The sequence below is a fragment of the Puniceibacterium sp. IMCC21224 genome, from assembly GCF_001038505.1.
Classification (GTDB): Bacteria; Pseudomonadota; Alphaproteobacteria; order Rhodobacterales; family Rhodobacteraceae; genus Puniceibacterium.
Window position 1 is genome coordinate 4,073,000 of the sequence record NZ_LDPY01000001.1, and the last position, 56,816, is coordinate 4,129,815.

Annotated in this window: 55 protein-coding genes and 2 pseudogenes (2 of these 57 running past the window's edge); 20 read left to right on the forward strand and 37 right to left on the reverse strand. The window is 58.0% G+C overall.

Going from position 1 to position 56,816, the window contains the following annotated elements:
* The 8 genes and pseudogenes from IMCC21224_RS19070 to IMCC21224_RS19105 all read right to left on the reverse strand — a co-directional run.
* A protein-coding gene (locus IMCC21224_RS19070; RefSeq protein WP_047996697.1) for a hypothetical protein crosses the window boundary here: on the reverse strand, positions 1-512 show its 5' portion. The gene continues 40 nt to the left of window position 1, outside the view; only the first 512 of its 552 coding nucleotides appear in the window; the start codon lies at positions 510-512; its stop codon lies beyond the left edge, outside the window.
* Between the two features lie 3 nt (positions 513-515).
* On the reverse strand, positions 516-896 hold the full coding sequence (locus IMCC21224_RS19075) for a DUF4150 domain-containing protein (protein ID WP_047996698.1): 381 nt from the start codon (positions 894-896) through the stop codon (positions 516-518).
* A gap of 9 nt (positions 897-905) precedes the next feature.
* Entirely contained in the window at positions 906-1,886 is a 981-nt protein-coding gene (locus IMCC21224_RS19080) for a DUF2169 domain-containing protein (protein WP_047996699.1), read from the reverse strand.
* The gene (locus tag IMCC21224_RS28265) at positions 1,883-2,890 is read right to left on the reverse strand and encodes a hypothetical protein (protein WP_197089229.1); all 1,008 of its coding nucleotides are present in this window, start codon (positions 2,888-2,890) and stop codon (positions 1,883-1,885) included. Before IMCC21224_RS28265 ends, IMCC21224_RS19080 begins: the two co-directional genes overlap by 4 nt.
* Before the next feature lie 75 nt (positions 2,891-2,965).
* Positions 2,966-3,190 (reverse strand): hypothetical protein, encoded by a 225-nt coding sequence (locus tag IMCC21224_RS19090; protein ID WP_047996701.1) that lies wholly within the window; start codon positions 3,188-3,190, stop codon positions 2,966-2,968.
* A gap of 6 nt (positions 3,191-3,196) precedes the next feature.
* Positions 3,197-4,110, reverse strand: a pseudogene (locus IMCC21224_RS28985) (tyrosine-type recombinase/integrase).
* Between the two features lie 177 nt (positions 4,111-4,287).
* Positions 4,288-5,577 carry an MFS transporter gene (locus tag IMCC21224_RS19100; protein WP_047997277.1) on the reverse strand — a complete coding sequence of 430 codons (1,290 nt, stop codon included), beginning with the start codon at positions 5,575-5,577 and terminating at the stop codon, positions 4,288-4,290.
* 705 nt (positions 5,578-6,282) lie between these two features.
* Positions 6,283-7,412 (reverse strand): IS3 family transposase gene (locus IMCC21224_RS19105; RefSeq protein WP_156178107.1). Its coding sequence is split into 2 segments (ribosomal slippage): positions 6,283-7,172 and positions 7,172-7,412, totalling 1,131 coding nucleotides; the frame shifts between segments, so codons are not numbered across the junction.
* A 63-nt stretch (positions 7,413-7,475) separates the two neighbouring features.
* Between IMCC21224_RS19105 and IMCC21224_RS19115 the strand changes: the two are divergent.
* Positions 7,476-8,480: pseudogene (locus IMCC21224_RS19115) on the forward strand (IS3 family transposase); the annotation flags it as partial.
* A gap of 424 nt (positions 8,481-8,904) precedes the next feature.
* On the opposite strand, the gene IMCC21224_RS19120 reads toward IMCC21224_RS19115, so the two are convergent.
* From IMCC21224_RS19120 to IMCC21224_RS19135, 4 genes are all read right to left on the reverse strand, one after another.
* On the reverse strand, positions 8,905-9,909 hold the full coding sequence (locus tag IMCC21224_RS19120; RefSeq protein ID WP_047996702.1) for a C-terminal binding protein: 1,005 nt from the start codon (positions 9,907-9,909) through the stop codon (positions 8,905-8,907).
* A gap of 13 nt (positions 9,910-9,922) precedes the next feature.
* A complete protein-coding gene (locus IMCC21224_RS19125; protein ID WP_047996703.1) occupies positions 9,923-10,294 on the reverse strand; it encodes a DUF1850 domain-containing protein in 372 nt (123 codons plus the stop codon).
* Positions 10,291-12,438, reverse strand: coding sequence for a TRAP transporter permease (locus IMCC21224_RS19130; RefSeq protein ID WP_053079044.1), 2,148 nt, complete (start codon positions 12,436-12,438; stop codon positions 10,291-10,293). The genes IMCC21224_RS19125 and IMCC21224_RS19130 overlap by 4 nt, the downstream gene beginning before the upstream one ends.
* 67 nt (positions 12,439-12,505) lie before the next feature.
* Positions 12,506-13,465 (reverse strand): TAXI family TRAP transporter solute-binding subunit, encoded by a 960-nt coding sequence (locus IMCC21224_RS19135; protein ID WP_156178331.1) that lies wholly within the window; start codon positions 13,463-13,465, stop codon positions 12,506-12,508.
* 150 nt (positions 13,466-13,615) lie between these two features.
* Between IMCC21224_RS19135 and IMCC21224_RS19140 the strand changes: the two genes are divergently transcribed.
* Positions 13,616-14,554 (forward strand): LysR family transcriptional regulator, encoded by a 939-nt coding sequence (locus IMCC21224_RS19140; protein WP_047996704.1) that lies wholly within the window; start codon positions 13,616-13,618, stop codon positions 14,552-14,554.
* A 43-nt stretch (positions 14,555-14,597) separates the two neighbouring features.
* On the opposite strand, the gene IMCC21224_RS19145 is transcribed toward IMCC21224_RS19140, so the two are convergent.
* From IMCC21224_RS19145 to IMCC21224_RS19165, 5 genes are all read right to left on the reverse strand, one after another.
* Positions 14,598-15,965 (reverse strand): Glu/Leu/Phe/Val dehydrogenase, encoded by a 1,368-nt coding sequence (locus IMCC21224_RS19145; protein ID WP_231582125.1) that lies wholly within the window; start codon positions 15,963-15,965, stop codon positions 14,598-14,600.
* Between the two features lie 81 nt (positions 15,966-16,046).
* The gene (locus IMCC21224_RS19150; RefSeq protein WP_082135271.1) at positions 16,047-18,746 is read right to left on the reverse strand and encodes a TRAP transporter permease; all 2,700 of its coding nucleotides are present in this window, start codon (positions 18,744-18,746) and stop codon (positions 16,047-16,049) included.
* Between the two features lie 62 nt (positions 18,747-18,808).
* Positions 18,809-19,771: a TAXI family TRAP transporter solute-binding subunit gene (locus IMCC21224_RS19155; RefSeq protein WP_047996706.1), complete on the reverse strand. Its 963-nt coding sequence runs from the start codon at positions 19,769-19,771 to the stop codon at positions 18,809-18,811.
* A 127-nt stretch (positions 19,772-19,898) separates the two neighbouring features.
* Positions 19,899-20,801 carry a LysR family transcriptional regulator gene (locus IMCC21224_RS19160; RefSeq protein WP_047996707.1) on the reverse strand — a complete coding sequence of 301 codons (903 nt, stop codon included), beginning with the start codon at positions 20,799-20,801 and terminating at the stop codon, positions 19,899-19,901.
* Between the two features lie 50 nt (positions 20,802-20,851).
* Positions 20,852-22,054: a pyridoxal phosphate-dependent aminotransferase gene (locus tag IMCC21224_RS19165; RefSeq protein ID WP_047996708.1), complete on the reverse strand. Its 1,203-nt coding sequence runs from the start codon at positions 22,052-22,054 to the stop codon at positions 20,852-20,854.
* A gap of 267 nt (positions 22,055-22,321) precedes the next feature.
* Here IMCC21224_RS19165 and IMCC21224_RS19170 point away from each other — a divergent pair, with 267 nt between their 5' ends.
* From IMCC21224_RS19170 to IMCC21224_RS19185, 4 genes are all read left to right on the forward strand, one after another.
* On the forward strand, positions 22,322-23,107 hold the full coding sequence (locus tag IMCC21224_RS19170; protein ID WP_047996709.1) for an SDR family oxidoreductase: 786 nt from the start codon (positions 22,322-22,324) through the stop codon (positions 23,105-23,107).
* Positions 23,108-23,122: 15 nt separating this feature from the next.
* Positions 23,123-23,827, forward strand: coding sequence for a ribonuclease activity regulator RraA (locus IMCC21224_RS19175; RefSeq protein ID WP_047996710.1), 705 nt, complete (start codon positions 23,123-23,125; stop codon positions 23,825-23,827).
* A gap of 436 nt (positions 23,828-24,263) precedes the next feature.
* Positions 24,264-24,434: a helix-turn-helix domain-containing protein gene (locus IMCC21224_RS27280; protein ID WP_231582126.1), complete on the forward strand. Its 171-nt coding sequence runs from the start codon at positions 24,264-24,266 to the stop codon at positions 24,432-24,434.
* 76 nt (positions 24,435-24,510) lie between these two features.
* The gene (locus IMCC21224_RS19185) at positions 24,511-24,711 is read left to right on the forward strand and encodes a hypothetical protein (RefSeq protein WP_047996712.1); all 201 of its coding nucleotides are present in this window, start codon (positions 24,511-24,513) and stop codon (positions 24,709-24,711) included.
* On the opposite strand, the gene IMCC21224_RS19190 is transcribed toward IMCC21224_RS19185, so the two are convergent.
* Positions 24,705-25,283 (reverse strand): hypothetical protein, encoded by a 579-nt coding sequence (locus IMCC21224_RS19190; protein WP_047996713.1) that lies wholly within the window; start codon positions 25,281-25,283, stop codon positions 24,705-24,707. The genes IMCC21224_RS19185 and IMCC21224_RS19190 overlap by 7 nt on opposite strands.
* A 131-nt stretch (positions 25,284-25,414) precedes the next feature.
* On the opposite strand from IMCC21224_RS19190, the gene IMCC21224_RS27285 reads away from it, so the two are divergent.
* Entirely contained in the window at positions 25,415-25,678 is a 264-nt protein-coding gene (locus IMCC21224_RS27285) for a hypothetical protein (protein ID WP_231582127.1), read from the forward strand.
* Between the two features lie 512 nt (positions 25,679-26,190).
* Positions 26,191-27,329 (forward strand): IS3 family transposase gene (locus IMCC21224_RS19205; RefSeq protein WP_156178119.1). Its coding sequence is split into 2 segments (ribosomal slippage): positions 26,191-26,431 and positions 26,431-27,329, totalling 1,140 coding nucleotides; the frame shifts between segments, so codons are not numbered across the junction.
* A 228-nt stretch (positions 27,330-27,557) separates the two neighbouring features.
* Here IMCC21224_RS19205 and IMCC21224_RS19210 read toward each other — a convergent pair.
* The gene (locus IMCC21224_RS19210) at positions 27,558-28,625 is read right to left on the reverse strand and encodes a LysR family transcriptional regulator (protein WP_197089230.1); all 1,068 of its coding nucleotides are present in this window, start codon (positions 28,623-28,625) and stop codon (positions 27,558-27,560) included.
* On the opposite strand from IMCC21224_RS19210, the gene IMCC21224_RS19215 reads away from it, so the two are divergent.
* From IMCC21224_RS19215 to IMCC21224_RS19230, 4 genes are all read left to right on the forward strand, one after another.
* On the forward strand, positions 28,616-29,218 hold the full coding sequence (locus tag IMCC21224_RS19215; protein WP_047996716.1) for an FMN-dependent NADH-azoreductase: 603 nt from the start codon (positions 28,616-28,618) through the stop codon (positions 29,216-29,218). The genes IMCC21224_RS19210 and IMCC21224_RS19215 overlap by 10 nt on opposite strands.
* Before the next feature lie 25 nt (positions 29,219-29,243).
* Entirely contained in the window at positions 29,244-29,873 is a 630-nt protein-coding gene (locus IMCC21224_RS19220) for an NADPH-dependent F420 reductase (RefSeq protein WP_047996717.1), read from the forward strand.
* Between the two features lie 63 nt (positions 29,874-29,936).
* Positions 29,937-30,785: a pirin family protein gene (locus tag IMCC21224_RS19225; protein WP_053079045.1), complete on the forward strand. Its 849-nt coding sequence runs from the start codon at positions 29,937-29,939 to the stop codon at positions 30,783-30,785.
* A 37-nt stretch (positions 30,786-30,822) separates the two neighbouring features.
* Positions 30,823-31,455: a class I SAM-dependent methyltransferase gene (locus IMCC21224_RS19230; protein ID WP_047996718.1), complete on the forward strand. Its 633-nt coding sequence runs from the start codon at positions 30,823-30,825 to the stop codon at positions 31,453-31,455.
* Between the two features lie 8 nt (positions 31,456-31,463).
* Here IMCC21224_RS19230 and IMCC21224_RS19235 read toward each other — a convergent pair whose 3' ends face one another.
* On the reverse strand, positions 31,464-32,069 hold the full coding sequence (locus IMCC21224_RS19235) for a TetR/AcrR family transcriptional regulator (RefSeq protein WP_047996719.1): 606 nt from the start codon (positions 32,067-32,069) through the stop codon (positions 31,464-31,466).
* 214 nt (positions 32,070-32,283) lie between these two features.
* Between IMCC21224_RS19235 and IMCC21224_RS19240 the strand changes: the two genes are divergently transcribed.
* From IMCC21224_RS19240 to IMCC21224_RS19255, 4 genes are all read left to right on the forward strand, one after another.
* Entirely contained in the window at positions 32,284-33,243 is a 960-nt protein-coding gene (locus IMCC21224_RS19240; RefSeq protein WP_047996720.1) for an SDR family oxidoreductase, read from the forward strand.
* Positions 33,244-33,433: 190 nt separating this feature from the next.
* Positions 33,434-34,186, forward strand: a complete 753-nt coding sequence (locus IMCC21224_RS19245) for an SDR family NAD(P)-dependent oxidoreductase (RefSeq protein WP_047996721.1) — start codon at positions 33,434-33,436, stop codon at positions 34,184-34,186.
* Positions 34,187-34,377: 191 nt separating this feature from the next.
* Positions 34,378-35,004: an NADPH-dependent F420 reductase gene (locus IMCC21224_RS19250; protein WP_255347998.1), complete on the forward strand. Its 627-nt coding sequence runs from the start codon at positions 34,378-34,380 to the stop codon at positions 35,002-35,004.
* Positions 35,005-35,066: 62 nt separating this feature from the next.
* Positions 35,067-35,483, forward strand: a complete 417-nt coding sequence (locus IMCC21224_RS19255; protein WP_047996722.1) for a nuclear transport factor 2 family protein — start codon at positions 35,067-35,069, stop codon at positions 35,481-35,483.
* A 198-nt stretch (positions 35,484-35,681) separates the two neighbouring features.
* Here IMCC21224_RS19255 and IMCC21224_RS19260 read toward each other — a convergent pair whose 3' ends face one another.
* Positions 35,682-36,575, reverse strand: coding sequence for a LysR family transcriptional regulator (locus IMCC21224_RS19260; RefSeq protein ID WP_047996723.1), 894 nt, complete (start codon positions 36,573-36,575; stop codon positions 35,682-35,684).
* Positions 36,576-36,832: 257 nt separating this feature from the next.
* On the opposite strand from IMCC21224_RS19260, the gene IMCC21224_RS19265 reads away from it, so the two are divergent.
* Together IMCC21224_RS19265 and IMCC21224_RS19270 are read left to right on the forward strand one after the other, a co-directional pair.
* On the forward strand, positions 36,833-37,567 hold the full coding sequence (locus IMCC21224_RS19265; protein WP_047996724.1) for an SDR family NAD(P)-dependent oxidoreductase: 735 nt from the start codon (positions 36,833-36,835) through the stop codon (positions 37,565-37,567).
* A 72-nt stretch (positions 37,568-37,639) separates the two neighbouring features.
* Positions 37,640-38,239, forward strand: a complete 600-nt coding sequence (locus IMCC21224_RS19270) for an NADPH-dependent F420 reductase (RefSeq protein ID WP_047996725.1) — start codon at positions 37,640-37,642, stop codon at positions 38,237-38,239.
* A 193-nt stretch (positions 38,240-38,432) separates the two neighbouring features.
* Here IMCC21224_RS19270 and IMCC21224_RS19275 read toward each other — a convergent pair whose 3' ends face one another.
* The 6 genes from IMCC21224_RS19275 to IMCC21224_RS19300 all read right to left on the reverse strand — a co-directional run bounded on the left by IMCC21224_RS19275 (position 38,433) and on the right by IMCC21224_RS19300 (position 45,400).
* Entirely contained in the window at positions 38,433-39,455 is a 1,023-nt protein-coding gene (locus IMCC21224_RS19275) for a DUF475 domain-containing protein (RefSeq protein ID WP_047996726.1), read from the reverse strand.
* Between the two features lie 209 nt (positions 39,456-39,664).
* Positions 39,665-41,272, reverse strand: coding sequence for an ABC transporter ATP-binding protein (locus IMCC21224_RS19280; RefSeq protein ID WP_047996727.1), 1,608 nt, complete (start codon positions 41,270-41,272; stop codon positions 39,665-39,667).
* Entirely contained in the window at positions 41,269-42,150 is an 882-nt protein-coding gene (locus IMCC21224_RS19285; RefSeq protein ID WP_047997283.1) for an ABC transporter permease, read from the reverse strand. Before IMCC21224_RS19285 ends, IMCC21224_RS19280 begins: the two co-directional genes overlap by 4 nt.
* 43 nt (positions 42,151-42,193) lie before the next feature.
* Positions 42,194-43,111 carry an ABC transporter permease gene (locus IMCC21224_RS19290; RefSeq protein WP_047996728.1) on the reverse strand — a complete coding sequence of 306 codons (918 nt, stop codon included), beginning with the start codon at positions 43,109-43,111 and terminating at the stop codon, positions 42,194-42,196.
* Between the two features lie 61 nt (positions 43,112-43,172).
* Positions 43,173-44,705: an ABC transporter substrate-binding protein gene (locus tag IMCC21224_RS19295; protein WP_047996729.1), complete on the reverse strand. Its 1,533-nt coding sequence runs from the start codon at positions 44,703-44,705 to the stop codon at positions 43,173-43,175.
* Positions 44,706-44,788: 83 nt separating this feature from the next.
* A complete protein-coding gene (locus IMCC21224_RS19300; RefSeq protein WP_047996730.1) occupies positions 44,789-45,400 on the reverse strand; it encodes an RraA family protein in 612 nt (203 codons plus the stop codon).
* A 111-nt stretch (positions 45,401-45,511) separates the two neighbouring features.
* Between IMCC21224_RS19300 and IMCC21224_RS19305 the strand changes: the two genes are divergently transcribed.
* Positions 45,512-46,408: a LysR family transcriptional regulator gene (locus IMCC21224_RS19305; RefSeq protein ID WP_047996731.1), complete on the forward strand. Its 897-nt coding sequence runs from the start codon at positions 45,512-45,514 to the stop codon at positions 46,406-46,408.
* 87 nt (positions 46,409-46,495) lie between these two features.
* Here IMCC21224_RS19305 and IMCC21224_RS19310 read toward each other — a convergent pair whose 3' ends face one another.
* The 10 genes from IMCC21224_RS19310 to IMCC21224_RS19355 form a co-directional block, all read right to left on the reverse strand.
* A complete protein-coding gene (locus tag IMCC21224_RS19310; protein WP_082135273.1) occupies positions 46,496-47,110 on the reverse strand; it encodes an alpha/beta hydrolase in 615 nt (204 codons plus the stop codon).
* A gap of 17 nt (positions 47,111-47,127) precedes the next feature.
* The gene (locus IMCC21224_RS19315) at positions 47,128-48,450 is read right to left on the reverse strand and encodes a short-chain fatty acid transporter (protein ID WP_047996733.1); all 1,323 of its coding nucleotides are present in this window, start codon (positions 48,448-48,450) and stop codon (positions 47,128-47,130) included.
* A gap of 229 nt (positions 48,451-48,679) precedes the next feature.
* The gene (locus tag IMCC21224_RS26675; protein ID WP_053079046.1) at positions 48,680-49,594 is read right to left on the reverse strand and encodes a phytanoyl-CoA dioxygenase family protein; all 915 of its coding nucleotides are present in this window, start codon (positions 49,592-49,594) and stop codon (positions 48,680-48,682) included.
* 41 nt (positions 49,595-49,635) lie between these two features.
* Positions 49,636-50,514, reverse strand: coding sequence for a dihydrodipicolinate synthase family protein (locus IMCC21224_RS19325; RefSeq protein ID WP_047996734.1), 879 nt, complete (start codon positions 50,512-50,514; stop codon positions 49,636-49,638).
* Positions 50,501-51,742, reverse strand: coding sequence for an NAD(P)/FAD-dependent oxidoreductase (locus IMCC21224_RS19330; RefSeq protein ID WP_156178332.1), 1,242 nt, complete (start codon positions 51,740-51,742; stop codon positions 50,501-50,503). The genes IMCC21224_RS19325 and IMCC21224_RS19330 overlap by 14 nt, the downstream gene beginning before the upstream one ends.
* A gap of 17 nt (positions 51,743-51,759) precedes the next feature.
* On the reverse strand, positions 51,760-52,083 hold the full coding sequence (locus tag IMCC21224_RS19335; protein ID WP_047996736.1) for a 2Fe-2S iron-sulfur cluster-binding protein: 324 nt from the start codon (positions 52,081-52,083) through the stop codon (positions 51,760-51,762).
* 24 nt (positions 52,084-52,107) lie between these two features.
* Positions 52,108-53,421 (reverse strand): (Fe-S)-binding protein, encoded by a 1,314-nt coding sequence (locus IMCC21224_RS19340; RefSeq protein WP_047996737.1) that lies wholly within the window; start codon positions 53,419-53,421, stop codon positions 52,108-52,110.
* A gap of 31 nt (positions 53,422-53,452) precedes the next feature.
* Positions 53,453-54,214: an SDR family oxidoreductase gene (locus IMCC21224_RS19345; protein ID WP_047996738.1), complete on the reverse strand. Its 762-nt coding sequence runs from the start codon at positions 54,212-54,214 to the stop codon at positions 53,453-53,455.
* Positions 54,215-54,391: 177 nt separating this feature from the next.
* A complete protein-coding gene (locus IMCC21224_RS19350) occupies positions 54,392-55,048 on the reverse strand; it encodes a GntR family transcriptional regulator (protein WP_231582128.1) in 657 nt (218 codons plus the stop codon).
* A 572-nt stretch (positions 55,049-55,620) separates the two neighbouring features.
* Positions 55,621-56,520 carry a LysR family transcriptional regulator gene (locus tag IMCC21224_RS19355; RefSeq protein ID WP_047997286.1) on the reverse strand — a complete coding sequence of 300 codons (900 nt, stop codon included), beginning with the start codon at positions 56,518-56,520 and terminating at the stop codon, positions 55,621-55,623.
* Between the two features lie 150 nt (positions 56,521-56,670).
* Between IMCC21224_RS19355 and IMCC21224_RS19360 the strand changes: the two genes are divergently transcribed.
* On the forward strand, positions 56,671-56,816 hold the 5' portion of the coding sequence (locus IMCC21224_RS19360) for a tripartite tricarboxylate transporter substrate binding protein (RefSeq protein WP_047996739.1). It continues 823 nt past the right edge of the window; the window shows 146 of its 969 coding nt (coding positions 1-146); it begins with the start codon at positions 56,671-56,673; its stop codon lies off the right edge, out of view.

Below are 56,816 nucleotides of genomic sequence, written 5' to 3' on the forward strand. Positions count from 1 at the left end.
TCGTATTTGGTGCCGTCGCTGGCCATCCCCTTCTCCTCAAAATTGTCCTTGGTTTCCTTCAGGTTTTTTTCGCCGGGCTGATAATGGCCACTGAAATTGTCTGCCCGCGCGATTTTCCCTTGGTCGTCCGTTTCGCATTCGCCCGCGCCGATGACAGGCTGCGCCTTTCCAAGCATCGAGTGTGGCAATGTCCGGGTCCCGCGACGCTGGTTCACATCATTCTTGGGCCGAGGCGAAAAGGTGAAGTTGCCCTCGGCATCCTTAGTGTAGACCAGCTCGGCGTTCTTCGGCAGCTTTTTCAGCGGCGTGTACCAAAAGTTTGTCGCATCTTCCGGGTAGGGAGCGTTGACCTTGAAGAGCGCGTGCGCCTGGGATCGACCGTTCAGCGTCGATTCCTCGTGGTTCCAGCCATTCTTTTCGTCGCGGACCAAGCTGTCTTCCTTGGGTTCGCGGTTGTCCTGTTCCGGATCGTAGGCAGCCGCGGCTTGTTTCTTCTGTTTCTTCTTCCCCATGGTTCATATCGTGTTTTTCTTGTTGTGCATGAAGAGATCGGAACGCCGCACGACGTTCTGGCCATCTGCCTTGATATCGAAGGAATAGCTTACGGGATCCGCCTGTCCCTTGATCATGCTGGATTTCACGCCCAGCAGCGATCCCGCCTCGTCCCCGGTCGACGGCATTAGCATGGAGGATTTTACCGCGATCGGGCATCCGTCACATTTCACCGTGCTGGTGCCTTTCATCAGATTCGCGGACATGGCGATATTGGGATAGGGCGTCGGGACCGGCCCCCCCGGCGTCGGCGTCTTGCACACATCGGTTTGTGACTTCACGGTGCCCAGGCTGGACGCATGGATAACGGTTTCTGGGCTGTTGGCTGTCACGGTAACCGGCATACGGGCCTCCTAGTGTGGATGTACGACAAGTCGGACGTCGGATTCGTTTTCATTCGCGGCAATCCGCACCTTGGCGCGCCAGACAAGGGTCAGGCTGGGCGCATCCAGATCGATCAGGCAGGTGTCGAGAACGCCCGGCACCTGGAATCTACCCCGACGCAGGCGTCCTTCGAAGGCGATCCGCATCCGCGGCAGGGACATTTGAAGATCTCCGCCCGGCAGGCACTGCGACAGCGCGACCCTTTCGCCGCCCTGCAAGAATCCGGGATAGGTCATATCCGCACGGGATGAGTTGAAATACCGGATGTCGATGTCCAAAGGCCAAAGCGGACGGCGATAGGTCATCCACGTGTCATCGTAGCTTCCGGCGAATGCAATGCGCGGTTTCCATCCGCGGTCGACAAAGCCAAGACCGTCCGGCGTCCCGTGACCTGGAGAACACGGCGCGTCAGGCCTTTCGAAATTCGGCATGATCGAAGGGGTGTGCGAGTCCGCCGGTATCTGTCCGCAGCCGATCGGATTTTCTGCAAGCACTTTCCCGGTACTAGTCTTCCCACCAAAGCAGCGCTCCCAAGCGATCGGCATAGCGCGAAACGGTCGGGGTTGATCGACATGCGACCCTCCGATTTCGCGATGTATCCGGCGATCGCCCGTGACGCGTATTCTCTTGTGCCATCGACCTATTCTGAACGACGGAGTGAGCATGGTTGCCACGTGATCGCGCGGGGCATGTATGCTTCCGATAATCGCGATGTCGGTCGTGTGTTTTACAGGTGCCCAGTCGCTGTCCTCGATCATGCTAGAGGCTCCAAGCGCACCAAGCCAAGACGGACCCTCGCAGATGTCGCGCTGCGTTTCGGAGGGCGCTAGCGAGCCATCCGCGCCGATGGCGAAGGTTGCCTTCAGCAGAAAGATCCGCGCGTGACCACCATCGAGGTCGCGAATATCCTCTTCGTCGTCGCGAAATGGTGTCGCATTCAGGATCGTCACGCCGAGCCTTCCTTGCCAAGAATGACGCAACTCCTCAGGCCGTCGTCGCTGCCCGCGATCACGGCTGCATACGGTCCGCTGGCATAGCCCTTTCGCCATGCCATGTCGGCCAGTCCGACAAGGATTGGCATTGTCGCCGCTCCGACGTCGCCAATGCAATCTGCAGGATGGACGATCGTCAACTCCTCGAAAAGACGGGACCAAAGCAGTCCCCATTCATGGAACTTGCCCTCTTCGCCATTCAGGTCGATGTAGACAGAGGCGATGTCGGATGCCTGCAATCCGGATTCGTCCAAGGCGGTCATTACGGCGGATGTATAGCCTTCGGACACATTGGGAATATCTCCGAAAAGCGTTCCTGGCTCGGTCGCCGTGCCACATCCGAGCACTGCCAGGCTTTGGCGCGAAGTTGATCGTCCCGTGAGCACGATTGCGCCACAGGCTTCTCCTGGGATCAGACCGCGCGGCCGCGTCGTGTCCCGGACCCGGTCCTCCTGTTCCAGCGACTCGATGATGTCCAGGGACAGCAGCGAATCCAGCCCCACGATAAAGCGGGGCGTGTCCGGGTCGATCCTGATGACGTTCTGCAACCTTTTGAGAATTAAACCCAATCCGGCCGGCCCGGTCTCCGACACCTCGATATTCACGCTTGGGCGTGACTTGCGCAGACGGTCGGAGAAATCGTTGACTTTGTTTCCGCCGAATCGCGAAGGGTGGCGGCCTGCAAGGGGGGCGAGGAACGTTATGCTCGCCCGTTCCACGCGCTGCAGGCCGGAGTCCTGGGCCGCCTCGTTCAATACGTTCGAGAGCAGCAGATCGGCTTCTGGCAGGGCTTTTTCGAAGAGGGGCAAAGGAGCTGTCGTCAGAGGAGCGCCCCAGCGATCAAAAAGGTCTGCGCTCTGAACATAGCCGTCAAGTCCGCATCGAATCGCGGCACAGCTTGCTGCAGCCGAGCAGCCGACCGGCGTACACATCCCTGTACCGTGAATATAGCCTATCACCAAGAGCCGCCTCTTTCAGGCCTAATGTCAAATCCGGAATCGGGCTTATCGCCGGCCGCAAAAATCGACCTTTCCGAATTATAGCAAAACTTCGGTCAAATGGCTCATAAAATCACGCTTAGCAACTGTATCTTTCAGTGTGTCGAGGGTGCGGCAGCGCTCGATCGCGCTCATCACCTTCAACTGATCGAGGCTGATATGGCCCGCGTTGGCCGCCCGCCAAGCAGCGCCGTCGTGCTGTAAGCACGCCTCCGGCGTGAAGGCGCGGAAAATATCCGCAACCTCCAGCTTTGGCCGAGACACCGCAGTCTAAGAGGCGCCTTTCTTGCCCTTCCTGCGCTTCGCCGCGGTCAGATCGTCAAGCGGGCTTACCACCGCCGAGATCATGCCTGTGGCGACGCTGGCATACCGCGCCGTCGTGGTCAGTTTGGTATGCCCGAGCAGCGCCTGTATGACCCGGATGTCCACGCCACGTTCCAGAAGATGCGTCGCAAACGAATGGCGCAACGTGTGCAGCGTGACCGGCTTGATGATGCCTGCCGCCCGCGCCGCCTGCTTGAACAGCCGCGAAATCTGACGGGGAGGCAGGTGCCTGCAGCAATAGCCGGGGAAAATGACCCGCTCAGGCCCCGCCACGCCTGCATCCTGACCAACAGGACGTTCTTTCCACCACTCACGCAACAGTCCCAGAATATTGGCGGGCAGCATCACATTGCGATCCTTGCGACCCTTCGCCTGCACGATGCGGATGATGTTTTGGGCACCATCGATATCGCCGACCCGCAACCGGACGACCTCGCCGGCGCGCATGCCGCAGCCATAGGCCAGCGACAGCATCACCCGTGCCTTCAGGCTCGTGCCATGAGCAGGAGGCGCTTTACCTCGTCGCGGCTCAGAACCAGCGGCACCTTGACGGGCTCCTTGAGGCTGAAAACCTCCGCCACAAGATCATGCCGTCGGAGCGTCACGCGGAGCAGAAACTTCACCCCGGTCATCGTCTGGTTGCGCGTGCAGATACTCGTCCCACTCTCGATCAGATGCTGCTGGAAATCCCGCAAATCATCCGGTGTCGCTGTCTCCGGGGAGCGCCCAAGCCAGGCCGCAAACCGCTTGCAGGCCCGCAAGTGGCTGGCCTGCGACGCCGATCCGAGGTTGCGCGCCGACATATCCGCGATCATGCGCGCGCGAAGGGGTGTCATCGGTTTGGAATGCTGAACATTGATGGGAAAATCCTCTGTTAATCGAGGCAAGATCACCTCGACCAACAGCACGCACCCAACCTCGGAAACCGCGAAACAAAACCCGCTTCAGCGCAACGCCCGACACACAGAGCCAATATCGCGAAGCGATTTAGTGCTCGAGCCCAAAATGATCAATGCTGCACGGAGCACGAACGTCAGCTATTCGGATTCTACGGCCAGGCGTCTGACCAAAACCAAGATCAGTATCACTGCAATGAACAGAAACACCGCACCGACAATCCACGCGATAGGTGTAGAGTAAATTTCAGCGACAGTTCCGGCCAAAACCAGACCCAATGCGGCCCCCAACTGTTGTATCAGCGATCTCAGAGATAGCATGGTCGACCGCTGACGGTCTTCTACACAGCGATGCAGAATGCTGTTGGCCGGCGTCTCAGAGACACCAAGGACCACAGAATACAGGACGAATACTGTCACAAAGCCGATGATACTGCCTTGCAACGCCAATGCGATCTGAACGCCCGCCAAGCAAGCAAAGGTCGCAGCCAGCGTCATGGCGTGCCGCCGCCTGAAAATCCGGCTGATGTGCGCAGACAGAGATGCGCCGAAAGCGATGGAGAAGAAATAGGTCGCAGTGACGACACCGATGACGGTGTTGGCGTAGCCCTCATCCAGCATGGGTTTTGCATGGGTCGGCCAGATCACCTCGACTGGGTTGGTTGCCATCAGAAAGAAGGCCAACGCTGCCAGCAGTATCGACAGAGCGGGATGTTTAAGAGCCAAAAGGCTCGCGTCCTTTATCACCGTTGGGACATTGGCGAAGCCGTGCAGGAGAGCAGTAACGTCTCTGGGACGCGGTTTTTCGACAATGGCGAACATCGTGAACACAAACACGCCCAACATCACACCAAAGCTTGCCAGGTAGGACACATCATAGATGCTGAACCCGAGGCTTTTTGCGACCTCGCCCAAAATATCGGGCAGAAGACCTCCCACGACGGCGCCAATGGCCAACCCTACGGCGTTAGCCCATTGCGCTTTGGCCAGTGCGGGCTGGACATCCACATCAGGTGCTGCGGCCTTGAACGTTTCGACAAACCACGCATCAAGCGTGCCTGACCTGAGCGCGCGTCCAAAACCGATGAATGCAAATGAAAGCGCCAGAACATGGAAATCACTGGTCGAGAGAAAGAGCACGAGCGAAATCAAGCTGGCGACAACCGCCGTCAAAAAGACCGGCTTGCGGCCAATGCTGTCGGCGAGACCACCGAACGGCAGCTCCATCACCATCGTCGTGAGCGAGTAGACCCCGAAGAGAAGCGAGATTTGAACCAGGTCCATGCCACGGTCAGTCAATGCCAGTGCAACAACGGCGACTGTCAGCCCCATCGCAAAACGGTCAAGGAACTGGTGAATCTGAAACACGCGAATGTGCCGTCGCGCTGACGGGTTCAGTGCTGCAAAAGAGAACTCTATTTCGGAGGCCATCTTTGCAGCATCGACGTTGCTGTCGACATCCACAATACCTCAGGTGAGCCGGAACCTATACCGCGCACGACAAAGCGGACGTTCGAAAAGGCGCACAGAACGGCAGCAAAGGTCCGCCCTGCCGAGCTTCACCCTTCGAAAATACTGCGCGATCGATGAATGGCCGGTCTCGTGAAGCTGCACCGCAGCGTTCCAGCGTGAAGGCAATGGCAGCATTGGGCCGACACCCTCCCAAATAGCTTAAGACTCACAAATCTTCCCGCCATTTAACGGCAGTCATTTGGAGCCAGCTGGGCAGGAGCGGCTTCAAAGTTGTTGTCAGATCTTCACTGGAGGCGCTTCGGATCAGATTGAGGACCTGTTTGTCATCGCGGCTCAGTGCTCGTTTCGGCCAGGCGCCCTTGATGCCATCAACCGCCTGCGCGAATCCCTCGGTCCATCGGTACGCTCTGCGTCAGCATCGGATAATGTGTCGACGAGGTCCAGAACCGATTCCGGATCATGGGAGAGAGGCGCCGCCCATCGGTCCGCCCACAACAGCGTTCCTCTCGGATCACCTGTAGTTGGCCGATCCATAAGACAAGTTGTCCGTCGTCATATAAAATGGGACATCAGAGCGGCTTGAGCATTGGAGGCTCTGGCTCGTTTGTGTGATTGATTATGCGGTGGACTTGCCACGCAAAAGTTCCGGTCTCTCAGCTCATGTTAGGCAGCCCGTCTCTCGAAAGCCAAGGGACTTTTCCCGCCAAGGGATGAATGCCGTCTTCGCGGGTTGTAGAACCCATTGATGTATTGGAATATTGCTCCTTCTGCTTGTCTGCGGGTCGCCCATTTCTGACGCCAGATCAGTTCGGCTTTCAGAGATTTGAAGAAGGTCTCGACCATGGAATTGTCATAACAATTTCCCTTGCCGCTCATTGAGACCAGAAATCCATGCTGCTTCAGACTTTTCTGATAGTCACCTGAACAGTATTGAGAGCCACGATCCGTATGATGGATACAGCCTTTGGGTGGCTTTCGCAGCCCTACTGCCATGTCTAATGCCTTGATGGCCAGGTCCCGCTTCATCCGGTTACTGACCGCCCAGCCAATGACCCGGCGGGAGTAAAGATCGATGATCACTGCCAAATACAGCCATCCCTCGCTCGTCCAGATGTAGGAAATGTCCCCTGCCCATTTTTGGTTTGGGCCATCAGCAGAGAAGTCCTGATCAAGAAAGTTGGGGGCGACATTGAAGGCGTGATTGCTGTTAGTCGTGACTTTATGTTTACGGGTTCGAATAACCTTGATCGCGTTCTCACGCATCAACCGGCCTACCCGGCGGTGCCCGACAACAAGACCGAGATCGCGCAGTTCCTCCGTCATGCGAGGTCGGCCGTAGCTTTGCAGGCTAAGGCGGTGTTGTTCTCTGATATGGGCCAACAGCACCATGTCATCTCGCTGGCTTCGGCTGATAGGGCGGATCTTCCAGGCGCGAAACCCACGGGAAGTTACCCGCAAAACGCGGCATAGAAACTCAATGGGCCAGATCTTCTTCCAGGTGTCGATAAAGGCAAACCTCACGCCTTTTGGCCTGCGAAGAAGATCGTCGCCTTCTTTAACACTTCCCTCTCCTCGCGGAGTAGCCGGTTCTCTTTGCGAAGGCGGGCGTTCTCCTTCTCCACATCCTCATGCGGGCCGGACATCAGGTCATCATTCTGATGGTGTTGAACCCACTTGTTCAGTGTCGAAACACCAACCCCTAAATCAGACGCAATCTGAGGTCGCGTCAGTCCACTGCTTGTTGCAATGCGAACCGCATCACGTCTGAACTCGTCGCTGTATCTTGGTGCCAATTTGTGTCTCCTTCATTGCGAATATCGCTCGAAAGAGACCGGAACTAAATCGGGACAAGTCCAGACAGGGGCTGGGGAGGTGGAGGAATGAGATACCCTGCAACCGAGAAGCTTGAGATCATCCGCACCGTTGAAGGTTCGCATCTGCCCACCAAAATGACGCTGGATATGCTGGGCATTCCGCGCACGGCTTTCTACCGCTGGTATGATCGCTACGTCGAGGGCGGGTTCGATGCGCTGGCCGATCGGTCTCCTCGACCAGGGTCGGTCTGGAATCGAATACCCCAAGACCGGCGCGATGACCTGATCGAGTTTGCGTTAGAACATGAGGCGCTGACGACACGTGAACTGGCGGTCAAATACACCGATGAGAACCGGTATTTTATCTCGGAATCATCGGCTTACCGCATTCTTAAAGCAGCTGATCTGATCACGGCGCCGGACTATGTGGTGATCAAGGCCGCGGACGAGTTCACGGACAAGACCACGGCCATCCATCAGCTCTGGCAGACCGACTTCACCTACTTCAAGATCATCGGCTGGGGCTGGTATTACCTGTCCACCATCCTCGACGACTACAGCCGCTACATCATCGCCTGGAAGCTTTGCACAAACATGCGGGCCGAGGACGTGACGGACACGATTGAACTGGCTCTGAGCGCATCGGGCTGTGACCAAGCCGTCGTCCGGCACAAGCCGCGCCTGCTGAGTGACAACGGGGCCTGCTACATCTCTGGCGACCTCGCCAAGTGGTTGGGAAATCAAAAAATGGGCCACGTTCGCGGGGCACCATTCCATCCGCAAACCCAGGGCAAGATTGAGCGCTGGCACCAAACTATGAAGAACCGGGTTCTGCTGGAAAACTACTACCTGCCCGGCGATCTCGAACGCCAGATCGGGGCCTTCGTAGAGTATTACAACAACGCGCGATACCACGAGAGTCTCAACAACGTCACGCCCGCCGACGTCTACTTTGGGCGCGACAAAGCCATCCTCAGAGAAAGGAAGAAGATCAAGATACTGACAATCCGCGAACGCCGCTTGCAACACCAAAAACAAGCCGCATAATCAATCACACAAACGAGCCAGAGCCTCCAATGCTCAAGCCGCTCTGATGTCCCATTTTATATGACGACGGACAATGGTAGCTTGTAACTGGCCGATGCCTGTGAGCGTGATTGCTTATATGAGGTTTCGGAAGGGGCAGTGGGAGTTCGTAACTTCCCACTGCCGCTCTTTGCCGCGTCGTTAACGGATTGCAGTCCTAGACGCTTATAAGAAGATGGTAGCCGTCACCTAAATATTATCCAGACATTAACAAGCCGTTGACTCTACTGTCCAGCTTAACCGATCTAGCCAGATTGCTGTCATAATAGTTCGGGCCTTCCGGCTAGTTAAGTATATAGGTCCCTTTCCAAAAGTAGCTCACAACGTAATCTGAACCAAAAAAATACGCTCAAAATCCGAATGCGCGAGAATTGAAAACCCAAACTTATAAGGTGGAAGCAATAACAGTGCGAGGCTCATCGCCATTCACTATCTTGATGGCGGTTACAATTGATAGTCGTCGCAGGTCTTCTACGCTCTCAGGGGAAAAAAATGCTGCATGAGGAGTGATGATGAGTCGCCCATTGAGCCACTCATCTCCATCGGTCCAAGCGCGAAGCAAAGGATGATTTAGATTGGGCGGCTCTTCGGCCAAGACGTCTAATCCAGCTCCCGCCAAACTTCCATCCTTCAATGCACTGAGCAGGGCTGAAAGATCAACAATTCCTCCGCGAGCTGTGTTAATTAGGATTGATCCCGGCTTGAAGTAAGCAAGAAGTTCTTGATTAACCAGATTTTTGGTACTCGATGTCAACGGGCAATGAAAGGATATGATGTCGCTTTGGCTGACAAGGCCCTGCAGAGAGTCGATCCGGTCCAAGCCGAGCGCAATGTCCTGTCCCGGTGCCGCATAAGGGTCGTAGAAACAGACGCGGATGCCAAAGGCCTTGGCGCGAAGCGCCAGAGCCGTACCAATCCAACCTAGGCCGACGATGCCAAGAGTTTGTCCCGAAAGGCGTGCTATGGGTGCGTTAGGGACCGCGAAGGGAGACCAAGCGCCGGTCCGCCTGATGCGCTCGGTTTGGACTGTTATGCCTCTGCGAAGATCGAGGATAAGTGCCATAGCATGATCAGCAATCTCTCGGGTGCCGTAATCCGGCACGTTGCAGACGGGTATTCCGCGCATAGCGCAGGCGCCGATGTCAATATGATCAGTGCCTACGCCCGCTTGTATCACGGCGCTCAGGGCGGGAAACTGAGATAGCTGGCACTCACTCAGCTTGTTCCGGCTGCGGCAATGAATGATCGCCACAACATCCGAAAGAAGCCCCTCTGGAAACGCGCCCTCTGACGGGGCGAGCGTGAGAAAGTTGTATTCGGGTCCTGCGATCGATGACTCGAGTGCCAAATCGGTGCCGAATTGCGGGTCTATGATGGCGATAGTAGGCATGTGAAAAGTCCAGTTAGAGATTTTCGTCGTAACAAGGGCTCAAGATGACAGGAACACCGGAACGGGTTCCAAAGTCGAAGCAGGTTTCCCCGGCACACAACTTCCAGGGTCCCGGCGTTGCACCCGATGCGGCAAGCCGAAGCGTCCGTTGCGGCAGAAGATTCGGCTTCCAAACCCACATTCCGTCGTCAAGCCTCGCACCCGGTCCGGGATCGACACCGGTGGCCGAGCCTGAGATCCGCGCCTGTGTCGGAACTAGGCCTTCGGAGGTGACAGCCCAATCCTCCTGCCATACGATTTTCTCAATCGAATGTTCCCACGACAGGGTGAAGCTGGTCGCTGCAACTACAATTGTCTTGGCTGCCAGCGCGATGCACAGGTTCATGAAACACGCCCCTTTCGAACCGTTGCCGGGGTTCTGCGAAGCGCCGACAGTAGAAACCCAGCCAGCAGCAGAAAACCGATTGCGTTGGACAGCATGCCTGCTGTTACAAACGCGATCGCTCCGAGTACCGCGAGCACGCGTTCTGGCCAGGTCAACGTCCGTCCGAGAAAGCCAATGATCGCCGCGCCCCAGAGGAAAACCGCTGCCGCGGTCTTCGCGATCACCACCGCCACCGCCGGAATGTAGCCGATGCTCTCGGCCAGCGGTCCGCCGTCCTGAAGCATGAGTGCTGGAGAATATACCGCGATGTAGGGCATCACGAAACCAGCCGCGGCGACCTTGATCGCCTGCACCGAAATCTTCAGGCCATTCTCCTTCGCGATCGGTGCCGCAGCGAAGCAGGCCAGGGCCACAGGAGGCGTGAGGTCCGCGAGGATGCCGAAGTAGAAGACGAACATGTGGGACACGATCAGTGGCACACCCAGTTCCAGCAATGCGGGTCCGGCAATGCTCGACGTGATGATGTAGTTCGGGATAGTCGGTATCCCCATCCCGAGGATGATGCAGGTGATCATCGTCAAGATCAGGGACAGGATCAGGCTCTGATTGCCAACCGCGACGATGAATCGACTGAACGTGGTAGCCGCGCCGGTCAGTGACAGCACACCGATAATGACGCCGACCATGGCGCAGGCCACGGCGACCGGCAGCGCCGTTCGCGCCCCCCCGGCCAGAGCATCGCGACAGGCGATAAGGGTCTGCCGGCCGCTCGAATGGGTCAGGTTCCATGCCGCGAGCAGGCCAAGCAACCCGAGGACCGGGTAGAGCCCGAACTCTAGGAAGGCGGCACAGCCTGCGCCGATCGCGATCCAGTAGATGAAGCGCAGCACGGTGCTGGAAAGGCCGACGGCGGCCGCGGTGCCCAAGATCACGACAAGAGTCATTGTCAGCCCGACGAGTCCAGCGAACAGAGGGGTGAAGCCCGCAAACAGGAGGTAGACCAGGACGGCCAGAGGCAGGAGCAGGAACCATTCACGCCGCACCGCCGCGAGAGCGGAGGGACGTTCGGCCTCTGACAGCCCGGTAAGCCCCAGACGCCGTGCTTCGAGGTGCACGATCCAGAAGGCGGAGCCGAAGTAGAAGACTGCCGGTATCACGGCGGCCAGAACAACCTGCGCATACTGTATGCCCAGGGTCTCGGCCATAATGAAGGCGACAGCGCCCATGACCGGCGGCATGATCTGCCCGCCCATGCTGGCGGTGGATTCCACCCCGCCAGCGAAAGCGGGGGAGTAGCCGAAACGCTTCATCAGGCGAATGGTGAACTGACCCGTGGTCACGACGTTGGCGACCCCCGATCCCGAAATTGTGCCCATCAGGCCGGAGGCAATCACGGCAACCTTGGCCGGCCCTCCGGTGCGATGCCCGACCAGGCCCAGCGATACGTCCGTGAAAAGCCGGATCATGCCGGCCCTTTCCAGGAACGATCCGAACAGGATGAACAGGAAGATATAGGACGACGAAACGTAGATTGGCGTGCCGTAAATGCCTTCCGTCCCGAAGGTCAAATGATCGATGATCTGCGAAAAGGGAAACGGCCTGTGGTCGAGCGGGCGGAGCAGGTATTCGCCCCAGATCGCATAGGCTAGGAATACAGCGCAGATGAGTGGAAGCGCCGGCCCCATGACGATCCAACTCGCCGCGAAAACAGTCATCAGCAGAACAACTCCGACGACGACGTCCATGGTCGTCGGTAGGCCCGCGCGAATGATCAGGGCCTCGTATTGCGTCGTCTGATATAGGGCGACCACTACAGCCAGAAAAGCGCAGGCCCATGCGATCGCCGCCCAGCCGCGTCCAAGGCCTCTCGTAGCCCGGTGAAGCGGAAAGGCGAGGAAGCAGGCGAAGGCGACGTGGATGACCCGGACAAGCTGCGACGGAAGGTCCACAAGATGTGCCGCCGTTAGGATTTGGAAAACGGAGAAAAGGATCGCTGTCCAGAACAGCATGCGACCCTCCAAAGAGTTGCCGAACGGTTGGTCGTCCGGCCCCGGGATTTCGGGAGCAATCCGCTCGGCATGGGGCGTGACGGAGCCTTGCTCCGCCACGGCGTTTCTATCGGATGCGGGATATGGCGATGTCATCGTTTCATGTCCCCGCACGTGGGTGCAGGGCAGTCACGACGCACCACCACTGCGATTGGACATTCCATCATTGGACAAGGCCTTGTTCGCGGTAGTAGCGCTCGGCGCCTGGGTGAAGCGGCAGGGGCATCCCGCGGGTCGCATTTTCGAGGGCGATACCCTTGGCCGAGTCGTGCGCAGCGCCGAGCGTGTCGAGATTCTCGAAAACGGTCCTGGTCAGATTGTAGACTAGTTCATCCGGCAGATCGGCGGATGTTGCCATCATGTTCGCAACGGAGATCGCGGTCACCTCCTCATCCTGGCCAGGGTAAGTGTCAGCGGGAATGGTGGCCGACACATATGGCGCGCCCAGTTTTTCGGCCACTCCGGCGGGAATTTCGACAAGCTGCACGCCAACGCTTGACGCAAGATCCTTGATCGAAGCCACGCCAAGCCCAGCCGACTGGAGTGTCGCGTCGATCTGGCGGTTCTTGAGTAGCTCGACCGAGTCCGCGAAAGGCAGATATTCCACACGATCGAAATCGTCATAGCTGATCCCCGCCGCCGTCAGAATGACGCGCGCACTAACTTCCGTCCCGGACGCCGGCGCGCCCACCGAGACGACATGCCCCTTCAGATCCGCAAGCGTCCTTATGCCGGATCCTTCGCGGGCCACGATCTGGATGTAGTTCGGGTAAATCGCTGCCATACCACGCAGCTTGTCAAGCTTCTGGGGAAAGCCGATTTCTTTATTTCCCTCCCAAGCATAGGCGAGGGTATCGCCGCCCGTGAAGGCAACTTCGCCCCGTCCCGCCTGGAGGAGATTAAGGTTCTCGACGGAAGCCTTCGTCGCCTGAACGGTAGCGCGGACACCGTCGATCTGTTCGCTGTAGATGCCCGCAAGTGCTGCTCCGACAGGGTAGAAAACCCCCGAGCTACCGCCCGTCAGAATGTTCACGAAGTCATCCGCACGCGCCGTTCCGGCTACCGGCATGGATAGGCTTGCTGCTACAAGCGCCATACCCTTGATGTTGATTTTGATATTCATATTTCCTCCCGCTTTCCGTCGGTGCCCCGAGACGACCCCTCAGCACCGCCTTCAAACTGGATCGATATGCGCCTTCAAAACCAGCGAATTGACTTCATGGACCGCGAATAATATTCCTATACGGATTTTTCTTCGGTAATAGGTCATGTGATGGCTACAGCATTGGGCGCGATTACGTTCAAGCAATTAGAGGCGCTCTACTGGGCGGCCGCACTCGGCAGCTTCGCGGCCGCCGCGTTGCGGCTGAACACCACACAATCCGCCATCGCAAAACGGATCAGAGAACTCGAGGTTGCGCTCGGCTGCACCGTGTTCAGACGTGCCGGTTCTAGCATCACCCTCACGACGCGCGGCGACGAAATTCTCGCCATCGCCAACGAGGTACTGATGCTGCGCAACAGGTTTGCAGAGGCCGCAGGAGGGCAGGGGCGGACTAACAGAGTCGCTCGTATTGGCATAACTGACCTCACGTCGATGACATGGCTCGCACAATGGTTGCGGGCCGTTCAGGAGCAGGAGCCCGGCCTCATCGTGCTGCCGGAGGTCAACGTCAGTTCTCGGCTTGTTGAAGGGCTGATTGACGGCAAGCTCGACCTTATAATCGTGCCGGACGCCTTCAGAGACCTTCGCTTCGAACGCATTCCTCTTGGAAAGGTCGAAAATGGGTGGTTCGCCAGTTCCCTCTACACTGAGCGGACCTTCATGCCGTTGGGAGAGATCGTATCCCAAACGGTTGTGGCGCAGACGGCCGCGTCAGGGTCTGGTCGCATTTTTAACGCTTGGCTCGCATCGACGGATGCCGTCCTCAAGCAACCGATGTATTCGAGCAATCTTGGTGCGATGATATCGCTTGCAATATCCGGCGTCGGGATCGTCATGCTTCCCAGATACAGCCAGTCGGAAATTGTGGCCTCTGGCCGACTTTTCGAGCTCTCGACGGACTTGGCGCTTCCGAGTGTGACATACACCGCATTGCACCGGCGGCATTCTGAGGACGATCCTGTTTCAGTCCTGATCGGACAAATTGTCGAAGCCTGTGACTTCGACCGGCCCATCTGGTCACCGCCAGCGGTTGTACCGCGCCGGTGATTGGAAATTGGCGCGATCGTAGGCAACCGCTCTGCGTCGACGGCTAAATGCCGATGGCCCGATAAGCGTTGGAGATACGTTCGATGGCGACGCGATAGGCGGCCGTCCGCAAATCCCTCGCACCTGTCGCCCATCGAGCTGACAGCATTGCATACGTCCGGCGCATCAGATCATCCAAGCCAGACCGAACAAGGTCAATTTCAGACGGCCCGCGCAAGAACGTTTCGGCATCTTCCGGCGGAAAAGTTCGGCCCGTCATCACTTCCAGAGACCGGGCTAGACGCACATGGCCAACTTCTTCTCGCCTCCGCTCCATCATGCCGAATGGAATGTGGTTGACGTTTTTGACCCACTCAAAATAGCTGACCGCTACGCCGCCGGCATTTGCAAACAGGTCAGGAATGATGACAACGCCGCGGTCTCGTAGCATCCCATCAGCCTCCCAGGTGGTCGGCCCATTTGCGGCTTCGACAACCAGACGGGCAGCTATGCGGGACGCATTCTCGGCATGGATGACCTGCTCATGCGCTGCCGGGATCAGGATGTCACATCTATCTTCCAGCGCGGCATCCCCGTTCGGAGCGAAACTGCCGCCCGAAAATCCCTTCACGCCCCCTGAGCTAAGCAGATGCTGCTTCAAGGCTTCGATGTTGAGGCCGTCAGGATTGCGAATAGCCCCGTCATGCTCGATCACCGTTGTCACGCGAGCGCCGTCCTCCTGCGACAGGAAAAGCGCCGCATGATACCCGACATTGCCAAATCCTTGAACAACCACTGTTCGGTTCGAAAGTCCTTGCTCCTCGAACCCCGCGCGCCGGAAATCCCGCTCGGTCTCAAAAAACGCTTGGAGCGCATACTGCACGCCCCGACCCGTCGCTTCCGTACGGCCTTCGATGCCATTCCCTGCGAGCGGCTTGCCGGTGACACAGGCCGATGCATTGATGTCGTCCGGGCGGAGCCGACTGTATTCATCAGCGATCCACATCATAGTCTGCTCGTTCGTCCCCATGTCAGGGGCAGGCACGTTCATTGAGGGGCTCAAAAATCCATGGCGTACCATTTCGGCAGTAAACCGACGGGTTATGCGCTCCAGCTCATGCTCTTCCCACTCCGACGGGTCTATCCGGAGTGCGCCTTTGGCGCCACCGAACGGCAGTCCGAGCAAAGCACACTTGTAACTCATCAAGGCGGCAAGTGCTTCGACCTCGTCCTGAGTAGCGCCGGGCGCGTAGCGAATGCCCCCTTTGGCGGGATTCTGATGCGTTGAGTGAACCGAGCGCCAGCCCGTGAAGGTGTGCATTCTGCCGCCAAGGCGCACCCCGAAACGCATGGTATAGGTCGCATTTGCGACACGGATCTTTTCGGCCAGACCGTCTGGAAGATCCAACGAGCCTGCCGCGAATTCAAACATAGCGTCGACGTCCGCCAGAAACGAATGTGTTTTCATTATTTTTATCTCTGTGAAGTGAATTGAACTTGGCACCCGGACATTTCAAGCGGCCAAGGTCGCCCGGCGGCGTCGGCGGACCTGTATCTGCAGGATCATCAGCAGAAGAGCAGTCGCGGGAATGTACCAGATTTCTTTCGGGAGCCGGTCGCGAGCCAATTCGATCGCGGAAAGACGCACATTGGCGTCACCATAAAAATCGAATCCACGCAAGGCGGAATAGGCCCGGCTGCCGGGAAGCGGCTCCTCCAGCACAAGCTGGTTTTCGCTGACCACAACTGCAATGCCGGCGGACCGAAGTCTCTGAATGCCCGAGGTTTCTATTCCGGATTCGATGTGGGAACCGGGGTCTTGTACCGAGTCAATCAGTTGCGCGAGATACACCTGTCGACGTATCTGCTCCGGGACCCTTGCATCCGGGCCCATAATCACCAGTCGAAGGGATGCTTTCTGCGCCGCATCAGCCGCTTCGGACAGGATCGGTATGCCTGTGACTGTCTCGAAGGGCGGGTCGACAAGATCCAGCCAGAAGCCCGGTCGAAAGAGCGTGAAGGCGATCAGGAGAAGCGCAGCGGATTCCCACAGTCTCGACCGTATCAGCAGCCAGCCCTGGGTGGCAGATACAAACAGCAACATGGCCAGAGTTGCCGTCAACGAGATGAACACCGCCTGCCACCAGACCACGTCGATTAATAGAAGCTGGGTGTTGAATATGAACAGGAACGGCAACAGAGCTGTCCGGATGTCGTAAAGGAATCCCTGGACACCCGTCCGCAGCGGGCTACCGCCCGAGATGGCGGCGGCCGCAAAAGAGGCCATTCCTACTGGTGGGGTCACATCGGCGAGGATGCCGAAATAGAACACGAACAGGTGAACAGCGACCAATGGAACAATCAATCCGTTCTGCGCACCAATAGAAACGACAACCGGCGCCATCAGGGTCGACACCACGATATAGTTCGCTGTTGTCGGCAGCCCCATCCCGAGAAGGATACTCATCGCTGCAACCAGCAGCAGCATGAGCATCAAGCTGCCTCCCGCGAGATATTCGACAAACGAACCGATCACCTGATGCATTCCGGTGAGCGATACAGAGCCGATAATTACCCCTGCAACGGCAGTCGCCACTGCAATCCCGATCATGTTACGGGCGCCGAATACGAGGCCGTCGCGCAGATCTCTGGCCCCGTCGCAAAGCGCCGCCCGCAGGCCGGCGGTGCCAGAGCCGCGCAGCAGCACCTTCAACGGCTTCTGTGTCACCAGGATTACGACGAGAAGCTCGATTGCCCGTAACGCTGACAGCGTCGGGGACAAGCGTTCAAATAGGATACACCAGATCAGCACGATGATAGGGAGAAGGAAGTAGGCGCCGGTCGTCAAGACATCACCCGCCCGCGGCAACGTTTCGGCAGCCCACTCATCGGGGTCCAGATCAGGTCGGCGCGCGGCCAACCAAATCAATCCCAGATAGCAGATCGTCAGGATGACTACAGCCACGACGGGGACCGCTGCGGGCAGGGAGCGGGCCAACTCGGACAATAGCAGTCTGACCAGGCCGATCAGCCCGAAAATCAGGACTACGATGCAGATCGTACGTCCCCATCGGAACAGCGCGCTGTGTCGCGGTTCTGGTCGGGGCAGGCCGTTGAGCCCAAGCTTGAGGGCTTCGAGATGAACGATATAGAGCAGCGACAAATAGGTGATAGCCGCGGGTAAGGCCGCATAATAGATGAGGGTCGCGTAGGGAACGCCGGTGAATTCTGCAATGAGAAAGGCGGCTGCGCCCATGACAGGTGGGGTCAACTGACCGTTGGACGACGCCGAGGCCTCAATCGCACCGGCCTTTTCGGCTGACAGCCCGGTGCGTTTCATCAGCGGAATGGTAAAAGTGCCTGTCGATACAACATTGGCGATCGAAGATCCTGAATAGATCCCGGAAATCCCCGAAGACAGTACGGCAGCTTTCGCAGGGCCTCCGCGCAAATGGCCCAGAAGCGCGAACGCGAGGCGGATGAAATAAAGGCCTGCTCCCGCCTTTTCCAGCAGCGCGCCAAACAGCACGAACAGGAAGATCATCGACGCCGAAACGCCCAATGCCACGCCGAAAACGCCTTCCGACTGCATCCAGTAATGCCACATGGCCTTGCTGAACGAGGCACCCTTCCAGCGTATGACCTCGGGCAACAGGTCGGAATACCCCGCAAATGTATAGAGCATGAATGCGCCTGCCACGAACAGCAGCGGCGGACCGAGCGAGCGGAACAGCCCGATGGCCACTGTCAGCAGGCCGATGCCGGCAATCCACAGATCCAGATCCGTCGGTAATCCTGCGCGCGCGGAGATCTGGTCGCGAAAATAGAACAGGTACAGACAAGACGCCGCCCCGAGAGCGGCGAGCAGCCAATCCGTGACGGGAATGGATGTTCGCGCAGACCAGCTTGTTGACGGGAAGGCGAGCATTGCCAGCGCCAGAGCGAACGCAAGGTGGATTTGGCGTACCGCCTGTTCGTTCAGCGTCAGGTTCCAGCCTGTCAGCGCCGACAGCGTGAAAGGCAGGGTCGAGGCCACGTAGATTTGAAACAGCGACCAGAGAAGCGCCAGTGACGTCACGATCACGCCAGCCGTGCCCACCGGATGCCGCGCCCCGGTTTCCGACCCAACGATGTCGACAGATTTTTCGACGGTGTCGGTCGTCGTGACGGGCACACCGATGTTGCCATCGGTTGTCTTTGAATTGGGAGTCATTCTTGGATTATCCTGCAGGAGTATCGCCCGCGAGCCCGCACAGAGCATCGCAGGCGAACCAGTTACTTCCAGCCGCGTTCTGCGTAATAGGCCGCCGCGCCCGGATGAAGCGGCGCGGACAGGCCGTTCACGCTCATGCCTTCAGGCTCGAGACCTCCGAGTGCAGGATGCAGGGCCTTGAATTCATCAATGTTTTCGAAAACCGATTTGACCAGTGCATGAACCGACGCATCGGGTTCTCTGGCAGACGTGATCAGCGTAGCGCCCACACCGAATGTTGCCACTTCATCGGCATTGTCCTGATACATCCCGCCAGGAATGGTTGTCGCAGCGTAATAGGGGTATTGATCAATGAGCGACTGTATCTCGGCGCCCGAAACAGAGACCAATTCGATCGGGCACGTGGCCATGGCTTCCGTTACGACGGCGGCTGGATGGCCGACGACAATGGCGCCAGCGTCGATCTTTCCGTCGCACAGGGCTTGCGGCAATTCCGAACTTTTGAATTCCGCACCCAATGTGAAATCCGCGGACGTCAATCCGTAGGCATTCATGACCAATTCCATCGTGGCACGGCCACCTGAACCGGCTTCGCCCAGATTGACCTTGTGACCTTTCAGCTCGGCAAATGTCTTGATACTGCTGTCCGCGCGGGCAAGAACCGTAAATGCTTCCGTATAGAGCGACAACACTGCGCGTTCGTCCTCGAACGGGCCCTGATCGGCGAAACTGCTTTCTCCTTTCAAGGCAAAATACTGCCAATCTGACTGGACCACGCCAAAGTCCAACTCACCAGCGCGAACGTTGTTGATGTTGTAAATCGACCCTCCTGTTGATTCTACCGAGCAGCGAATTCCAGTCTCTTTGCGGTCCTTGTTCATCAAGCGGCAGATTGCGCCGCCGATCGGATAATAGACCCCGGTGATGCCGCCCGTTCCGATGGACACGAACTCTTCAGCTTGTGCGCTTGAGCCGGCGATTCCGATAGCGAGGCAGACGAAGGAGCCTTTTAGAAATTTGATCATGGTATTCCCTGTGTGATTATGGGTACGGGGCCTGCGCCCCTAGCCAGCATCAGAGAAATCTCAATATGAAGCGAGCGACATTAAGGAAATTCAGATATCGCCAAAAGGAATGTTTTCCGGGAGAATTTCAGGGTAGCCCTATGTTCCCGGCGTCGAAGTCGCAGCATTCCGATCCAAGCGTCACCACATGCCGAAGAAAGTCGTCGCCCGCGCTCTTAAGATAGTGGATACCATAAGGTATTGGGGGCAAAGGTGGAGACGACTGCAGAGCCACGAGTCTACCGGACTGTACGAAATGTTCGCAGATGCGTGCGGGAAGATAGGCAATCCCGAGCCCTGACAGGGTCAGGGCCAACTGGGCTGAGAAACTGGATGTCGAGATCTCATTGTCGATCGTGACCCGCAAAGAGGTCAACCAAGCCTCGACCATTGAGCCCAAGCCCGATCCATCGCGTTGCCCGATCACTGTCCGGTGGCGCAATTCTTCCGGGGTCAGGGTTTCCAATCCGGGAGCATACGTTGGCGCCCGCAGCCACTTAAGTTCCACGGTCGACAGCACCGTAGTCTCGATCTCCCGCGTCTCGAATGCATTGGGAACGATCGCTGCGTCCACGCTTCCGTCGCGTAGCTTTTGCATCAGCGAAATTGATCCGTCGACCACAGGTGTTACGGTCGCGCCTGGATAGCTCTCGCGAATTCTGGTCAGCAGCCGGGGCAGCCAAGTGATGGCAGTTAGCTCTGTGACGCCAAGTCGCAGCGTCCGAATGTCGTGTTGCGGGTGGACAGCGTCCATTAACCGATCACGTTGGTAGAGAACTTCGGAGACTTGTGGCAGCAGGCGGGTGCCATCCTCGGTCAGCAATATTCGCCTACCGTTGCGGTCGAAAATGTCGACACCCAAGGCATATTCACCTTCTTGGAGGCGTTTCGAGATTGCCGATTGCGTGGTGTTCAGACGGTGCGCCGCTTCTCCAACACCCCCAAGCTTGGCCACCCAATAAATAGCTTCCAGTTGCTTGAGTGTGATCATCTACCGCACGCTCTCCGTTGAGCTCCGTAGCCAGAGCATGGCGTCGCAGGTCACTGTTTCAGACGCCCCGCGAAATCAGCCAGACGGTCGCAGGCTGCCGCGAGAACGTCAATGCCGCTTGCAATCGAAAGTCGGAAGGCCGGGCTGACGCCATAAGCTGATCCCTGCACGCTTGCTACCCCGTGATCCAGCAGCTCCATCACCACGGCTGAATCGTCGCTGAGAACCCGTCCAGAAGGACCGGCGCACCCAATCCATTCAGAACATCCAACATAGACATAGAACGCCCCTTGGGGTTCAAATACCGATAGGCCGGGTACGCTAGACAATCGCTGTACGACAAGGTTCTTACGCGCTCTGTATGCGTCGACCCATTGGGGCAGGAAATCGAGGCCGGAGGTAAGCGCCGCCCGCGCCGCTTCCTGGCTCACCGCCGCCGGGTTGCCACTGTTTTGCGATTGCAACTTCGCCATGGCAGCAACCAGATCCGACGGGCCCGCGGCGTAGCCGATCCTGAATCCCGTCATGGCGTAGGTCTTGGAGACACCATTCACAGTCAGCACCCTGTCGGCAAGATCAGGGTTTACCGCAGCAAACGAGCCCGCAGCGCGGTCAGTGAAGCGGATATGCTCGTAGATCTCATCAGTCATAACCATTACGGAGGGATGGTCCCTCAGCACCCCGCCGATCTGCTGCATCGTTTCAATGTCGATCATCGTTCCCGTCGGGTTGTTGGGAGAGTTCAGCATCAGCCATCGCGTTCTGGGGGTCAGAGCCCGGCGCAATCTGTCGGGATCGATCCGGTAACCGTCGCTGGCAAAAGTTTCGACGACGACAGGCTTGGCCCCGTGATAAAGCGCGATGTCAGGATAAGACACCCAATAGGGAGCCACGACCACAACTTCATCTCCAGGCTCAAGTGTGGCGGCCATTGCATTGAAAATGACTTGCTTGGCGCCGGCTCCGACGATCACCTCATCGGGTCGCACCTTCAACCTGTTCTCCCGGAAGAATTTCTCCACAATTGCTTGTTTGAGGGCCGCAGTTCCGCCGGGCGGAGTATACCGAGTCGCTCCCGCGGACATAGCCTCGGCGGCCGCTTGCAGAATATGCTTAGGTGTGTCGAAGTCCGGCTCGCCAGCCGTCAAGTCACAGATGTCCCGACCTTTTGCGATAAGACCGCGAGCATGGCTCATGGCGGCAATGCTCGGCGAGGGAGCAATTCGGCCTAGCCGGGTAGATATCTTCGTCATTGGTCGTCCTCCACGTTGTCAGCAAATGATCAGGCGAGGGATATTGCGTCAAAGGAAATATTTTTCGGCGACACATTCCTTTAGAGAATTTAAAATCGGGCGATCATATTCCCTTCTGGAAAAGTAATTATTCTTAATAGTCCTTTGACGAATGACCTTCACCGATGTTGGGTCGTCGACAAGGTTTCCTTCGGCTGTGTGACTCGCTCGTGAGGCTCTGGCGCATTGGCGGGCGAAACCAGCACCAACTAAAAGGACATCAAGTAGATGGATTTAGGACTGACAGATAAAACAGCGCTGGTTCTGGGTGGTGGAGGTGGCTTGGGATCGGCCATTTCTGCGTGCCTCGCCGCTGAAGGTGCCAATGTGGCCGTCGCCGATCGGGATGCAGAAGCTGCCACACGTACGTCAGAAGCGGTTTTGGCGGCTGGCTCAAGTTCGATCGTAATTCCCTGGGATTTGGCTGATCTAGACCAGATCAACGAAAATGTGGCCACGGTCGAATCGCAGCTTGGGCCAATCGACATCCTCGTGGCGCTAACTGGTGGCCCGCCTCCGGGCGAAGTTCAGGGCCAGGAATTCAATTCTTGGCGTACGCAGTTCGATGCCATGGTGCTGTCTGTCATTGGCATCTCGGATCGGGTTCTTCCAGGAATGCGCGGCAGAAAATGGGGACGCATCATTACGTCGACATCATCGGGCGTCGTTGCCCCAATTCCTAATCTTGGAATTTCAAACTCATTGCGAAGCACACTAGTCGGATGGTCCAAAACCCTTGCCTCCGAAGTCGCGCGTGATGGCGTGACTGCAAACGTAATCGTGCCCGGTCGTATCTTGACCCCACGCATTGCATTTTTGGATCGCAAGAAAGCTGAACGCGAAGGCAAGACCGAGGAAGATGCCCGAGCCGCGAGCCTCGCAAACATTCCCGCTAATCGCTATGGCAACCCATCCGAATATGCGGATGTGGTCGCATTCCTCGCTAGTGAGCGGTCTTCCTATGTAACTGGTAGCGTCATCCGAGTAGATGGCGGTTACATTCCATCTATCTGAATGACAGGACGTCACATGACCTATGCAGAACAACTGGCGGCGCTAACTGAAGTTTCAACAGCTACCATTACAACGGTACTGCTCAAGAAAGGGCTGCGGAACATTTCACTACGTGGACCTTCACCACGCTTGCCGGGACAGCCCCGAATTGCTGGTCCAGCGTTCACAATGCGCTTTGTTCCAATGCGTGAAGATCTGGCGACGCCAGCGGCGTGGTCCTCCCCAACGTCAACGCGGGTCGCGGTAGAGCGCGCTGCGCCGGGTTCCATAGTGGTTGCTGGCGCGCTCGGGCATCTCGATTCCGGTATATTCGGCGACATCCTTTGTGCCCGGCTGAAGCAGGTGGGAGCTGCGGGGCTTGTAACGGATGGTGCCATACGCGATATCGTAGGCATCAAGGAAAGCGGTCTTCCAGTCTGGGCCTCGGCAGTTGCTGCGCCGCCCGCGATCAGTGGCCTTAGCTTTGTCGGCTGGGATCAGGCAATTTCCTGCGGTGGAGTTGCGGTGTTTCCCGGTGATTTCATTGTAGCTGACGAGGATGGAGCCGTAGTAATCCCGAAAGACTTGCTCCCGGATGTTGTAGAGGTTTCGCTGCAACAAGAAGCAGAAGAGGCGTGGATTTTGGAGCGAGTTCTCGGTGGTGCGCCACTTTCCGGACTGTATCCCATGAACGCAGAGACACGAGATACTTACATGAAGCAATCCAAAAAGAAAAAATGAAAGTGGCTAGAAATTAGGGCGGGTAATCCTTGAGCGTTTTGTCTCCAGCATTTTAACGAAAACTGCTTCACAAAGGGTTCATTTGCCGAGAGTGCATAAGTGACCGCAAAAGGTTTGCCGCTGTGGAAAGATTTTCGCGGCGAGGCGGATAGTGCTTGTTAGCCCTCTTCCCCTTTGCGGGTAGGTTCAAGGTGGCATCAGTAAGCTAGCGCCACCTTGCTCCATCCGAACGATTGAACGGCCCAGAATGTTTGCGAGACGGATCATCCCGTGACCTGCGTATCGGCAGGCATCTCATTCCGGCGATCTCGCGCCGCTCCAAGATTTCCTCTTTGCACCTTTGAATGTAATATATATCGCGTGGCGATATTTCGCGCAGCGTGTCCGTTTCAACGGCATGAACTTGCGGGACCGTGTAGCACTAAACATCCAGGAGTTGAGACGCGCCCGCGGCCTCAGCCAGGAAGAGCTTGCTCATCGGGCCGACGTGAGCCGCGGCCATATGGGCAAGGTCGAGAACGCCAAGTTCGCCGCGTCGCTCGATCTGCTCGAACGCATCGCGAAGGCCCTGAAGGTCGACCCCGCCGAACTCTTTACAAAACGCTAGCTGCTTCCTGCCAGCCATTGATCGGTTCGGTCCCGATACGCCGCAATCGCTAGTCTAACGGTATGGCAGGAGTTCTATGCGCAAGAAAAAAACAGGCTGGCCCTTTCAGGAAGGGTTTATCATCGACGGAACGCAGGAAACCCACGTGTTCACCGACTACCGCTGGAACGATGGATCCGTGAGTCGGCGCCAGTTTGTCGATCCGGAAAGCTACGACGTCAGACTTGTCATCGTGCGGCCGTTTTCATTCAAGCCGCCGGGTGGCGAGGATCAGTAGGAGAACCACTCCGAATGGCCCATGTTACCCTCAAAGTCGCCATACTCGACCATGATGCTGCGGGAATAGAAGCGAAAAATGCCGCCGCCTGTCGGGAACGCGATCTCCTGCCCGCTTGCGGAAACGAATGTCGCGGGCCATGGGGTATACGATCCGTAGACCCGCTGGATGTAACGGCAGGTGCGGTTCTCGCGATCGCAGGAACGGACCGACCAATCCCACTCGCGCGGCTCGTCGCGCGGTTCGTAGGACCGCCCGGTGAACCAGATCACCTGGGTCCGGTTCAGCCATTCGTATTCCGGCAGGTTGGTGTCGAGCTCGCCCTCGCCACCCGGACGACCGAGCTCGACCGGCACATGGGCGAAGGTGCAGACCCCGAAGGGCGGCAGGCTCGGCCAGGGCGTGATCCGACGGATCATCGTGGAATACGCCCGCGCGCAGACCGCGCTCGGGGGGAAGCCACCCGCCATGCAGAGCATGATGGCGCAGTCGATGTCATAGGCCTGCGCCTTCTCCGGCGCTCCGAACGCCGCTATCGCCCTCACCGCCCCTGTCATCGCCTGTCGTCTCATGCCACTCTCCCGCAAAAGTTGCGGCACTATCGTGCATTATGTATTTATCTGTAATATGTCTTATTGACTCGATATGACTTCATGGATTTAAGCGCAGGAAGTAGAAGAGCTCTCATGGGGAGAGTCCGAACATGCCGATAGCGCGCAACCAGATCCTGATCACCATCGATGGTGTCAAAGACCTGTCTGAAAAGGGCATCGCGTTCCGCTGCCGGTATGAACTCGTGGGGTTCACGGACCATGGCAAGCCGCGCTACCAGTGCATCTACCTGTGCAAGGGCGAGCCGGAAGCCATCCTGGTCTCTACCCGCATTACCCCCTACGGGCCCGAGGCCCGAGCCGCGGTATTTCATCATATGGCCGGGGCTCTTCAAACATCATCTCGAGTTCGGTGACGGGCGCGATCTGCGCTTTGGCCCTGACTATAAGCTCATCCTCGAGGAGCGCGGCTGACGTCATCGCCTTCGGCCGCGACGGGACGGCCCGGACCTCCGGCTGGACCTTCCACGGAGAGAGGTCAGCCTGGGCTAGGCTGAATGAATCAGCTGAGGCCGGGCTCTTTCTGGCCTCGTTGGACGCCACGCCACCGTCCGGTCGCGACGACATCTTCTCCCTGATCCAGACGGCTGCCAACCGACATGAACGCAATCGCGCTCTGCGCCAGGTGCGTACGACTGGCAGATCCTGTTCCGCTCCCTGGTCGAGGCTGAGAGTAGCTGCAACACGGCCGCCGTAAGCCTCAAGGTCGCCTATGGCATCGGTCAACTGACGCCCGGTCCAGCTCGCCCCCTCGGTGTGTGTTCGTTGATTGCACCGATCTGCGGACTAAGACGTGCGCCCAAACTGGACTTGTCCCGATTTAGTTCCGGTCTCTTTCGAGCGATATTCGCAATGAAGGAGACACAAATTGGCACCAAGATACAGCGACGAGTTCAGACGTGATGCGGTTCGCATTGCAACAAGCAGTGGACTGACGCGACCTCAGATTGCGTCTGATTTAGGGGTTGGTGTTTCGACACTGAACAAGTGGGTTCAACACCATCAGAATGATGACCTGATGTCCGGCCCGCATGAGGATGTGGAGAAGGAGAACGCCCGCCTTCGCAAAGAGAACCGGCTACTCCGCGAGGAGAGGGAAGTGTTAAAGAAGGCGACGATCTTCTTCGCAGGCCAAAAGGCGTGAGGTTTGCCTTTATCGACACCTGGAAGAAGATCTGGCCCATTGAGTTTCTATGCCGCGTTTTGCGGGTAACTTCCCGTGGGTTTCGCGCCTGGAAGATCCGCCCTATCAGCCGAAGCCAGCGAGATGACATGGTGCTGTTGGCCCATATCAGAGAACAACACCGCCTTAGCCTGCAAAGCTACGGCCGACCTCGCATGACGGAGGAACTGCGCGATCTCGGTCTTGTTGTCGGGCACCGCCGGGTAGGCCGGTTGATGCGTGAGAACGCGATCAAGGTTATTCGAACCCGTAAACATAAAGTCACGACTAACAGCAATCACGCCTTCAATGTCGCCCCCAACTTTCTTGATCAGGACTTCTCTGCTGATGGCCCAAACCAAAAATGGGCAGGGGACATTTCCTACATCTGGACGAGCGAGGGATGGCTGTATTTGGCAGTGATCATCGATCTTTACTCCCGCCGGGTCATTGGCTGGGCGGTCAGTAACCGGATGAAGCGGGACCTGGCCATCAAGGCATTAGACATGGCAGTAGGGCTGCGAAAGCCACCCAAAGGCTGTATCCATCATACGGATCGTGGCTCTCAATACTGTTCAGGTGACTATCAGAAAAGTCTGAAGCAGCATGGATTTCTGGTCTCAATGAGCGGCAAGGGAAATTGTTATGACAATTCCATGGTCGAGACCTTCTTCAAATCTCTGAAAGCCGAACTGATCTGGCGTCAGAAATGGGCGACCCGCAGACAAGCAGAAGGAGCAATATTCCAATACATCAATGGGTTCTACAACCCGCGAAGACGGCATTCATCCCTTGGCGGGAAAAGTCCCTTGGCTTTCGAGAGACGGCCTCCTAACATGAGCTGAGAGACCGGAACTTTTGCGTGGCAAGTCCAAACCGGCTACCATACGTCCAAATTCCCTTGGCGAACCAGCAAATGAAGTTACCGTCAAGCGCCTGCGCAGCTGGCTCTACCGCAACAATAATCCTGGGGCTTCACCCACGAAGTAGTGAGTTCCGCTGCCATTTTCTGAGCGCCAAAGCCAGAAAGTATCTCTAGATAGAAAATACCGGTAGAGTATTTCGCCCCGATCTCATTGGCCAGGGCCACCGGACGGAAAATCGGTCCAGCCGTTCGAAATTGTATCTGAGCTAATGCGACCTACTTTTGTTAGCCGTTCTATCAACCATTGAGCGCCCGGGCCGAACTGACCGCCGGTGAGATAGGCACAGCCCATGACCAGGCGAGCGACACGAGAGTCGAATTCTTCCGGTCGGATGACCTTCAGCCGTCCCCGCTCAATGTCATCTTCAACCATATGGAAGGGCATGTTGCCCCAGCCGAGGCCGGCCAGCAGCATCGACTGCTTGGCACTAAGGTCTGCTAAGCGCCAAGTTCGCGCGGAGAGGACGCCATAGTCCCGCCCCGCAGTCAGGGCGGAGCGATCGGTCAGCACCAGTTGCACGTGCTGCTGCAGGACATGCGTCTCGATAGTTCCTTCGATCGCCGCGAGTGGGTGATTGGGAGAGACGACCGGAACGAGGTCGATGGCCAGCAGTGGAAAGCTCTTGAAAGCGGCCGTGTCACTAAAGATGAGTGGGAGAAGACCGATCACGCACGTTCCGTCGAGCACCAGTTCTGCTGCCGCGCCAAGCGGCTGCACGTAGACGCGCGGTTGGATGGTTGGAAACGTCATTGTGAAGGCGCGGAGCGCTTCGACAATTGGGGGAACCGGGAACATCGAGTCCATTACGATCGTCAACTCGGCTTCCAGCCCGCTAGCCAGACTCTGCGCAGCCTGCTGAAAAGCCTCCGACTCTTCGGCAATGCGTCTCGCACGCCACAGGAGCGTGTTGCCTGCGTCGGTCAGCGTCGGACGGTAGGTGGTTCTGTCGAACAGCGGCAATCCGATTTGCGCTTCGAGATTCTGTATCCCGTAGGTCACGGCCGACCGAGCACGATTCAGGCTACTCCCCGCTTTCGTAAAGCTTCCTTCGTCAACGACGGCAAGGAACAGGCGAATTTGATCGAGCGTAAGGGGAATCATGTTCGAATAATTAGTCCGAGTTGGTCGAAACTTCGACAGTTTTTTTGGGCGGCAAATCGCGATTTTAAAACACTCGAAAACCTTAGCTGCATTGGAGATCCCAAATGACTTCACTTCTCGCCATCAACGCCAGCCCTCGATACGATCTATCGACCTCCCGCAAGCTCACGTCGCTTTTCGTCGAAAAATGGCGGGCAGCACACCCAGGCGGCGAGGTGGTTGAACGCGACCTGATCAAGACCACCCTGCCGTTTGTCGATCTGCCTTGGATTGGCGGCGCGTTCATGCCTCCGGAGCAACATTCGCCGGAGAGCGCCGCCGCGATCAAGATATCCGACGATCTGGTAGCCGAACTGCAGGCAGCCGATCACATCATCATCGGCACGCCGATGTACAATTTTACCATTCCGGCGGTACTGAAGGCCTACATCGACCACATCGTCCGCGTCGGCGTTACCGTGGTCGATAACGTCGGACAGCTGACCGGCAAGAAGACGACCATCATCCTGGCCAGCGGTGGCGACTTCAGACCCGGCTCGCCATTTGAGACTTATAATCAGGCGAGCGGCTATCTCCGTCAGGTCTTGGGCTTTATCGGGTTGAAAGATCTGGACATCGTCCTGGCGGATCGTGCGCGCGCCGGGGACAGAGGAGAGAACGCCGTCGAACAGTTCGGCGAAGCTGTCAGCTTGGCTGCCGCGTCCTAAAGCTTGATCTCTCAAGGGGTTTGACATGAAAGTTGGGTTCATCGGCGCTGGTTGCATGGCTACGACCATGGGGCGTCACTTGATTAATGCCGGCCATGAGGTCGTCCTATCCAGTTCGCGAGGGCCCGAGGCGCTGGCAGTGCTCGTCGCCGAACTGGGACCAGCCGCCAGCGCAGGATCCAAACAGGAAGCAGCGGAATGCGATGTGGTAATTCTCGCTACGAATTGGGCAGATGCACCAGTAGCGCTCAAGAGGATCGAGTGGAGCGGTCGCATACTCGTCGATGGAACGAACGCCCACTTGGGCTCAGAGCCGGACATCAGCGCTGACGGCGTCGCGAGATCGGTTGCCGCTCTGGAGGGCCGTACGTCAAGTGAGACAATTGCTGCAATGGCACCCGGAGCCAGGCTGGTGAAGTCAATCAGCAATATGCCGATGGCATGGATACAGGACTTTTCGCCGCAGAAGCCGAAGACTGTATTGTTCGTGTCAGGAGATGATCGCGATGCCAAAGCACTCGTAGTCGAACTCATAGACTCAACGGGCTTGGTTGCGCTCGACCTCGGCTCTCTCTCTGAGGGCGGCAGGATGCAACAGCTCGGCGGCCCTCTATCAGCTATTGAATTGCACTTCGTCCGCCGCATTGTTCGCTAGGCCAAATTTGCGACGCGTGGCCGGTCTATTCCGGAACTGGTCGTTCCCTTTGAAGGATCCAAAATGTTTTCCGATGGACTGACGTTTGTAAGAGAAGTGGCCCGCATCGAAGACCCTCAATTTGTGCCGGGAAAAGTCGCCGGACACCGTGCGCGCCGCTTGATCGACGCACCGGATGCGGCATTCACCGACCCTTTCGTGCTGATGGCTGAGGATTGGTCTCCCCCGGGATTGTTCGGTTTCCACCCACATCGCGGAATCGAGACAGTTACCTTCGTCATCGAGGGGACGATTAAGCATCGCGACAGCGCCGGACATAAAGGAATCATTCATGCCGGCGATGCTCAATGGATGACAGCCGGTCGCGGCATACAGCACGAGGAAAACCCTCCGGTCGGAACTACCGCTCATACTCTGCAACTCTGGCTGAATTTACCCGCGGCCTGCAAGATGGCTGCTCCGCGGTATCAAGATTTGGTCGCGTCCGCCTTGCCGGTCCGAAATGAGGATGGAGTCGAGGTCAGGATTTTTTCCGGAGCCCACGGGGATATTGTCTCGACCACCCTCAACCATCATCCTGTTACGATGCTCGAGGTGCAAGTCGAAATCGGCGGGGCGTTTAGGTATTCTTTTCCAGCGACCGAGAATGCCTTTGTTTATGTCCTCGAAGGCACAATCGAAATCGGATCCGCGCACAGCCTTTTGAAGACTAGTCAGCTCGGCTGGTTGACGCGGTCGGAAGAGTCGGGACCGTCAGACCTTATTATTGCAGCGAAGGGCACTGCCGGCCGCTTTTTGCTTTTCACCGGTCAACCAATTCGGGAGCCGATAGCATTTGGAGGGCCCTTCGTCATGAATACGCAAGAGGAGATCAAGCAAGCTTTCACCGATTACCGTGCCGGGCGCTTTTGAAGCCCCAGTTATTTTTCCACCTTTAAAGGAAACACCAATGTACGACAAATCCAAGATTGCTGAATTGATCCAGTTCGCAGGGGTCGATGTCGGTTCGATCGTCATCGACGTTTATCCAGGCAACGGAGACTGGACCCGCCTCTTCTCTGACGCTGTGGGATCAAAAGGCCTTGTCTACAGCTTCGTCCCGGCCGAAGTGTCACACTTCAAGAACGATCCACTCGGCCTCATGCAAGCGCTCGCGAGGGAGCCGGGTAGAGAGAACGTAGAGGCCGTCTCAACGAGCCTTGGGGCTTTGCCGGAACTCATGCAGCCAGCAGACGTCCTATGGCTGCACCTGTTCTACCACGATCTCCACACCGGACTCATCCAGAAGACGGGGGCAACGGCGGCTCAATTCAACCGGGCGGTCTATGAACGGCTGAAGCCGGGTGGGTCCTACGTGATCGTCGACCACGCTGCCGCCGTTGGAGCAGGCGCGAATGAGACTCAGTCGCTGCACCGTATTGAGCCTACGTCCGTTCGCGAGGAGGTGGAGGCCGCAGGCTTCGTACTGGACGCTGAAAGCGCTATACTCGCAAACAAGGGCGATCCGCACTCGGCTAATGCGTTCGATCCCTCGGTCAAAGGCGAGACCGATCGTTTCGTATACCGGTTCGTGAAACCCTAACTTAGCTACTATTCACCTTCTGCTGAGGGTCTTGTCCGACAGGCATTGTTCTGAATCCCGTCACTTGACGAACTTGTGAGGACGGCGTCCACAACGACATGAGTGAGATGATCGGCCCGAGGCGCAAATGAAGGTAAGTCTGCGAGCCATCCAAGGGCAGACATCAGGCCAAACAGATCGTCCCCATTAATATCGGAGCGCGCCCGGCCTTCGCGTTGGGCGCGGGCCAACAGCCGTGCGCTCGCTGAGTGAACCTCAGCACATGATGCATAAAGTGCGGAATCCGGATTCATGTGTGCCGCCGCCATCATCGCGACTACGCCCCGCTGGCCTTGGGCGAACGCTATCCATTCGTTGAACCAAGACAAAATCGCGTCGTCAGACCGCGGCGAAGTTTCAAGCTCGTTCGCCCTCTGCGAGAGCGCGTCCAGTTTTGTACAAACTAATGCTTCAAACAAGGCTTCACGCGTCGGAAAATGGCGAAGCAGCGTAGCGAGCCCGACGCCGGCGCGGCGGGCGATATCGCGCATGGACGCGCTGACACCGTGTTCGTCAACGACGTCACGCGCGACCGTAAGGATAAGGTCGTAATTCTTTCTGGCGTCGGCTCGCATGTTTCGCCTTGATAAAGGGTTCAGTGATCCATATAAGCGGACCAGTGGTTCAATAGATAGCGTGCGCTTTTGCAAATGGCAACCGAGATGCCGTTCGACAGCTTAAACGCAGAAGCCACAGAACGTACCGACATGAGATTTGTCGTCTCATGAGACGTGGCCGCCGACATCGGCAGCGACGCCTCAGCCGGTCAAATCATCAAGGAACAACGACATGCATGTTTTCGTTACTGGCGCGACCGGTCACGTTGGATCGCACCTTATCCCCGACCTGATCGCAGCCGGTCATGAGGTGACCGGCCTGGCACGGTCTGAAAAGTCAGCAGGAGCCGTATCCGCGCTTGGCGCAAAGGTACATCGCGGAGACCTTGCCGACCTTGACGGGCTGAAAGCCGCGGTCGCGGAATCCGACGGTGTCATTCATCTCGGCTATAGGGCCGACCTTATCGGATCCGGTGGGATCGTCGCGCTGCGGGATTCAGAACTGTCGATTGTGCGTGCGCTTGGCGATGCGTTGGCGAACAGTGGAAAGCCGCTGGTTGTGGCGGGGAATATCGGCACGCCCACGAACGTCGGCCGCGCGGGGCGTCTGGGCGCACCGGTCAGCCTGGGCCGACCGGCGACCGAAAATGATCCCGCACTTCCCTGCGGTCCGCTGGACGAAGGCACACTCGTGTCACGCAATATCGTAGAGCATACCGTGCTTGCACTCGCTGGCAGGGGCGTGCGCTCCTCGGTCGTGCGGATTCCCCTCATCGTGCACAGCGCGACCGGTCGCTTGCAGATGATCGCGCTTTCAAAGCAAAAAGGGTCGGTCGGCTATCCCGGAGAAGGTAACAATAGGTGGCCCGCCGTGCACGTCCTCGACCTCTCAACTTTGCTGCTATTGGCGCTCGAAAAGAGCCCCGCTGGCAGAACTTGGCACGCAGTCGCAGACGAGGGGATTCCATTCCGCGATTTGGCAGAGGCCGTGGCTGTCCGCATGGGTCTGCCCGCGGTCAGCATCCCCGCCGATGAATTGATGCTACCGGGATACTTCGGAGGTATGTCAGCTGTCGTCACGGGCGACTTCCCTGCATCAAATGCCATCACACGCCAGTACCTCGACTGGGTACCTACGCAGCCTGGCCTTCTCGAAAGTCTGAAAAACGGTCAATACTTTCCGGCCAGCTAAGTTGAGCCGACAGCGGGCGCTTCACTCCAAGCGCACAGATTCCTGCCCCCTACAACAAGCGAACAAAGCGGCTTTCGTGCCCCATCCAAGTCACCTCTTGCCAAATGGATCGGCGATCCATATATCTGGATCAGTGCTCCGAAAGCGACCAAGGCATGGACGCGCTCAAGAAATGAAAAGGATACGAGACATGACAAAATTGAACGGAAAGATCGCCGTCATCACCGGCGGCAGCAGCGGTATCGGTCTGGCGACTGCCAAGCGCTTTGTAGAAGAAGGTGCAAAGGTCGTGATCATCGGCCGACGCGAAAAAGAACTGGCCGAGGCTGCGGCACTGATCGGTCCGAACGTCACGACGGTTGTGGGCGACGTCTCACGGCTTGAGGATCTGGATCATCTCTTTGCCGTCGTAAAAGAAAAGCACGGCCACATCGACATCCTCTTTGCAAACGCAGGTGCAGGCACGATTGCGCCGCTTGCGGAAGCCTCCGAAGCCCACTTCGACAAGACCTTCGATGTGAATGTAAAGGGTATGTTCTTCACGGTGCAAAAGGCCCTTCCCATCTTCCGGGACGGCGGCTCGATCATTCTGACCTCCTCGGTCTCGAATGTGAAAGGACTGCCGGGGTTCAGCGCCTACGCAGCAAGCAAGGCGGCTGTGCGTAACTTCGCGCGGTCCTGGACGCTGGAACTGATCGGTCGCAATATCCGCGTGAACACGTTAAGCCCGGGAGCGATAGAAACCCCCGCGCTGGAAACAACGACGGGCCTGACCCGTGAGCAAGCCGAGCAGGCAGCTGCCCAGTTCGCTTCGCAAATCCCGATGGGTCGACGGGGCCAGCCAGAAGAAATTGCGGCGGCGGTCACGTTCCTCGCCTCTGATGACAGCTCCTACGTCACCGGGATCGACCTTCCCGTCGATGGGGCTTGGGCACAGGTCTGACCAAGACGCGTCCTACGACTGGCGGACCTATGTCCCGTCAGTCGTAGGAGATCAACCTTCATGAGCTGAGATCTCCGTAGGGCCGTGTCTAGGCTGCGCGTCAGATCGCACTGCGCGGAACGGACTTCGAAGCTTCGATCGTGTCGCATCCCCCGCGTGGCCCGAAAGACTTACACTTTTCATTTAGGAGAATGACCATGAATACCATCAGTATTATCGGCGCCGGAACCATGGCCACGGCGATTGCAGGCCGTGTCGCCAAGGCGGGACACACCGTAGAGGTCATCACCCGTGACGTTGCAAAGGCGCAGGCACTTGTCAGCAAGCTTGATGCGCGGGCTGTCTCCGGGACGTATGGCGCCGCGCCGCTGGGCAACATCGTCGTCCTCGCGGTGCCATATGGCAGCGTGGCCACAGTGGCGGCTGATTTTGGCGGCGCGCTCGACGGCAAGGTGATCATCGACATCGCCAACCCCGTCAACGCGGACATGACGGGACTGGCCACGCCAGCCGGCAGTTCCGGTGCACAGGAAACAGCAAAAACCCTTCCGTCAGGCGCTCACGTCGTGAAGGCGTTCAACACGATTTTTGGCCACGTCCTTACCCAGGGCGACCGTCTCGATGCTTTCATCGCGGGTGACAATGCCGAAGCAAAGGCGCGCGTATCAACCTTCCTCGGAAGTCTCGGGCTTCGCCCAATGGATGTCGGCGGCATGCACATGGCCATGACGCTTGAGGCGCCTGGCCTAATGATGATTGGCCTCGCCAAAAACGGTGCCGGGTCGTGGAATCTCGCCATCAAGGCCGAAATTGGCTGAGCTAGCGGCGACTGCAGGCCGATCCACAGCGCAATCGACATCAGGAAAAGGGAGCTCCTTCCATGAGCATCGAACAAAATATCCGAACTGTCCAGGCCTTCTTCGCGGCGATAGGTGCGGGTGACAAGGAAGTCCTGTTCGCGCTAGTCGACCCAGAGATCGAGTGGATCATTCCCGGCGATGGCTGGCCACTGGCGGGAACGCACCGCGGGCACGCGGGGTTGACCGCATTGCTTGAGACTGCATCGAAGGAGATGGAGACCTCCTTTGCAGAGCCTCCCGAGTACGTCGCGCAGGGTGAACGGGTTCTGGTCATCGGCACCGCGGAGGGGACCGTGACGGCCACCGGCAAGGCTTGGGTGGATAACTGGGTCTTCACCATCACCGTTCGAGATGGCAAGCTGACCAACATCCGTGAGTATATCGACACGCAAGCACTTGCGCGTGCCTCCAAATCGGCCGCGGGCCCCAGTCCCTAAGCCTCAGGGCGACGAGTCAAGCCCGTCCTCAGGCCATTTGTGCGGCCTCCGCTTTCCTCGATTTACGATCGTCGGGTCCAAGAGTTTAGCGCGATGGTGGCGTAGATGCGGAATTTCATAGCATCTCCACAGACGCCGTCGTGCTGCCTGCCGATCTTAATCGTTATTGCGTCAATGTTGCCGACCAACCGCCGAACGTCATTCGCCTTTTACGGATAGCCCCGCAAGAAGCGGGGCGTAAACGATGAGCCTGCGCGATATGAACTCTATCAACAGCCTGACACGCATCGTCTTGCGTGCCTCCCCCTGTGTGAGAAGCCAAACCGTCCCGTACATATGCAGTTCGGTTTCCGGCATTCGCATCAGTAAAGGGTCGGCATCGCCAGCGAAGCACGGTAGTGCCGTCATCCCTATACCTTGCCGTACTGCCGCGATCTGCGACTCAAAGTCCGTGGTCCTGAACAGAGCACCCGATGTGCGCGCCTCCCCCTCACGTGTCCAGTCAGGTACGCCATGACCACTAATGGAGATCCACGCGGGATCCGGCCCGCCCGCCCGCCACTCTGCAAATCGGTCGCGGGACAGGTAGAAGCCGCCGAACAGCTCTGGTCCCTTCAGACCATGTAGATTGAGTGGCAAGTCTTCGCGGTCGTAGACGACTCGAATGGCCACGTCGGCCTCGCGGTTGGTCAAATTTGCCAATTCGCCGGACGACAGGACTTCCATCTCGATGCCCGGATGCAGGCGTGCGAAATCGGCGAAATCCGGCATGAGCAGGTGTCCTGCGAGGGGCGCCGGCAGAGTCACCCGCAAAAGCCCGCGAACACTCTGATCGCGCCCGAAGACGCGCGCTTGCAGCTGGTCCGACGACGCTTGCATCTGGTTCGCAAACTCGAGGACCTCCTCGCCTGCATCTGTCAGTCGATAGCCGGAAGGTAGCTTTTCGAACATCTGCGCCCCGAGGTGGTCCTCGAGCTGAGCGATGCGCCGCAGTACGGTTGAGTGGTTGACCCCCAGGCGCTTGGCGGCAGCCCGCACCGAGCCTCCGTGCGCCGCGGCCAGAAAGTATCGAACGTCATCCCAGTCGATCATGGTGCAATCCGGCACCGCATGGTGCTCTTTTCAAAGTCAGTGTTTATGGCGTTGTACGTGAATGTCAGTTGCAATCATAGCATAACCCAGTAGGCGGATGCCCTTTTGCGCGGCGACCTAGTCTCTGTCAACTGTCGTAAAATCGGATGAATTTTGCACCACCGGTATGCGCACTTCGGCACTGAGGACCTCACTCCAGTGAACCTATGTTGGGGTTGTCGGGGCGTCGCCCCAATACCAACAATAGGATGAATTACATGACCAGATTGAATGGAAAGACCGCCGTGATCACCGGTGGTGCCTCCGGCATCGGCCTTGCGGCTGCCAAGCGCTTCATCGATGAAGGCGCATTCGTCTTCATTTTCGGCCGCCGCCAGGAAGTCCTGGATGCCGCTGTCGCCGAGCTTGGGACCAATGCTCACGCGGTGAAAGGGTCGGTCTCGGACGAAGCCGACCTAGATCGACTTTTCGCAGCGGTGAAGGCCGAACGCGGGACCCTCGATATCGTCTTCGCCAATGCCGGGGCGGGAGGCCCGCTCAAATTAGGCGAGATCACTGCCGCGCACATCGACGAGACCTTCAACACCAACGTGAAGGGTACGATCTTTACAGTGCAGAAGGCAATTCCTTTGATGGGTCAAGGTGGATCGATCATCCTGACCGGATCGAGCGCCGGCACCACGGGTGCTCCGCAGATGACAGCCTACAGCGCGAGCAAGGCAGCAGTGCGCAACCTCGCCAAAACTTGGGCAGAGGATCTCAAAGGCACCGGCATCCGGATCAACGTTCTGTCGCCCGGAGCGACGGCGACCGATCTCGCAAAGGCCGCGCTGGGTGAGGAAGGCCAGAAGATGTTTGCCGCAATGACCCCGCTTCAGCGCATGGCCGACCCGTCGGAAATCGGGGCTGCGGCTGCATTCCTCGCCTCATCCGACAGCAGCTTCATGACCGCCAGTGAACTCGCCGTCGACGGTGGCTTGGCTCAACTGTAAATCCCCTGCGCCCGCGTCGCTTCGGTCTACTATCCGGAACGACGCGGGACCAATAACTAAAAGGACCATGCTATGAACTACGCAATCATCGGTTTTGGTAACGTTGGCCAGGCGCTGGCCAAGGCTTTTGCCCGTGAAGGCATTGAAGTATCCGTTGCTACCACACGCGACCCCCAAAGCTTCGCGTCCGAGGCGGCTGCGATCGGCCCCAGGATCATTCCCAAAACGCTGGCAGGAGCCGTCAAGGCGGACGTCATCTTTCTGGCCGTCCGTTTCGAGGCGCATACTGATGTCGCAAAGGCGCTGTCCAGCTGGAAAGGCAAGACTATTATCGACGTGACCAATGCCTACGGTGTGCCGCCAGAGGACCTGGGCGGGCTGCCTTCCTCCAAGTTCATCGAAGCGGCCTTCACTGGTTCAAAATTGGTCAAGGGCTTTAACCACCTGGTTGCTCCCACGCTGGGCCAAGGTCCGGCCGTCCATGGCGGCAAACGGGTCGTGTTTCTGTCGAGCGATTATGAAGACGCTGCAGCAGAGATCAGTGAGCTTGCAGAAATGCTCGGCTTCTCGCCGATCAAACTTGGCGGGCTATCTGAAGGCGGGCTAGTTGTGCAAGCCCGGGGAGATACCTGGGGTCGGCTTATTTTCAAGGATCTGGTCAAGTTCGACTGATAAAAATTGGTGTCCGGTCGACAACGCCGGAGCGCGCGATGGGAATCAAACTGGATTTCGACGAAGCGAAGCGGAGACTTTCCAACGCTTTCGAAAATAACACCCGAACAGTGAGGTCATACTTGGGCGCGATCGGCGGCGACGATAGGGTCGCTCTGCTGGCATTGGTTTCAAAAGGCATTACAAGACATCGTCAAACACGACCGTGCCTTACTGATGAAGCCAGCGACAGCCCGATGATAGTAGTTCCAATCGAGCCGATAAGTAATTCGGGGACATGCCATAACGTTTGCGCAAAAATTATCAGCGAGAGTACAAGAATAGACCAGAAGGCACCGTGCTCAAGATAGCGAAACTCGGTCAGGGTCTTTTTCTCAACCAGCATTACTGTCATTGATCGAACGTACATCGCACCAATACCGAGGCCGATGGCAATTAGAAACAGATTTTGCGTCAAAGCGAAGGCTCCGATCACTCCATCGAAGCTAAAGGACGCGTCGAGGACTTCGAGATAAAGAAACGCACCAAGTGCGCCGCGTCCGATTGTTCCGCTTGAATCCGCAGTGTCAAGTACGAGTCCCAGCATGTCCACTAGCAGGAACGTGACGAGTCCACATATGGCGGAGAACATGAAGCTTGCCGAATCGTTTTCGGGCAACGCGACAGAAATCATGAGTGCAGGTATAAGGACAATTGCTATTTCGAAACCTCGGACAGAGCCGCAACGCCGCATCACCACTTCTGCTGGAGCAATCCAATCAATATCCTTAGCCTCGTCCACGAAATAGCGCAGCGAAACCATCATGAGGAAAGCAGCGCCGAATGCTGCGATCGTCAGATGGGCATCGCCAATGATCATTGCATACTCGGCGGGTTTGCGGGCCGCGAGGACCAATGCCTCGATTGGGCCAATGCCAGCGGCGATGACGACGATCAACAAAGGAAACACGATACGCATGCCAAATACCGCAATCAATATGCCCCAGGTTAGGAACCGCCTTTGCCATAGCGGCGACATTTCTTTCAGTTTGTTGGCGTTTACGATAGCGTTGTCGAAGGAAAGCGAGATTTCCAGAATTGTGAGGATTGCGCCGATCAGGAAAAAGCCGATCGCCCCCGAGATGGTTCCGCTAAAGCTCCAACCGAGCAAGAGTGCCAAAAACAACCCCCCAAGAGTTACCAAGAAGGCTCCGCGGAAATATCGAAAAGTTGACATAGAAGGTCCTCAATTTAATCTAGCCGCGTAGGGATCCACCTAGGTGCAGAGATGCAAGGAAGGCGCGCCCCTGATCAGGGCAAAGCCGTCGTGTAAGATTCTGAAACACATAGGGATATGACGGGGCTGCTTGGGAGGTAAGTGTCCGAGCGGGCGCGCCGATCTGCAGGCACACGAGATATGTTTAACTCGTTGTCCGGTGGACGATCTTAGGCCGCATCTCCAAGCCCTGCTCCCGTCGCACTAAGCAATTGCCGGGTGTAGGCATGCGTCGGACGCTCGTAGACTTGGTCAACCTCGCCCTGTTCGACAATCTCTCCCTTGTTCATCACCAAAACTGAGCTTGCGAATTCGCGGATTAGAGCAAGGTCGTGCGCGACAAAAATATAGGACAGGTCGAAATCACTGCGCAGTTCTTTTAGCAAGGCAATGACCTGTGCTTGAACAGACACGTCGAGCGCGGAAACGGCCTCGTCGCAGATAATCAGTTCAGGTCGGAGAGTCAGAGATCGCGCGATTGCAATCCTTTGGCGTTGACCGCCTGAGAACTGATGCGGATATCGGCCGGCGTGTGCCGGGCTGAGCCCCACGCGTTCCAGCAATTCGCCTACGCGGCGGGGCCACTCAGATCTTTCTAGAATTCCAGGATGAATAGCCCAGGGCTCAGATATTATCTGAAAGACGCTCATTCGGGGATTAAGCGACGCGGTCGGGTCTTGAAAAACGAACTGTACGCGCTTGCGGAAATCATACATCTCGCGCGCGGAAAAGCCAGACAGCCCGCGCCCGTCGAACAGGATCTCTCCCGATGTCGGACGATCTAAGCCGAGCAGCATCCTGGCGAGCGTGGATTTTCCAGACCCGGATTCACCGACGACGCCCAACGTCTCGCCCTTGTCCAGCCGGAAGTTTGCACGGTAAACGGCCCGCACACCGGTAGTGGAGTCGCCGTAGGTGCGGCAGAGGTCGCGCGCCTCGACAAGCGGTGTGACGCAGCGGCTTGAGACGCGATGAGGAACCGAAAATCCCCCTCTGCCCGGCACCGCGTCGAGCAACTTGCGAGTGTACTCCTGCGCCGGGGCACGCAGGATGTTTTCAACCGGGCCCTGTTCGACCACCTTGCCGCTTTGCATGACCACCACCGTATCGGCAGCCATCTCGACAACAGCGAGGTCGTGGGTAATTACCACCATCGCCATGCCAGTCTCGACTTTGATCGACTTCAACAGGTCGAGGATTTGCGCTTGGACGGTCACGTCGAGCGCACTTGTGGGCTCGTCAGCGAGCAACAGCTTCGGTTCCAGCGCAATGGCTGAGGCGATCATTATGCGTTGCCGCTGGCCGCCCGAGAACTGATGCGGATAGTCTTTCGCCCGCCGCGCCGCATCGGGGATACCGACGCGATCAAGCAACTCGACTGCGCGGCGGTTAGCCACGTCCTTTCGGACGCCATGAACACGCAAGGTTTCGGCAATCTGCCAGCCGATGGGATAGACCGGGTTCAGTGCCGCGAGCGGATCCTGAAATATCATCGACATCGCCCTGCCGTTGAGGCGCCGACGCTCTTCCTGCGGGGTCTTTAGCAGGTCGTGGCCCTCGAACAATATCTCTCCGTTGGGGATGACAGCCGGCGGTGTGTCGATCAAGTTCATCACGGCCGAGGCGCTGACGCTTTTGCCTGAACCGCTCTCGCCTAGGATGGCCAGTGTGCGGCCGGCCTCGACCGACCAGCTGACATTCTCAACTGCGCGCACCAAGCCGCGTGTTGTAGGGAAATGAACCGACAGGTTGCGAATGGACAACAATGTGGGTTTCATTGAGCGTCTCCTCCAGTTTCCAGGCGCCAGCGCTCTGCCGGATCGCTCGCGATGCGCAGCCAGTTCGCCAGAAGGTTCAGCGATAGCGCCACCAACATGATCGCAAGGCCGGGCCAGAACGACAGCCACCAGGCCGAGCCGAGGTAATTGCGTCCGTCGGCGACCATCAGGCCCCAGGTTATTTCAGGTGATTGGATGCCAATGCCGAGAAAACTGAGCCCGGATTCAACAAGCATGACAAAAGCCATCTCCAGCGCGGCGAGGTTGATGACCGTCGGCAAGATCATTGGCGTGACATGGCGCAACAGGATGCGCTTCGTAGAGGCGCCGGTGGCAATCGCCGCCTGAACGAACAGCCGCTGTTTGATTTCTAGCACCTGCGCGCGCACGACCCGTATGTAGATCGGCAGCCGCGAGATCGCGAGAACAAGGATAACGTTCTTCACGCCAGGTTCCAGCGCATACAAGACAATCACCGCCAGCAGCATTGATGGAAAGCTCATGATTGCGTCCGCAAGACGTAGCAAGGTTGCCCCGATCCAGCCCCCCTTGAAGCCCGCGATCAGGCCAAAGAAGCTGCCTACCACAAGCGCCAGAAGCACGGCGGAGGCTGCAATGACAATGGTATTTTGGGTCGCAACAATGATGCGCGCCAAAAGGCTGCGGCCAAGCGCGTCGGCACCTAGGAAGAACAGCCAACCATCCCCGAGCGAGAACGGCGGCGCATTGCGGGCGCGCAGGTTCAGCGCACTGGCTTCAGTCGAGAGCCAGTGCGGCCCGATGATCCCGATGGCAACGACAACGAGAAGGAAGATCATCGAACCCAACGCAAAGCGGTCGCGACGAAGGGTGCCAAACAACGCGCGCAGATTTTCCATGCGGTTGGGATGGGTGATGTAGTTCGGGGTCGGCCTGTACATGTCAGCTATGCCTGATGCGGGGGTCGATCAGCGCGTAGGCGATATCGACGAGGATATTCAGAATAAAGATGGCCAGTCCAATCACGAGGACAGCCGCCTGGATGATCGCGAAGTCGCGTAACAAGACCGAGTCGATCATCAGCTTGCCAACGCCAGGAAATCCAAAAACGACCTCGACAATAACCGCGCCATTCAGAATTCCGGCGGCTTGATCGGCAGCGACGGTGACGACCGGCAGCAGCGCGTTGCGTAAGGCGTGCACGAAGATGATCGTGCTCGGCCTTACGCCCTTGGCGCGGGCGGACTTGACATAGGCTGAGGACAGCGCCTCCAGCATGGAGGTCCGCACCACCTGAACCATCACGCCGGTAGGACGCAGCGCGAGGACAAGGATCGGCAGCACCCAGTGCGCCGGCGTGCCAGTGCCCGACGTCGGTAGCCAGCGGAGCGTTACGGCAAAAACCAGGACGCCGACGATTGCCACCCAAAAATTCGGAGTCGAGGCGCTGATCAGTGAGATCAGGCTAGCCAAACGGTCAAACAGGCCCCCCGGACGCCACGCCGCAAGCGCTCCAGTCAGGATCGAAAGCAGGAGGATCACCGGCATCGCCACCGCCGCAAGCGACAGCGTAGTGCCAAAGGCGGTCAGAACGACCTCAAGCGCGGGGCGAGAATATTGCAGCGAAGTGCCGAGGTCGAGTTGCAGGAAACCTGCCACAAAGCGTCCGAACTGGACAATCTGCGGATCGTCGAAGCCGTGCAGTTTGTTGAATTGGGCCACCTGGTCCGCAGTGGCATCGGGCGGCAGATAAAGATCAGCGGGCGAGCCAGTCAGGCGAGCCATAAAGAACACCAAAACCACCAAAGCCACCAGCGACACGATGCTCTGAACGCCCCGGCCGATAACGTATTGTTTCACTATCGTCTCCTCCCTCGTCGATTACGGCCCCACCCCTTACGGGCAGGGCCGTTGGATTGGCCTAGCGATACTTCAGCTCGGACAGCTGCAATTCAGCGGCGTTGGCGATGGATGGCGTAAAGTCGATCCGCGGATTGATCCGCATGTAATTCACCATGTGGAACAGGGGCACATCCGACACGATATCCTCGTAGATCATCCGCGTTGCCTCATTGTAGGCGACCTTTCGTTCGTCGCCCGACAATGCACCTGCCTCGACGATCAGCGCGTCCAGCGCAGGATCGTGCAATTCGCTCTGCCGACCGTCGCTATGGTACTTGAAAAACAGGGTAAAGGCCGCATCCCCAGAGTTATTGTCGTGCTGCGTCAACAACATGGTCGGCTCGCGATCCTCGGAAAAGGGTTTGTTCGCAACGTCAAGCCAGAGCGACATCTCAAGGGATTCGATTTGCACGGTAAAGCCGACGGCGCGCAGCATCTGGGCCGTCGCTTCGACCAGTTCGTTGCTGTTGGAGAACATGTTCCCCCGGCCAACAAGCCGGATCTCTGTATCGACCGGCACGCCGTCAGCGCGCGCTTCGGCAAGCAGACGCATCGCCGCCTTGGGGTCGTATGACCAGGGTTTCAGGTCGGCGTTCCAACCAAAGACATTCGGCCCGATCTGCTGCGTGGCAAGTTGTGCCTGATCACTAATAATCGTGCCGAGGAATGCTTCGCGGTCGATGGCGAGGTTGACCGCCTTGCGCACCCGGATGTCGTTGAGTGGTGGTACGTCCACGCTCAGCCGGAACATCGACGTGTCCGAGTTCGGGTACACCTTGTCCATTTCAGGGTCATCGGCATCCTGCGGCGCGATCGAGAAAGCAAGGTCCGCCTCCCCGGTCTCGACCATAGCGGCGGCGACAGAGGATTCCGAGCGCCACACATAGGTCGCTTCGTCGATTTCCGGCGTGTCACTCCAGTAAGTGTCGTTGCGGGCCAGCTTTACGTTCGTGCCCTGCGTCCAGCTTTCGAACAGATAAGGGCCAGTGCCGATGGGGGTCGCAGTATACTCTCCCTTCGGCGTGTTTGGCGAAGAGATCGCCAACTGGGCCAGAAGGGTTGGAAGGATCGGAATTGGCGCACCAGTCCTAAAGCGAACGGTGTAGTCGTCAATCGCTTCCGCCAAGATATCGTTCCCGTCAAAATATTTGGTCCGGGTGATGCAGGTCAGGGCCGGGTCGAGTGTACGTTCGAGCGTATAGACAACGGCATTTGCATCAAATGGCGCGCCGTCATGGAAACTGACGCCTTCGCGCAGATGAAAAACCCATTCTGTCGGGCTGGTCTGCTCCCAGCTCGTCGCCAGGCGTGGCAGGGTGGACGCATTCTGGTAGTCCAATTCGACCAGCGTTTCGACAACGTTCTGCTTGATGATCCGTCCGACCAATGAACGTGGCGTCTCGCACGGATCCAGCCGGTCGGGACTGCCGGGCATGACGATGGTCACGCTTTGGCTATTGGCTTGGGCCAGGAGCGGCGTATTGCTGCCGATCGCGATGACCCCGGTCGACAGTAGCAGGGCCCACTTACCCCAGTGTTTCACATAAGTCATTGTGAATTCCTCCTATTCACGCTTCTATATTCTACCCGGCACTTACCCGCCGTGCTCACCCCACTAACCGATGGCTAATTTAATCAGCTGCGATTACGCAAATCGGCGATCTTGGTGATCTCGGCAGCCTCCAGTGCGCGCACATCATCGATGATGCGTCGGGCCGTTGCGGGCGACAGTGCAATGACGCCGTCGGCGTCGCCGACGACAAGGTCGCCCGGGTTTACCACCGAACCGCCGCACGCGATGGGTTGGTTAATCCTGCCCGGACCGGTCTTGTAGGGGCCCAGATGCGAAACGCTTCGGGCGTAACAAGGGATATCCATGCGGGCGATCGTCTCGACATCGCGAATTGCTCCGTCGACCACGAACCCCGCAACGCCGATGGCCAATCCACGCTCGGCGACGATCTCTCCGATCAATGCGCGCGTCACGTCACCGGCACCATCGACAACGATCACGTCGCCCGGCTGGGCAATTTCGAGAGCATCGTGGATCGCTTTGTTGTCGCCCTCGCGGGTCTTGACGGTGAGGGCGGTTCCCACCATCCGCCCCCCGGCATGATAGGGCCTAAGGCCACACAGACCGGTAAGGCGATCAAGGATGTCGCTGATCAAAGACGTCGCAAGCGTTCCATATGCCGCGACAAGATCCGGCTCAATCCGTGGAATGTGTTTCGAATCCAGCAAGTTCATCGTCCGCTGCCTCCTCCTAAGCGTTGAGCGAGTGCTAAATTGATTGTCTGCGGAAAAAAAGTGAATTAACCTCACCATATAGTATTCTAAAATAGAATGTATCGAGGTTCAATGTTCACCATCAAGCAGTTGGAAGCACTTTGCGCGGTCGCGGCCGTGGGCGGGTTCGAACTGGCCGCCGGACGGCTGAATGTCTCGCAGTCCACGATCTCCAAGCGGATCGCAGAAATCGAGTCGCGTTTTTCCGAACCGCTGTTCGACCGTTCCGGTCGCGCAGCGGTTTTGACCAACCAGGGGCGCGACGTGCTCGAGATCGCGCAGCGGATGGTGCATATGAATGACGAACTAATTGCCCGCGCCCGCCATGATCACGCAACGCCCGGACGCTTTGCCATCGGCGTCACTGATCTGGTGGCGTTGTCGTGGATGCCAGAATTGGTTGAAATCTTCTTGCAGCAATATCCGGACACCACAATTCAACCCGAGATCGATCTGACCCGAAACCTGCTCGACCGCCTGCAGCGCCGCGAACTGGACCTTACGATATGCCCGATGTTTCTGGATCAGCCGGAGTTTGTCCATTTCGCGCTGGGGAATGTTGAACTGTGCTGGCTTGCGAGCCCTAGTATTGCAAAAGGCCGCGGCGTCCTGGAGCTGTCTGAGTTGCTCGATCAAACACTGTTGACCCAATCAAAACAGTCGGTGCTTTTCAACGCGCTCAGATCTGTGACCTCAAACGAGAAGCTGCCTTTTCGCCGTTATATTCACTGTAACAACACCGCCGCCTTGGCGGAACTCGCTGCGGCGGGGCTAGGCGTGACCTTGCTCCCGGCGGCCTTTTTCCGTCGTCACCTCGACAGCGGAAGGCTCGTCATCATCAAGTCGGAGATCGAAATGCCCGAGGTCGAATATTTCGTGTCGTTTCACGAATTCTACTACCGGGATTTTTCCGAAAAGATACTAAGTATATGCCAGAGCATTTGCGATTTTAGGACCTGGCAACAATGAGCTAGGCCAGACATCTGGTCAGGCTCAGCCTGATAGATTCACACGTGATTTCTTCGGTAGGTTATATTGGTGATAGAGCACGCGGATTTATCTTGAGCACACATCCAGAAATCGGTCGAGAATAACTCGCGATACTTGCGGAAAAATAAAGAAACTAGACTCACTCCCAAGGTGCCCCCCTCCCCTCACGATCTGCAATTCACTGTTGAGGGCTTCGGATATACATCTGGACCTGGGGAGAGGAACATAGGGATCGTTGTCGCTGGCCCAGCAATGGATAGTCTTGTTTGTGTTCTGGAGTATTCTCGGCCAGTCAAAAGGCGTTTCGAAGAAGGTGCGATTGATTGCATCGTAGTCGGGAAGATCAAGAGCCCCGATAAACCCTGCGGCCAGGCACAATCCTTCGAAACCCGACGCAGATCGTTCCGCCACACGCAGGCAGAACGCCACTCCAAGACTGTGACCGACGAGCATGGTCGGCCTGTCGGGCAGCGGCGTCACCGCGGCGTCGTAGACGTCGAACCAGGCTTTCAGCGATTGCCCTGCGGGAGTCGGGAATTGAGGGCGCAAAACCTCAATTCCCTCCCGTGTCAACGTATCGTCCAGCCAGGGAAACCAGTTCGTATCGCGACCACCGTGCGCGCCATGCACGATGATCACTCTCATTCCAGGTCGGGCCCGGCTGTCGAACGTACGTGTCATCTCAACCTCTCCCGTCCTCAGGTCAACATTCCGAACGCCAAAAGTATCACGCTGATGGTCACGCCAGTGGTCACCAGAACAAGCGCACAGAAACCCATGATATCCTTGGCACGCAGACCGGCGATCGCCAAAGCGGGCAAGGCCCAGAAAGGCTGGATCAGGTTCGTCCAGGCGTCGCCCCAGATGAAGCCCACGATGGATTTGGGGACAGAGGCCCCCAGTGCTTGGGCGCTCTCGATCACGATAGGCCCTTGAATGGCCCATTGTCCCCCGCCCGACGGAACGAAGATGTTGAGCAATCCCGCAGAGAGGAACGTCAGGAGCGGCAAGGTCGTTTCGGTTGCGAACTGGGTAAAGTAGGTCGCGATGTCGCTCGACATACCGGAAGACGCCATCATTCCCATGATACCCGCATAGAAAGGAAATTGGATGATGACACCGGTTGCGTTGCTGGTTCCTTCAGTCACGACCCTGAGATAGGTCCGCAACGAGCCGTGAAGCAGGATCCCCGCGAAGATCAGGACGAAGATGACCGCGTCGAGGTTCAGGCCGCCGCCGCTGGCGAAATACCACACGGCCGTACCCAACCCCAGCAGCGCGGTGAGCAGTCCGAGGACCCGGCTGCGTTCAAGACGAGATGACGGAACGGGGGTGGCCTCCACCTCTTCCACCACCACCTCGGTGTGCGCCGGTTTGAAGCCGACGGGAGAGTCGATGCCCTTGCCCGCAAAATGAAGCGTTGCAATCACGACCGCAGACACCGCAACCGTAATGGTAAGGTTTACGCCCGAAAAGATCGTCTGTCTCACTGGGATCAATCCTCCGGCAGCTTCCTGAAGGAAGTTGCCTTCGGTCGCCATGATCAGGGTCGCCGCGCCCGAAAGCCCGCCGTGCCAGACCATGAACCCGCTGTAGGCGCCGGCGATGAGCAGGCGGTAATCCACGCCTTCGACACGTGACACCAGTTCACGGGCAAGAATTGCGCCGATGACCAAGCCGACGCCCCAGTTGATCCAGTTGGCCACGAGGGTGCAGAGCGTGACGAGGATCACGGCTTTCGCGGGAGTTGTGGCAAGTGCCGCGATCTTGTCGACCAGCCGCCGAAATGCCGGGCTCAGGGCGATGGCATAGCCCGTCACCAGCGTTAGTGTCATCTGCATTGCAAAGGCATGAAGCTTGAAAAAGCCTCCGTACCAGGCCTCCGCCATGGCTGTGGGACTCTGTGCTTCGAGGAGCATGCCCGCGAGAAAAACCAGCATGGTGAGAACCACCGCCAGGATCAGGGGATCCGGCATGTAGCGGTCGAACATGCGGACGAGGCCGCGATTGATTGTATTCATGTTACCTTCCTGTCTTTTATATTGTGGGAGGAGCACGGCGCCTGCTTTTGCATCGGGTCGCCGAAGTGGTGCACGTCCGTATAGGCCGCCGGACCTGCGCAGGCCGGAGGGCTCCGCGCGATGGCGGATTGCAAAGGGTTGCGGATTATTTCAAGATCGGTGGCCGCCGCGTTTTTGCGACGTAGCTATCCGGGATACGTTAAGGATCAGACATCGGCAAAGCGGGCCATCACAGCGGAACCTTTTCAAATCGTTTTGCCAGAGACTGGTTCTGCGCCACGATAGCGGGATCGGGTGGGATCGGGCCGCGCAGCCTAGCGGCGATCTCTTGGTCTACCATCTCAGGCAGAACCTGCGGAAAAACCGGGCCGCCGATCGAATCACCGGGGTTCAAACCATGCGGCCAGGCGACCTGCAGCTCCTTTCCCGTGGGCGTGTAGCGGGCATCGTCGCCGCACCAGCGCGTCGCCAACGCCCGGCGGTTCACGGTTTTCCCCGAGGTCCCACGCGAGCCGTGCAGCGTAAGCGCATGGAAGAGGACGGCATCGCCTGGCTGCATATCCCAGCTCGCGATCTTATATTTGCTGCGCAGGTCCTCGGGATCGGGCGTAGCGTCCATCTGTGCGACCGACTTCACGATTCCTCCGACGCCAAGCGGACGGAACCGTTGTGGCCAGCGATGCGACCCCACGACAAATTCCAGTCCAGACCGGTTGGCACTCACCGGATCGACCGAGGTCCAGACCGAGGCGATCTGATTTCCCGTCAGTGGGAAGAAAGTGAAATCGTGGTGCCAGGGCGTGCGCTCGGAGTTGTAGGCCTGCTTGACGAAAATCTGGTCGCAAAAGAAGTTGAGCCTGTCAGTCCTCAGCACTTGTTTGACAAGATGAGCCGATGGCCCAAAAAGCGAGAAATCGCGCAGATGATCGTTCGTATGCCAGGTATAGGCATCGCTGCGGAACAGGGGCTCGGCCGGGGTGGTCGTGGCGGCCTCGTCGATCCCGCAGACCTCGTTCAGACCGTGTCTAAGCTTATCGACCCATTCGGGCGAATAGAGGTTCCGGACGATGATGACACCATCGGACCAGAACTGTTCGATCTCGGCATCGCTGAGAAGGTTGGGCGGCTGGCTAGGCTCTCGCATGGTCAGTCCTTCTTTGGGGGTGGGAGAATTTGGTCTCAAGTTCAGATAGACAAGTCGTCCAGCAGGTTTTTCAAAACCCTTCGTTGGCTGTCCGGCAGCGGAGCCTGCGGCGGGATCGGGTCGCCGATGTCGTAACCTTGCAAGGACAGGCCGGCCTTGACGCAAGCGGCGAGGTTGAAGCGGTTGAACACCTCGTTCAGCGCCCAGAGCTTTTTCTGAATCATCAGCGCCTGATCCCATTCCCCGGCGACGCAAAGGCGATAGAGTTGCACGCATTGCTCCGGCACGAGGCAGGCCGGGCCTGCCATCCAGCCGCGCCCGCCGATCATCATGACGGCGGTGGGGATGTGAGACGAAGCGGCGAAAACGTCGATCTGCCCTTTGGTGCGTGTAAGGATCGACAACAGCCGACCGGTGTTGGACGAGGCATCCTTGATATAGTTTATGCGCTCATGCGTCGCGAGCCGCGCGATCAGGTCGAGTGACAGGTCAATCCGCTGGAAATTGGGGTTGGTGTAGATGACAATCGGCAGATCGACGGCATCGGCGATCGCGCGGAAGTATCCCTCTACGTCGGACTCGGTCAGTGGGAAATAGGCGTCAATGACGGCGATGATGCCATCGGCACCCAGACCCTCATAGGTCGTGGCCTGGGAAACGGCATCCGCGGTGCTTGTCGACGACACTCCCGCGATGACCGGGACGCGCCCTTTGGCCGCCTTGACCGTCGTTCTGACGACGTCCGCCCGCTGGGCCGCATCGAGATAGGCAAATTCGCCGGTGGATCCCAGAGCCGCCAGGCCATGCACGCCCTTGCCGATGAGGTCGTCGCACAGGGTTGCCAGAACATCCCGGCGTACCGTGCCGTCACCGTTCACAGGTGAGACGATGTAGGGAAAGACGCCTTCAAACTGCGGCATGACGAACTCCTGAAGCGGCTGGTGTGAGAAAGGATTTTATGTCGCGGGTCTGGTCGCCGATCCTGTCGGGGCAAACGGCCACGTGTCCGGAAATCAGCCGACGCGCCACCATATGCTCGGCCGGTTGGTTGACGGATTCCACGGCAAAGAGCGTGTCGTTCCGGAAGCTGAACAACGAGAACCGGTTCTGATCCGGCGCGCCCCGCAGCACCTGAAGGTCGGCCTTGCCGGTGAGGCCCGCAATCTGCAGCTTGTCATTGCCCTGATCGCTCCAGAACCATGGCAGCGCGGTATAAGGCTCGGGCTGACCGGTGAGCCGAAGTGCCAACGTCCGGGCGTGGTCATTGGCATTCTGGACGCTCTCAAGCCGGATCGGGGTCGGGAAATAGGGTGTCGGAAAGTTGGCGCAATCGCCGACAGCCGAGATGGCGGGGTCCGATGTGGAAAGATACTGGTCGACCACCACGCCATTCGCGGTGTCCAGCCCCGCGCTCTCTGCGAGCGCCGTATCGGGCAGGACGCCGATACCGGCGACGACAATGTCCGCTTTGAGTTCGGCGCCGGACGCAAGCCGGATTTGCGTATGATTCCCGACCTTGATCATGTTGACGATTTCCGCGCCAAGATGAAATCGGACGCCCGCCTCTTGATGGCGCCGCAAGAAAAAGGATGAAACCTGCGCGGATGCGGCGCGGCTCATCAAGGCCGGAGCCATGTCGACCACATCGACGACCTTGCCGTGTTCCGCGGCGAACGCCGCAAACTCGAGCCCGATGAACCCTGCGCCGATGACACAGAGCCGGTTTGCCGAGGGCAGCATGGCACGCAGTGTTTCGGCATCCTCGATCGATTTGAGATACCGCACATCCCCGTCCGGGGAGGAGAGACGCCGGGTAAAGGTGCCCGTCGCCAGAACGAGGTGATCGTAGGCAAGCTGGGCGCCGGAGTGTAGGCTGACGTTCTGCCTGACTCGGTCGATGAAGGCGGCCCGTTCCGTGACCATCGTGATGCCCTGCTGCGCAAAAGCATTGTCCTCGCGAAAAAACAGGGCCGCGCGGTGGCCGGATTTCAGGAACCCCTTGGACAGTGGGGGCCGTTGGTACGGCTGCTCCGCCTCGCCGTTGATCAGAACGATCTCTCCTGCGTGGCCGTTATTGCGCAGAGAAAAGGCGAGCTGACATCCAGCGTGTCCCGCTCCCACTATCACGATGCGCAACTTCGAGGGCATATCCGTCTGACCCGACATCAGTACTGGGTCGCAGGAATGTGCAGGATGAGGCTGTCGATGTTGTCCGACAGTTCGATCTGGCAAGAGAGCCTGCTGGTTTCTTTCAATTCCGAGGCAACCAACGACAGCATCTCCATCTCCTCTTCCGAGGCTGGCGGCAACTTGTCCATATCGGCCTCGTCGACGTAGACGTGGCATGTACCGCAGGACAGCGCGCCGCCGCATTCCGCCTCGATGCCGCGCACGCCCTTCAGCCGCGCGACGTTCATGGCCGAGGTTGGAGTCTCGGTCAGGTGCTCTTCGCGTTCGCCCGCCGGAAGTACGAAAGTCAGTTTTGTCATTGCCGCATCTCTTTTCTCGCCTGTTCAGGCGTTTTCGATTGCCGGGCCCTGCACGGGCTTTGCCGCCAGCTGGTCGGCCAGCAGAATGTCGCGGGCCTCGTTCGGGTCCAGCGCATGCTCTACAATCAGGTCGCTGCACTCACCGATCATCCGGTCGACCCCATCCATCATTTTGATCCGCTTGTAGATATCGTCGGCATGCAGGCCCATGCTCTGGCCAATGATCTCCATGACGTTGATGATCTCGAACGACACGTTCTTTTCGAAGTGGCACAGTTCCCGGTGGCAGGCGTGGAACACGGTCGCCAATGTGGTCACGCCCGCTTGCGCTGCGGCCCGAAACTCGATCTCGCGCAACTCATCCTTGAAGCGGGGCGTGACGGTCAGGTAATTGGACATGAGACCGACCCGTGGAACGTCCAGTTCGACGAGCTCCACACCTGGTATCGCGGCGAGGATATTCTTGACCGCCCTGGTCACGCCGCGAAGGCCTGGACGCTCGTTCAGCGCGACCGTCTTTTCGACCCTCTGGGTGAAATGTGGCCGGAGCCGGTCGAGGTTCTCTTCAAGGTATTCATAGAACGGCTGCAGGCCGAAAGTCCGGTCGTTTTTCATCTTCTGATAGTTCGGGATGATGATCTCGTCGAATTGGGATTGGCAGCTGGGGCACCATGACACCTGGGTCTTGGCCTCAATGTCCTGAATCTGCGCAAGCGTGCTAAGGCCGGCCCGGCCCGACGTTTCGCCATCGCCGGAGCGGAACTGATTTATCCCGCAACAGGCGGATGTGCCTCCGATCACCTGATAGCTGGCTCCGATCCGTTCCAGCACATCGAGACAGAGAACGAGGATGTGCGGTGTCTTGTGGATGTTGCAGCCGGTATAGAGGGCGACATCGGGGCGTTCGACCCGCTGTGCGCCCTTCGGGGGCTGAAGACGGTCGATTTCTTGCTGCGGTAGCTGAAGCCGGGACACGATCCGCACGGTCTTGGCCATGGCGCGGAAGGATTTCATCGCGTTTGCCTTGACTTGCGGGCCGGCGTCCGTCCGTATGCGCGCATAATTGGCCAGCCGGACCAGCATCCGCGGGTCCACGCCGTAATCACAGGCTTCGGCGCAGATGCCGCTGCTGGAACAGGCCGATGCCCAGGTTGCGGCCTCGGCCGTGCCCTTGCCGCCGCGCAGCAGGTCAATCATACCGTGCAGCACCTGAGTCGGCTCGGCATCATCGATCCCGATAGCCTCCGTCATCGGGCAGGCGGTGAAGCATTTGCCGCAGGCCTCGCAGGCGTTGGCAATGTCGTCCATCGTCGCTTCGATCGCTTCGACAAATTCCATGTCTCAGGTTCCTTTGTCCGTTGTGGGCGCGTCAGCGCGCTGTCCAGCCACCGTCTGCAAACAGTGTCGATCCTGTACAGAACGACGCTTCGTCGCTTGCGAGAAACAACATGGCCGCAGCGATTTCGTCTGGCTTTCCGAGGCGGTTGAACAATTGCCGCTGCTCGAGATGCGCGCGCAGCGTCTCCGGCTCGGCGCTCTCCTTGAACAAGGTGTCGTAGTAGGGGGATTCGACCGTACCTGCACCGACACAGTTCACGCGGATCTTGGCATCCGCATGATCAAGGGCCATGGCGCGGGTCAGTGCGGCGACGGCGCCCTTCGAGGCGACGTAGGCCGCCCTGTTGTAGATCCCCACAACCGAGACCGCCGAGGCGGTGTTGATGATGGAGCCCCCGCCCTGCGCCGTCATGATCGGAATCACCGCCTTGCATCCAAAGAACACGCCGTTGACGTTGGTCGCCATCAGCCGATTCCAGTCATCCTCGGGCGTGTCGACGACAGTGCCGCCGATGCCATAGCCCGCGTTGTTCACCAGAATATCGATCTTGCCCCAGGTCTCTTCGGCCGTGTCCACCATGGCCGCGACCTGATCGTAGTTCGACACATCCGCCTGGACCGAAAAGGCGCTTCCGCCCGCCGACACGATGTCTGCGGCGGTCTTTTGACCGGCGTCCTTGCTGATATCGGCCACACAGATCGCCGCGCCTTCCCTGGCAAAGGCCAGGGCGGCGGCGCGGCCTATCCCAGAACCGGCCCCGGTGAGGATGGCAGTCTTGTTTTCGAGGCGCATGTCAGTCTCCTGCGGGGTGGCGTGGCAAAATGTGATTGGCAGCGCCGGTCTTGCTTGGCGCACACGTCTGAAGGGATGAGCGAGGCTTTGTGACGCTCGCGGAGGCGCGGCACTGCGGGGCAGGTCGGTGAACGCCCGTGCCCCGAAAAATCGACGAATTCAGGCCGACGCCGCGCGTTAGCGCCCCAGAATGGCTTGTTCTGTCGTTCTTACATGTTTGGAAAGTGCGCTTTTCAGTGCCTGTGCATCGCGGTCGCGCAATGCCGACACGATGTCGAGGTGTTCTAGATGGCGTGCAATAGCCTCGGCGGGGTTGGCCCCGCGTTCCGCCAGATAGGCCACCACGTGCAACTGCATCTGCAGCTGCGCATAGAAACGGTTTAACGTCGGGTTCTCTGCAAGAGCCACGATGGCCGCGTGAAAGACAGAGTTCTCTCTCACGAAATCCGCTGTCGTGCCGACCGATCCCAATCGGTCCACCGACTTCTGCAGGGCGTCCAGATGCGCATCGGTCACGTTCTGGATGGCCCCATCCGCGGCAAATTGCTCCAAGTTTAAACGCAGCGCGAACAGTTGTTGCGCCTCTCTTCGGTCGACTGGCTTCACGACCGTTCCGCTGCGCCCTGAGACCGTCAGAAATCCTTCGCTCTGAAGCCGATTGATCGCTTCGCGCACCGGTGTCCGCCCGATATTCAGCCGATCTACCAACTGATAGACCGAGGTCTTCTCGCCCGGTCGCAGGTTCCGTGTGAGCACAAGATCGATGATCTGATTGTAGGCGAAATCTACCGCCGAGAGTTCCGTCTCTGTTGGTTCCGCCATGATGATCTGCAAGTTCCAAATTCAGTTGAGTTCGCATGCGCCGAGCCAACCCAGTCCAACCGGCTGACCCTACTCCAAATTCATCTTTTCGGGCATCGGACGCAAGCTTTTGCTCGACACCTAGGAGCAGATTTCGACCGCTATGTTTTGCTAGTGACACAGCCAAAGACAGGGCTGGCTTGGTGCCGCAGGGAAGAGCAGCAAGCAAAGCAGAGTTGTCACCGGAGCGACTGGTGTTTGCTGCAAGTCTTATCATGAGATGATTCCAAACCCATCGAAAACGTGATGAGATCAATAACATGTTAATCTGACATGTCAAATGGATTTTGTTTCATACATGGTGGCAGCTTTGCCCGGCCGATAGGCTTGCCGGAACTGCATCAACCAGCATCATGTCGGCAGCCCTCACGACTGACCAAAGACTGAAACATGTTTCCGAAGGATCTGACGAATGAGCCGCAAGGCCGCAGTTGGGTCATCCCAGCTGCGATAACCCGTCGGAGGGGTCACATTGCTTGACCGAAATCTCGTGACGCAGAAGGACCCATTGCCGTAGCCCAGAGGCTAAAGCTCTGATCTAAATTCTAAAGTTTGATTCTCGCGTGACGTTCAAGTGCTTCGGACAGCAGGTCCACGAACCGCCAGACCTTGTCAGACGATTCATTCTGTTTCGTCGTGACGGCAATCACGTCCCCGTTCTGACTGTACTTAGGCATGATGACGGACAACCTCCCTTCGGCGACGAGCGGCGCGATATCCCATTCCGACCGCAGCATTATACCGTGCGCCGCAACGGTCCAACTAAGAGCCACATCCCCGTCATTGCTGTTCAACGTTCCCTTAACGCGAACCGAATGGATTTCGCCGTCTGATTCCAAGTTCCACGAATCGAATGCCTCGTTCTGCTGACGCAGCGTGATGCAGTTGTGCTCTATCAGTTGCGACAATCGTGTAGGCGTGCCTGCCCGACGGAGATAGTCGGGAGACGCGCAAAGATATCTTCGATTCCCCAAAAGGCGTCGGCTTACCTCGGCGTCCTGACCTTCCGGCGCGAGCCGGATTCCGAGGTCATAGCCATTCTGGACAAGGTTTTGCGCGGTATCGCTCAGGATGAGCTGAACATGCACTCCGGGATGGAGTTTGACAAACTCGGAGACGATCGGTGCGACTAAGGTGCGCCCGAATTTTATCGTGGCGTTGACGCGCAAGACTCCGGTCAACTCCCCGGGTGCGCCGCGGAGTTTGTCTTCGGCCGTGCGTATTCGGCCCAGGATATCGAGTGCGGTTGCATAATAGGCCTCGCCCTCCGCGGTAAGCGCGAAGGTCCGGGTACTGCGGTTGACCAGCTTCACGCCCAAGCGGTCTTCCAACCGCCCCAGTCTGCGGCTGACAGCGGACGGAGTTACGTAAAGCTCCAATGCGGCTTCACTCAGGTTCTCCTTTCGCGCGAGATGCGCGAAAAAATCCAAGTCTGAAACGCTCAAGTGACTAACTCCCCATTTATGTATTAGATGCACAGCTAGAGTGATAATTCTGAACTTTACTGAATACAAAGCAATACTGATAATCACCCGAGTCGGTCCGCACTCCCTTCTCGCCGAGTGCTGGCCAAGCAATCCAGGGAGGACTACGAGATGACCATCAGGAAGATCACCAATACGCTTGTCACTTGCGCGTTGATCGCATTCACGGGCCAGACTTCGGCATCGGCAGAGGAAACCAAATATCCTTCTGGCCCTGTGAATTACATCATTCCCTTCGCGCCGGGTGGCGAGAGCGA

Bases quoted from the DNA above. Each gene is read 5' to 3' on its own strand.
- IMCC21224_RS19295 (WP_047996729.1), bottom strand. From the start codon at position 44,705: ATGACTTATGTGAAACACTGGGGTAAGTGGGCCCTGCTACTGTCGACC.
- IMCC21224_RS19230 (WP_047996718.1), top strand. From the start codon at position 30,823: ATGTACGACAAATCCAAGATTGCTGAATTGATCCAGTTCGCAGGGGTC.
- IMCC21224_RS19275 (WP_047996726.1), bottom strand. From the start codon at position 39,455: ATGTCAACTTTTCGATATTTCCGCGGAGCCTTCTTGGTAACTCTTGGG.
- IMCC21224_RS19245 (WP_047996721.1), top strand. From the start codon at position 33,434: ATGACAAAATTGAACGGAAAGATCGCCGTCATCACCGGCGGCAGCAGC.
- IMCC21224_RS19155 (WP_047996706.1), bottom strand. From the start codon at position 19,771: ATGATCAAATTTCTAAAAGGCTCCTTCGTCTGCCTCGCTATCGGAATC.
- IMCC21224_RS19130 (WP_053079044.1), bottom strand. From the start codon at position 12,438: ATGACATCGCCATATCCCGCATCCGATAGAAACGCCGTGGCGGAGCAA.
- IMCC21224_RS19270 (WP_047996725.1), top strand. From the start codon at position 37,640: ATGAACTACGCAATCATCGGTTTTGGTAACGTTGGCCAGGCGCTGGCC.
- IMCC21224_RS19280 (WP_047996727.1), bottom strand. From the start codon at position 41,272: ATGAAACCCACATTGTTGTCCATTCGCAACCTGTCGGTTCATTTCCCT.
- IMCC21224_RS19250 (WP_255347998.1), top strand. From the start codon at position 34,378: ATGACCATGAATACCATCAGTATTATCGGCGCCGGAACCATGGCCACG.
- IMCC21224_RS19160 (WP_047996707.1), bottom strand. From the start codon at position 20,801: ATGATCACACTCAAGCAACTGGAAGCTATTTATTGGGTGGCCAAGCTT.
- IMCC21224_RS19100 (WP_047997277.1), bottom strand. From the start codon at position 5,577: ATGGCCTCCGAAATAGAGTTCTCTTTTGCAGCACTGAACCCGTCAGCG.
- IMCC21224_RS19305 (WP_047996731.1), top strand. From the start codon at position 45,512: ATGTTCACCATCAAGCAGTTGGAAGCACTTTGCGCGGTCGCGGCCGTG.
- IMCC21224_RS19140 (WP_047996704.1), top strand. From the start codon at position 13,616: ATGGCTACAGCATTGGGCGCGATTACGTTCAAGCAATTAGAGGCGCTC.
- IMCC21224_RS19165 (WP_047996708.1), bottom strand. From the start codon at position 22,054: ATGACGAAGATATCTACCCGGCTAGGCCGAATTGCTCCCTCGCCGAGC.
- IMCC21224_RS19150 (WP_082135271.1), bottom strand. From the start codon at position 18,746: ATGACTCCCAATTCAAAGACAACCGATGGCAACATCGGTGTGCCCGTC.
- IMCC21224_RS19300 (WP_047996730.1), bottom strand. From the start codon at position 45,400: ATGAACTTGCTGGATTCGAAACACATTCCACGGATTGAGCCGGATCTT.
- IMCC21224_RS19215 (WP_047996716.1), top strand. From the start codon at position 28,616: ATGACTTCACTTCTCGCCATCAACGCCAGCCCTCGATACGATCTATCG.
- IMCC21224_RS19315 (WP_047996733.1), bottom strand. From the start codon at position 48,450: ATGAATACAATCAATCGCGGCCTCGTCCGCATGTTCGACCGCTACATG.
- IMCC21224_RS19185 (WP_047996712.1), top strand. From the start codon at position 24,511: ATGCGCAAGAAAAAAACAGGCTGGCCCTTTCAGGAAGGGTTTATCATC.
- IMCC21224_RS19145 (WP_231582125.1), bottom strand. From the start codon at position 15,965: ATGTTTGAATTCGCGGCAGGCTCGTTGGATCTTCCAGACGGTCTGGCC.
- IMCC21224_RS19325 (WP_047996734.1), bottom strand. From the start codon at position 50,514: ATGCCGCAGTTTGAAGGCGTCTTTCCCTACATCGTCTCACCTGTGAAC.
- IMCC21224_RS19190 (WP_047996713.1), bottom strand. From the start codon at position 25,283: ATGAGACGACAGGCGATGACAGGGGCGGTGAGGGCGATAGCGGCGTTC.
- IMCC21224_RS19235 (WP_047996719.1), bottom strand. From the start codon at position 32,069: ATGCGAGCCGACGCCAGAAAGAATTACGACCTTATCCTTACGGTCGCG.
- IMCC21224_RS19225 (WP_053079045.1), top strand. From the start codon at position 29,937: ATGTTTTCCGATGGACTGACGTTTGTAAGAGAAGTGGCCCGCATCGAA.
- IMCC21224_RS19345 (WP_047996738.1), bottom strand. From the start codon at position 54,214: ATGCGCCTCGAAAACAAGACTGCCATCCTCACCGGGGCCGGTTCTGGG.
- IMCC21224_RS19340 (WP_047996737.1), bottom strand. From the start codon at position 53,421: ATGGAATTTGTCGAAGCGATCGAAGCGACGATGGACGACATTGCCAAC.
- IMCC21224_RS19135 (WP_156178331.1), bottom strand. From the start codon at position 13,465: ATGAATATCAAAATCAACATCAAGGGTATGGCGCTTGTAGCAGCAAGC.
- IMCC21224_RS19330 (WP_156178332.1), bottom strand. From the start codon at position 51,742: ATGCCCTCGAAGTTGCGCATCGTGATAGTGGGAGCGGGACACGCTGGA.
- IMCC21224_RS19265 (WP_047996724.1), top strand. From the start codon at position 36,833: ATGACCAGATTGAATGGAAAGACCGCCGTGATCACCGGTGGTGCCTCC.
- IMCC21224_RS19310 (WP_082135273.1), bottom strand. From the start codon at position 47,110: ATGACACGTACGTTCGACAGCCGGGCCCGACCTGGAATGAGAGTGATC.
- IMCC21224_RS19175 (WP_047996710.1), top strand. From the start codon at position 23,123: ATGACCTATGCAGAACAACTGGCGGCGCTAACTGAAGTTTCAACAGCT.
- IMCC21224_RS19285 (WP_047997283.1), bottom strand. From the start codon at position 42,150: ATGGAAAATCTGCGCGCGTTGTTTGGCACCCTTCGTCGCGACCGCTTT.
- IMCC21224_RS19075 (WP_047996698.1), bottom strand. From the start codon at position 896: ATGCCGGTTACCGTGACAGCCAACAGCCCAGAAACCGTTATCCATGCG.
- IMCC21224_RS19170 (WP_047996709.1), top strand. From the start codon at position 22,322: ATGGATTTAGGACTGACAGATAAAACAGCGCTGGTTCTGGGTGGTGGA.
- IMCC21224_RS19255 (WP_047996722.1), top strand. From the start codon at position 35,067: ATGAGCATCGAACAAAATATCCGAACTGTCCAGGCCTTCTTCGCGGCG.
- IMCC21224_RS19260 (WP_047996723.1), bottom strand. From the start codon at position 36,575: ATGATCGACTGGGATGACGTTCGATACTTTCTGGCCGCGGCGCACGGA.
- IMCC21224_RS27285 (WP_231582127.1), top strand. From the start codon at position 25,415: ATGCCGATAGCGCGCAACCAGATCCTGATCACCATCGATGGTGTCAAA.
- IMCC21224_RS19220 (WP_047996717.1), top strand. From the start codon at position 29,244: ATGAAAGTTGGGTTCATCGGCGCTGGTTGCATGGCTACGACCATGGGG.
- IMCC21224_RS19335 (WP_047996736.1), bottom strand. From the start codon at position 52,083: ATGACAAAACTGACTTTCGTACTTCCGGCGGGCGAACGCGAAGAGCAC.
- IMCC21224_RS19125 (WP_047996703.1), bottom strand. From the start codon at position 10,294: ATGAACCTGTGCATCGCGCTGGCAGCCAAGACAATTGTAGTTGCAGCG.
- IMCC21224_RS26675 (WP_053079046.1), bottom strand. From the start codon at position 49,594: ATGCGAGAGCCTAGCCAGCCGCCCAACCTTCTCAGCGATGCCGAGATC.
- IMCC21224_RS19240 (WP_047996720.1), top strand. From the start codon at position 32,284: ATGCATGTTTTCGTTACTGGCGCGACCGGTCACGTTGGATCGCACCTT.
- IMCC21224_RS19120 (WP_047996702.1), bottom strand. From the start codon at position 9,909: ATGCCTACTATCGCCATCATAGACCCGCAATTCGGCACCGATTTGGCA.